General features: G+C 62.9%; 49 protein-coding genes (1 of these 49 cut by a window edge). 32 read left to right on the top strand and 17 right to left on the bottom strand.

The genetic code is table 11. From position 1 onward, the window contains the following. Positions 1-222 precede the first annotated feature (222 nt). Positions 223-876 carry a winged helix-turn-helix transcriptional regulator gene (locus JQ597_RS02225; protein ID WP_249147164.1) on the bottom strand — a complete coding sequence of 218 codons (654 nt, stop codon included), beginning with the start codon at positions 874-876 and terminating at the stop codon, positions 223-225. A gap of 285 nt (positions 877-1,161) precedes the next feature. Here JQ597_RS02225 and JQ597_RS02220 point away from each other — a divergent pair, with 285 nt between their 5' ends. Next, the gene (locus tag JQ597_RS02220) at positions 1,162-2,319 is read left to right on the top strand and encodes an acyl-CoA dehydrogenase family protein (protein ID WP_212262432.1); all 1,158 of its coding nucleotides are present in this window, start codon (positions 1,162-1,164) and stop codon (positions 2,317-2,319) included. Positions 2,320-2,483: 164 nt separating this feature from the next. Here the strand turns inward: JQ597_RS02220 and JQ597_RS02215 are convergent, their stop codons facing one another. From JQ597_RS02215 to JQ597_RS02200, 4 genes are all read right to left on the bottom strand, one after another. Further along, positions 2,484-3,515 carry an ABC transporter permease gene (locus JQ597_RS02215; protein ID WP_212262430.1) on the bottom strand — a complete coding sequence of 344 codons (1,032 nt, stop codon included), beginning with the start codon at positions 3,513-3,515 and terminating at the stop codon, positions 2,484-2,486. A gap of 12 nt (positions 3,516-3,527) precedes the next feature. Next, positions 3,528-5,030 (bottom strand): sugar ABC transporter ATP-binding protein, encoded by a 1,503-nt coding sequence (locus JQ597_RS02210; protein ID WP_212262428.1) that lies wholly within the window; start codon positions 5,028-5,030, stop codon positions 3,528-3,530. A gap of 6 nt (positions 5,031-5,036) precedes the next feature. Beyond that, positions 5,037-6,056, bottom strand: coding sequence for a sugar ABC transporter substrate-binding protein (locus JQ597_RS02205; protein WP_212262426.1), 1,020 nt, complete (start codon positions 6,054-6,056; stop codon positions 5,037-5,039). A gap of 156 nt (positions 6,057-6,212) precedes the next feature. Beyond that, the gene (locus JQ597_RS02200; protein ID WP_212262424.1) at positions 6,213-6,617 is read right to left on the bottom strand and encodes a globin; all 405 of its coding nucleotides are present in this window, start codon (positions 6,615-6,617) and stop codon (positions 6,213-6,215) included. 561 nt (positions 6,618-7,178) lie between these two features. Between JQ597_RS02200 and JQ597_RS02195 the strand changes: the two genes are divergently transcribed. From JQ597_RS02195 to dnaE, 12 genes are all read left to right on the top strand, one after another. Beyond that, positions 7,179-7,553 carry a DUF2946 domain-containing protein gene (locus JQ597_RS02195; protein WP_212262422.1) on the top strand — a complete coding sequence of 125 codons (375 nt, stop codon included), beginning with the start codon at positions 7,179-7,181 and terminating at the stop codon, positions 7,551-7,553. A 92-nt stretch (positions 7,554-7,645) separates the two neighbouring features. Continuing rightward, positions 7,646-9,868 (top strand): TonB-dependent receptor family protein, encoded by a 2,223-nt coding sequence (locus tag JQ597_RS02190; RefSeq protein WP_212262420.1) that lies wholly within the window; start codon positions 7,646-7,648, stop codon positions 9,866-9,868. Between the two features lie 88 nt (positions 9,869-9,956). After that, complete coding sequence (locus JQ597_RS02185) at positions 9,957-10,460, top strand: copper chaperone PCu(A)C (protein WP_212262418.1); 504 nt, start codon at positions 9,957-9,959, stop codon at positions 10,458-10,460. 143 nt (positions 10,461-10,603) lie between these two features. Next, complete coding sequence (locus JQ597_RS02180; protein WP_212262416.1) at positions 10,604-11,128, top strand: YcnI family protein; 525 nt, start codon at positions 10,604-10,606, stop codon at positions 11,126-11,128. A 5-nt stretch (positions 11,129-11,133) separates the two neighbouring features. After that, positions 11,134-12,696: a copper resistance CopC/CopD family protein gene (locus JQ597_RS02175; RefSeq protein ID WP_212262414.1), complete on the top strand. Its 1,563-nt coding sequence runs from the start codon at positions 11,134-11,136 to the stop codon at positions 12,694-12,696. 886 nt (positions 12,697-13,582) lie between these two features. Then, positions 13,583-14,905, top strand: a complete 1,323-nt coding sequence (gene proS, locus JQ597_RS02170; protein WP_212262412.1) for a proline--tRNA ligase — start codon at positions 13,583-13,585, stop codon at positions 14,903-14,905. Positions 14,906-14,999: 94 nt separating this feature from the next. Beyond that, positions 15,000-16,280, top strand: coding sequence for a lipoprotein-releasing ABC transporter permease subunit (locus JQ597_RS02165; RefSeq protein WP_212262410.1), 1,281 nt, complete (start codon positions 15,000-15,002; stop codon positions 16,278-16,280). Then, a complete protein-coding gene (locus JQ597_RS02160) occupies positions 16,280-17,560 on the top strand; it encodes a lipoprotein-releasing ABC transporter permease subunit (protein ID WP_212262408.1) in 1,281 nt (426 codons plus the stop codon). The genes JQ597_RS02165 and JQ597_RS02160 overlap by 1 nt, the downstream gene beginning before the upstream one ends. Further along, on the top strand, positions 17,553-18,266 hold the full coding sequence (locus JQ597_RS02155; protein WP_409363298.1) for an ABC transporter ATP-binding protein: 714 nt from the start codon (positions 17,553-17,555) through the stop codon (positions 18,264-18,266). Before JQ597_RS02160 ends, JQ597_RS02155 begins: the two co-directional genes overlap by 8 nt. Before the next feature lie 351 nt (positions 18,267-18,617). Further along, positions 18,618-19,364, top strand: coding sequence for an outer membrane protein (locus JQ597_RS02150; protein ID WP_212262407.1), 747 nt, complete (start codon positions 18,618-18,620; stop codon positions 19,362-19,364). 673 nt (positions 19,365-20,037) lie between these two features. Further along, positions 20,038-20,292, top strand: coding sequence for a hypothetical protein (locus JQ597_RS02145; protein ID WP_212262405.1), 255 nt, complete (start codon positions 20,038-20,040; stop codon positions 20,290-20,292). Positions 20,293-21,114: 822 nt separating this feature from the next. Beyond that, a complete protein-coding gene (dnaE, locus tag JQ597_RS02140) occupies positions 21,115-24,621 on the top strand; it encodes a DNA polymerase III subunit alpha (protein WP_212262403.1) in 3,507 nt (1,168 codons plus the stop codon). An 11-nt stretch (positions 24,622-24,632) separates the two neighbouring features. Here dnaE and JQ597_RS02135 read toward each other — a convergent pair whose 3' ends face one another. Both JQ597_RS02135 and JQ597_RS38430 read right to left on the bottom strand, forming a co-directional pair. Next, positions 24,633-24,908 carry a type II toxin-antitoxin system Phd/YefM family antitoxin gene (locus JQ597_RS02135; RefSeq protein WP_212262401.1) on the bottom strand — a complete coding sequence of 92 codons (276 nt, stop codon included), beginning with the start codon at positions 24,906-24,908 and terminating at the stop codon, positions 24,633-24,635. Then, entirely contained in the window at positions 24,878-25,171 is a 294-nt protein-coding gene (locus tag JQ597_RS38430) for a type II toxin-antitoxin system RelE family toxin (RefSeq protein WP_502754148.1), read from the bottom strand. The genes JQ597_RS02135 and JQ597_RS38430 overlap by 31 nt, the downstream gene beginning before the upstream one ends. A gap of 307 nt (positions 25,172-25,478) precedes the next feature. Between JQ597_RS38430 and JQ597_RS02125 the strand changes: the two genes are divergently transcribed. Beyond that, positions 25,479-25,985 carry a DUF2846 domain-containing protein gene (locus JQ597_RS02125; RefSeq protein WP_249147153.1) on the top strand — a complete coding sequence of 169 codons (507 nt, stop codon included), beginning with the start codon at positions 25,479-25,481 and terminating at the stop codon, positions 25,983-25,985. Positions 25,986-26,067: 82 nt separating this feature from the next. On the opposite strand, the gene JQ597_RS02120 is transcribed toward JQ597_RS02125, so the two are convergent. Genes JQ597_RS02120 through JQ597_RS02100 form a run of 5 tightly spaced genes read right to left on the bottom strand, consistent with a single transcriptional unit; the run spans position 26,068 to position 30,129 of the window. Then, positions 26,068-27,213 carry an acyl-CoA dehydrogenase family protein gene (locus JQ597_RS02120; RefSeq protein WP_212262395.1) on the bottom strand — a complete coding sequence of 382 codons (1,146 nt, stop codon included), beginning with the start codon at positions 27,211-27,213 and terminating at the stop codon, positions 26,068-26,070. Positions 27,214-27,225: 12 nt separating this feature from the next. Beyond that, a complete protein-coding gene (locus JQ597_RS02115; RefSeq protein WP_212262393.1) occupies positions 27,226-28,053 on the bottom strand; it encodes an SDR family NAD(P)-dependent oxidoreductase in 828 nt (275 codons plus the stop codon). Positions 28,054-28,066: 13 nt separating this feature from the next. After that, a complete protein-coding gene (locus tag JQ597_RS02110; RefSeq protein ID WP_212262391.1) occupies positions 28,067-28,483 on the bottom strand; it encodes a MaoC family dehydratase in 417 nt (138 codons plus the stop codon). Beyond that, entirely contained in the window at positions 28,480-28,935 is a 456-nt protein-coding gene (locus tag JQ597_RS02105) for a MaoC family dehydratase N-terminal domain-containing protein (RefSeq protein WP_212262389.1), read from the bottom strand. The genes JQ597_RS02110 and JQ597_RS02105 overlap by 4 nt, the downstream gene beginning before the upstream one ends. 9 nt (positions 28,936-28,944) lie before the next feature. Further along, entirely contained in the window at positions 28,945-30,129 is a 1,185-nt protein-coding gene (locus tag JQ597_RS02100; RefSeq protein WP_212262387.1) for a lipid-transfer protein, read from the bottom strand. Between the two features lie 95 nt (positions 30,130-30,224). Here JQ597_RS02100 and JQ597_RS02095 point away from each other — a divergent pair, with 95 nt between their 5' ends. From JQ597_RS02095 to JQ597_RS02085, 3 genes are all read left to right on the top strand, one after another. Further along, positions 30,225-30,920: a TetR/AcrR family transcriptional regulator gene (locus JQ597_RS02095; RefSeq protein WP_249147152.1), complete on the top strand. Its 696-nt coding sequence runs from the start codon at positions 30,225-30,227 to the stop codon at positions 30,918-30,920. Next, positions 30,917-32,473, top strand: coding sequence for an acyl-CoA synthetase (locus JQ597_RS02090; RefSeq protein WP_212262385.1), 1,557 nt, complete (start codon positions 30,917-30,919; stop codon positions 32,471-32,473). The genes JQ597_RS02095 and JQ597_RS02090 overlap by 4 nt, the downstream gene beginning before the upstream one ends. A 207-nt stretch (positions 32,474-32,680) precedes the next feature. Then, on the top strand, positions 32,681-33,100 hold the full coding sequence (locus JQ597_RS02085; protein ID WP_192733411.1) for a CBS domain-containing protein: 420 nt from the start codon (positions 32,681-32,683) through the stop codon (positions 33,098-33,100). A gap of 89 nt (positions 33,101-33,189) precedes the next feature. On the opposite strand, the gene JQ597_RS02080 is transcribed toward JQ597_RS02085, so the two are convergent. Then, positions 33,190-33,657 carry an aminoacyl-tRNA deacylase gene (locus tag JQ597_RS02080; RefSeq protein WP_212262383.1) on the bottom strand — a complete coding sequence of 156 codons (468 nt, stop codon included), beginning with the start codon at positions 33,655-33,657 and terminating at the stop codon, positions 33,190-33,192. Positions 33,658-34,042: 385 nt separating this feature from the next. On the opposite strand from JQ597_RS02080, the gene JQ597_RS02075 reads away from it, so the two are divergent. The 11 genes from JQ597_RS02075 to fabZ all read left to right on the top strand — a co-directional run bounded on the left by JQ597_RS02075 (position 34,043) and on the right by fabZ (position 45,880). Beyond that, complete coding sequence (locus tag JQ597_RS02075) at positions 34,043-35,041, top strand: 30S ribosomal protein S2 (protein WP_192733409.1); 999 nt, start codon at positions 34,043-34,045, stop codon at positions 35,039-35,041. 128 nt (positions 35,042-35,169) lie between these two features. Then, positions 35,170-36,096 (top strand): translation elongation factor Ts, encoded by a 927-nt coding sequence (gene tsf / locus JQ597_RS02070; protein WP_212262381.1) that lies wholly within the window; start codon positions 35,170-35,172, stop codon positions 36,094-36,096. Between the two features lie 70 nt (positions 36,097-36,166). After that, positions 36,167-36,883 carry a UMP kinase gene (gene pyrH, locus JQ597_RS02065; protein WP_212262379.1) on the top strand — a complete coding sequence of 239 codons (717 nt, stop codon included), beginning with the start codon at positions 36,167-36,169 and terminating at the stop codon, positions 36,881-36,883. 71 nt (positions 36,884-36,954) lie between these two features. Beyond that, positions 36,955-37,518: a ribosome recycling factor gene (gene frr / locus JQ597_RS02060; protein WP_212001459.1), complete on the top strand. Its 564-nt coding sequence runs from the start codon at positions 36,955-36,957 to the stop codon at positions 37,516-37,518. A gap of 57 nt (positions 37,519-37,575) precedes the next feature. Beyond that, positions 37,576-38,331, top strand: coding sequence for an isoprenyl transferase (locus JQ597_RS02055; RefSeq protein WP_192733405.1), 756 nt, complete (start codon positions 37,576-37,578; stop codon positions 38,329-38,331). Next, on the top strand, positions 38,328-39,176 hold the full coding sequence (locus JQ597_RS02050) for a phosphatidate cytidylyltransferase (protein WP_212262377.1): 849 nt from the start codon (positions 38,328-38,330) through the stop codon (positions 39,174-39,176). Before JQ597_RS02055 ends, JQ597_RS02050 begins: the two co-directional genes overlap by 4 nt. A 4-nt stretch (positions 39,177-39,180) precedes the next feature. Continuing rightward, positions 39,181-40,404: a 1-deoxy-D-xylulose-5-phosphate reductoisomerase gene (dxr, locus tag JQ597_RS02045; protein ID WP_212262375.1), complete on the top strand. Its 1,224-nt coding sequence runs from the start codon at positions 39,181-39,183 to the stop codon at positions 40,402-40,404. 43 nt (positions 40,405-40,447) lie between these two features. Next, on the top strand, positions 40,448-41,599 hold the full coding sequence (gene rseP, locus JQ597_RS02040; protein WP_212262373.1) for an RIP metalloprotease RseP: 1,152 nt from the start codon (positions 40,448-40,450) through the stop codon (positions 41,597-41,599). A 173-nt stretch (positions 41,600-41,772) separates the two neighbouring features. After that, the gene (bamA, locus tag JQ597_RS02035; RefSeq protein WP_212262371.1) at positions 41,773-44,325 is read left to right on the top strand and encodes an outer membrane protein assembly factor BamA; all 2,553 of its coding nucleotides are present in this window, start codon (positions 41,773-41,775) and stop codon (positions 44,323-44,325) included. A gap of 32 nt (positions 44,326-44,357) precedes the next feature. After that, positions 44,358-45,422, top strand: coding sequence for a UDP-3-O-(3-hydroxymyristoyl)glucosamine N-acyltransferase (lpxD, locus tag JQ597_RS02030; RefSeq protein ID WP_212262369.1), 1,065 nt, complete (start codon positions 44,358-44,360; stop codon positions 45,420-45,422). Continuing rightward, the gene (fabZ, locus tag JQ597_RS02025; protein ID WP_192733399.1) at positions 45,422-45,880 is read left to right on the top strand and encodes a 3-hydroxyacyl-ACP dehydratase FabZ; all 459 of its coding nucleotides are present in this window, start codon (positions 45,422-45,424) and stop codon (positions 45,878-45,880) included. Before lpxD ends, fabZ begins: the two co-directional genes overlap by 1 nt. Here fabZ and JQ597_RS38210 read toward each other — a convergent pair. Then, positions 45,877-46,503, bottom strand: a complete 627-nt coding sequence (locus JQ597_RS38210) for a KTSC domain-containing protein (protein WP_349628768.1) — start codon at positions 46,501-46,503, stop codon at positions 45,877-45,879. The two genes, fabZ and JQ597_RS38210, sit on opposite strands and share 4 nt — an antisense overlap. On the opposite strand from JQ597_RS38210, the gene JQ597_RS37450 reads away from it, so the two are divergent. From JQ597_RS37450 to lpxB, 4 genes are all read left to right on the top strand, one after another. Then, positions 46,436-46,798, top strand: coding sequence for a hypothetical protein (locus JQ597_RS37450; RefSeq protein WP_249135153.1), 363 nt, complete (start codon positions 46,436-46,438; stop codon positions 46,796-46,798). The genes JQ597_RS38210 and JQ597_RS37450 overlap by 68 nt on opposite strands. Positions 46,799-47,044: 246 nt before the next feature. Then, the gene (gene lpxA, locus JQ597_RS02015) at positions 47,045-47,848 is read left to right on the top strand and encodes an acyl-ACP--UDP-N-acetylglucosamine O-acyltransferase (RefSeq protein ID WP_212262367.1); all 804 of its coding nucleotides are present in this window, start codon (positions 47,045-47,047) and stop codon (positions 47,846-47,848) included. A 20-nt stretch (positions 47,849-47,868) separates the two neighbouring features. Next, the gene (locus tag JQ597_RS02010) at positions 47,869-48,726 is read left to right on the top strand and encodes an LpxI family protein (protein ID WP_212262365.1); all 858 of its coding nucleotides are present in this window, start codon (positions 47,869-47,871) and stop codon (positions 48,724-48,726) included. Then, positions 48,726-49,910 carry a lipid-A-disaccharide synthase gene (gene lpxB / locus JQ597_RS02005; protein ID WP_212262485.1) on the top strand — a complete coding sequence of 395 codons (1,185 nt, stop codon included), beginning with the start codon at positions 48,726-48,728 and terminating at the stop codon, positions 49,908-49,910. The genes JQ597_RS02010 and lpxB overlap by 1 nt, the downstream gene beginning before the upstream one ends. A gap of 100 nt (positions 49,911-50,010) precedes the next feature. Here lpxB and JQ597_RS02000 read toward each other — a convergent pair whose 3' ends face one another. From JQ597_RS02000 to gltX, 3 genes are all read right to left on the bottom strand, one after another. Further along, positions 50,011-50,415, bottom strand: a complete 405-nt coding sequence (locus JQ597_RS02000; protein ID WP_212262363.1) for a GFA family protein — start codon at positions 50,413-50,415, stop codon at positions 50,011-50,013. A 191-nt stretch (positions 50,416-50,606) separates the two neighbouring features. Then, positions 50,607-51,911: a citrate synthase gene (gltA, locus tag JQ597_RS01995; protein WP_212262361.1), complete on the bottom strand. Its 1,305-nt coding sequence runs from the start codon at positions 51,909-51,911 to the stop codon at positions 50,607-50,609. A 223-nt stretch (positions 51,912-52,134) separates the two neighbouring features. Continuing rightward, positions 52,135-52,309, bottom strand: partial view of a glutamate--tRNA ligase gene (gltX, locus tag JQ597_RS01990; RefSeq protein ID WP_212262359.1) — the end only. 1,250 nt of this gene lie beyond the right edge of the window; only the last 175 of its 1,425 coding nucleotides appear in the window; the start codon falls outside the window, past its right edge — the gene reads right to left on this strand; it ends in the stop codon at positions 52,135-52,137.

The following is a 52,309-nucleotide window of genomic DNA, read 5'->3' as shown; positions in this document are numbered from 1 at the left end:
CTGCGCATAGACGTTGATCACCAGCGCCGCGAGCAGGATCAGGCCCCGGATCAGGATCTTCAGGAAGCTGTCGATGTTGACGTGGTCGAGGCCGTTGTTGAGGACGCCGAGCACGAACAGGCCGACGACGGTGTTGCCGATGCCGCCGCGGCCGCCGAACAGGCTCAGGATAAGCCGAACAAGAAGGACCCTCCGGTCCTAACCGTAACGGCCCGCTTCCAGCTACACCACAGCCCTTTGCCCCTGCGCGAAGGGGCTAAGTCCCAGCCATTGCTGCATCGATTTGGCGATCGAGCTATCGCCGGTGACCTTGATGCGGCCGGCCTCGACTTCGCTGTTGAGCTTGGCGACGCCCATCCACACCGCAGTCATGGAGCGCAGGGGGCAGCTGACATAGAGGTCGACGTCGTAGCCGGGATCGGTGAGGCAGAGGTCGACCTTCTCGCGATCGACCACCAGCCACCATGATTTCCGGTCGGGCCGCATCTCCGGATAGATGAAATTGATGGTGGTGCGGCGGGGCGGCAGCGGCGTCGGTTGCAGGTTGCGCCGCATGTCCCACATCAACAGCCCGGGATCGAGATTCTTCAGCGACAGCGTCGATTCGACCCAGCGCTGTCCCCAGAAGCCGAGCGCCATGACGATGCCGCGCAGATCTTCGCCCGCTTCGGTCAGCTTGTAGTCCACCACGCCGTGCTGATTGGTTGGCACGGGGACGATCACGCCGGCCTCTTCCAGCTCCTTCAGCCGCTTCGACAGCAGTGTCGGCGACATCCGCGGCACGCCGCGGCGCAGTTCGTTGAAGCGCGTGGTGCCGCAGAGCAATTCGCGCAGCACCAGCGCGGTCCAGCGGTTGCAGAAGATCTCTGACGCCATCGCCACCGGGCAGAACTGCCCATAGCTTCCGCGTTCGCTTTTGTCGGGCAACGGGGATCTCCTCATGCACGCGCGGGGGCAGTACAGATACTATACCGCTCTGGCCTGCCGGCGGCCACATGGAAGCGAATAATCCAGTGTTTACAGTGGGCTCTTTTGCTTGCGGGGCATCGCCGCCGCGGCAGTACACTTCCTGAACTGGAGGGATCTTGCGCCCGGGCCTAGTTTCCGGGGCATTAGACATCTCGCGTACCCGCGAATGTCCCAATGAATGGAGGGATCACCATGAGCAGCAACGCAGCACGTGCCGTCGATGCGACAACGCACCGCAGCCCCGTCGAGATCGCCCGCGAGCTCGGCCCCATCTTCGCCGAGCGCGCCGCCACTGCCACTGACGAGGACCAGTTCGTCGCCGAGAATTTTGCCGCGCTGAAGGAAGCGGGCCTGGTCGAGGCCGGCGTGCCCACCGAACTTGGCGGCGGCGGCGCCAGTATCGATGAGCTCGCCGAAATGCTGCGCATCCTCGGCCAGCATTGCGGCTCCACCGCGCTGGCGTTTTCCATGCACACCCATCAGGTCGCGATTCCCGCCTGGCGCTGGAATGTGCAGAAGGCGGCGCCCGTCGAGCCCTTGCTCAAGCGCATCGCTGCCGAGCGCATCTTCTTGCTGTCGAGCGGCGGCAGCGACTGGATCGGCGGCTCCGGCAAGGCCGAGAAGGTCGACGGCGGTTATCGCATCACCGCGCGCAAGGTGTTTGCCTCCGGCTCGCCGGCGGCGAACCTGTTCATGACCACCGCCGTGCTGGAGAGCGAAGGCGAACCGGCGCAGGTATTGCACTTCGGTTTGCCGATGAACTCGCCGCAGGTGAAGGTGATGGACAACTGGCGCACGCTCGGCATGCGCGGCACCGGCTCCAACGACGTCATGATCGACGGCCATGTGGTGCCGGAAGCAGCCGTTGCGGTGAAGCGCAAGGCCGGCGAATGGCATCCGCTGTTCCAGATCATCGCAACCATCGCGTTCCCGCTGATCTATTCGGTCTATCTCGGCGTCGCCGAGAGCGCCCGCGACATCGCGGTTGGTGTCGCTAAAAAGAAGAAGGTCGATAACCACATGATCCAGCTCGCCGGCCGCATGGACACCGAATTGGTTGGTGCGCGCCTTGCCCGCGAACACATGCTGGCGGCGGTGCGGCTTGATGCGCCTTCGGCCGAGACCATCAACCAGGTGATGACGGGCCGTACGCTCGTCGCTCGCCACGCCATTGCCACCGTGGAGCTTGCGATGGAACTTGCCGGCGGCGCCGGCTTCTACCGTGCCACCGGACTGGAGCGTCGCTTCCGCGACATCCAGGCCGCCCGCTACCACCCGCTGCAGGCCGGCCCGCAGGCGCAATACGCCGGCTCGATGGCGCTCGGCCTGCCGGTGGACAAGGTATTCTAGGATACACGCGACTCTCTTCTCTCTTCCCAAGAGAAGCGGTTGAGGGGTCTGTCTCCTAGCGAGGCAGGCCCATCACCCGTTCGCGATTCTTCTCTCCCGCGCACAGGGAGAGACGCATTGGCGCAACCCGAGTGTTGATTGGGTTCACGGCCTGGATGCCGCCTTCAATCAACCGACCTTTCCCGCAGCCGCTGCGCATAGACGTTGATCACCAGCGCCGCGAGCAGGATCAGGCCCCGGATCAGGATCTTCAGGAAGCTGTCGATGTTGACGTGGTCGAGGCCGTTGTTGAGGACGCCGAGCACGAACAGGCCGACGACGGTGTTGCCGATGCCGCCGCGGCCGCCGAACAGGCTGGTGCCGCCGACCACGACGGCGGCAATCGAGTCGAGCAGATAGGTGTCGAACTCGTTCTGCTGCGCGCTGCCGAAATGGGCGACGCCGAGCATGCCGCCGATCCCCGAGCAGACCGCCGCGATCACCATCACGCTGCCGAGGATGAGCTTGACGTTGAGCCCGGAATATTCCGCCGCCTCGCGGTTACCGCCGACCATGTAAACGTAGCGGCCGAAGCGCGTATAGGTCAGCACCAGATGGCCGGCGAGCAGCATCAGCGCGGCCACGATCACGATGCAAGGGACGCCGCCGATCGATCCCGATCCGAGCGTCGTGATCACGTCGGGCACCTTGTAGGCGATCTGGCCGCGCACCAGCAACGCGGAAATGCCCGCGGCGATCTGCATCATCGCCAGCGTCATGATGAAGGAGGGGATGCCGATCACGGTGAGCCCGAACGCATTGACGACGCCGAGCAGGGCGCAGAGCGCGAGCGCCAGCATGACCGCCGCCCAGCCGGGCATCGGGACGTTGGCGATGTTCACGTAGGATTCCTGCAGCGTGAAATAGGCGACCGCGATGCCGGTGACATTGGCGATGCTGGCGATTGACAGGTCGATCTCGGCGCACAGGATCACGAAGGTGAGGCCGACGGCGATGATGCCGGTCACCGAGACCTGGGTCAGGATATTGCCGAAATTGTCGAGCGTCGCAAACGACGGACTGGCGGCGGCAAAGAAGCCGGTCAGGCAGATCAGCGTCAGGAACGGCGCGATGTTGCGCATCTGCGAGCGCAGGAACCTGCCGACGCTGCGCGGCCGCTTGCGATCCGCCGGGACTGTCGCGCCTTCACTTGCCATTCAAAGTTCTCCTCAAGCCGCTTGCAGCAGGCGGTCCTTGCTGACCATCTCATGAGCGAATTCGCGCACGACTACGCCGCGCTTGAGGACGATGATGCGGTCGGCAAGCGACAGGACCGTCTCCGGTTCGGTCGAAAGCACGATCACGGCCAGTCCCTTGGCGCGCAGATCTCTGACGATGTTGATGACGTCGTTCTTGGCGCCGACGTCCATGCCGCGCGTCGGCTCGCACAGCACCAAAAGGCGCGGCGGATAGCTCAGCCATTTCGCCAGCGCCACCTTCTGCTGATTGCCGCCGGACAGCATGCCGAGTTCGAGTTCGACGGCTGCGGGCCTGATCTGCAACTGTTCGACCTGGCGCGCAGCGATCGAGCGCTCGCGTGCGGGCTTGAGCAACAGGGCAGAGATCCGGCCCAGCACGCTGATCGAGATGTTCTTGTAGACCGGCTCCTGGTGGAACAGCATGGCGCGGCGGCTCTCGGGAACAAAGGCGACGCCGGCGCGCCGCGCCGCCGCGGTGCTGGCGAAGGTCTTGGGCTCGCCGCCCACGATCAGCGTGCCGCGGTCGGGCTTGATCTTGCCGAACAGGATTCGCGCCAGCTCGAGCTGCCCGCAGCCCATGAAGCCGTAGATGCCCAAAACTTCGCCGCCGCGGGCCTCGAACGAGACGTCCTGCAGGCTGCGGGCGAGCGTGAGCTCGTCCGCCTTCAGCACCGCCGGACGATCGGTTGGCGGCGGCAGCATGATGTCGTCGGTATAGGTCTCGCCCAGCGCCTCGCTGCCCTTGCCGATCATGGCTTCGATCAACGCGGCCTTGCTGGTCGCGGCGGATTCCGTCTCGGCGACTTTCCGCCCGTTGCGGAACACCGTCACCGTATCGGAGACGCGCAGGATGTCCTCGATGAAATGCGAGATGAAGACGATGGCGCAACCCTCGTCGCGCAGCCGCCGCAGCGTCGCGAACAGGCGCTCGACCTCAGGCGGCGAGAGGGCGGAGGTCGGCTCGTCGAGAATGACAATGCGGGCGCCCGAGAACAGGACGCGGGCGATCTCGATCAACTGCTGCATGCCGATCGGCAGGTCGCCGAGCCGCGACATTGGATCGACGTCGATGCCGAATTTGGCGAGCTGCTCGCCGGCCTCGCGCGCCATGCGCCGCCACTGTACGAGGCCGAAGCGGTTGGTCGGCTGGGTGCCGAGAAAGACGTTTTCGGCCACCGACAGATCAGGGGCGACGCTCAGCTCCTGATGGACCATGGCGATGCCGGCCGCATGCGCGTCGCGGGTCGAACGGAAACGGGTGTCCTTCCCATCCAGTGCAAAATGGCCGGAGAATTCCGCGTGCACGCCGGCGATGATCTTCATCAGCGTGCTTTTTCCCGCGCCGTTTTCGCCGACGAGACCGTGGATCTCGCCGGCGAACAGCGCAAAATCGACCCCGCGAAGCGCCTCGACGCCGCCGAAGGCTTTGGTGATCCCTCGCAGTTCGAGGATGGGTGCGCGTTGCGGAATCATCAGGCTTCAGATCAGGAAATGATTCTCCATCCACTGCATGCCCGCGGCGTTGGCCTTGGTCACGACCGGGCCGTCCGTTATCACGTGCTTCGGAATGCCCTGACCGCTCTTCTCGCCCCCGGTCACCGCGGCGACGCCCGCGACGATGGCGCCGCCATGGATACGGCACGAAGGATTGCGGACGGTGGCGAACATCCGGCCTTCGCTGACGGCCTGGATCGCCGGCGGCATGGCATCGACGCCGCCGATCAGGATGTTGGTGCGGTTGCGCGCCTTCATGATGTTGTAGGCGGCGAGCGCCATGTCGTCATTGTGGAAGAAGGCGGCGTCGATCTGCGGGTATTTTGTCAGATAGGTCTCCCACAGACGCGCGGCCTTGGTGACGTCCCAATCGGCGGGCTGGGTATCGAGCACCTCGATGTTCGGGAATTGCTTGACGACCGTATTGAAGCCCTTGGCGCGGCCTTGCGCGCCGGTGTGGCCGAGGGCGCCTTGGGTCATGATGATCTTGCCCTTGCCGCCCATGGCATTGCAGAGCGCCTGCGTCACCGAAGCGCCCATGAATTCATTGTCGGGGGCGAGGAAGGAGTGGACGTTGATCTGGTCGAGCGGTGCGATCAGCGTGTCCATGTCGATGACCGGGGTGCCGGCGCTGATCATCTTCTGCACCGGCTGGGTCAGGGTGCCGATGCCGAACGCCTGGATGGCGACGAAATCCCATTTTTGCGACGCCATGTTGTCGATCGCGGCGCGCTGCTTGACGGCGTCGAGCTGGCCGTCGAACCAGGTGACCTCGACGTTGAACAGCTTGCCCCACCATTCCGCGGCCTGCTTGCCCTGCGCGCACCAGGTGGCCTGCAGGCCGGCGTTGGAGAACGCGGCCTTCAGCGGTTTTTCGGAACGTGCGGCCTGCGCGAGCGCCGGGCTCACGCCCAAACCGCCGAACAGCGCAGTCGCTGCGCCGGCGAACGCCGCCGACTGAAGAAGATCACGCCTGGTCGTAGAGGATTTGTCCGTCCCTGACATTGCTTGCTCCCTCGCTTTCATTTTTATGACCGAGGGCGTTGCACGCACCGCGGATGCCCGCAGTGTCTCACACTCGTCGCGCACGCGCTACCCGTTCGCTGATCACGTCATCGCTGAGGGTGCAGAATCGATCGAGCAAGTTGAGTGGAAGCCGTCCTAGCTTGTGCGCTGCAAGACCAACTGCTCGATCTCATCGAGTAATTTCCGCCATGCAGCATCGATCTCAGGCGACCAGTCTTGATCGAGGATTTCGCGCAGGGTCCCGGCGATCACGCCGAAGAATGCGATGAACAGGTCGCGCGGCGTACCGTAGGCGTCATGCGAGGAAATCTCGCACTCGATCATGCGGAAGTGGCCGGTGCGGGGACCTGCGAAATCCAGGATCGCATCGATCGTCAGCGCCAGCATCGAGCCCTTGACCAGCTCGCTGCCCTCGGTCCGGAACATCGTTTGTGTTTCGGGATGTTCGCTGTGCAGGCGGTGATAGACCAGCGGCGTCAGATCCGTGCAGCGGGCGGCTGCGATCTCAAAGCTTCGCTCGATCGGATTGGACGCGATCATGAGGCGTACGCGGTTCGGAGATTCTTGGAACGATTTAGAGAAACGATTCTAGAGCGTTTTCAACCGAGGCGGGCTGCGGTTCGCGTGAAGAAAACGCGTCAAAACAAAAGACTCAAAAAAAAAGAGCAGGGCACGGAGCCCTGCTCAAAAATTGTGTCGACCCTTTTACCTCGAAAATTTGGGTTTGATCTTGATTGACGAGGCGACGCTGCTTGTGCGCGTCAGGGCTCCTCCCGAGACTTGGACCACCAGACTTCAACCTTTCGGCCAGCCTGAGCCAGCACATGTAGACTATCTTTTTCCACTTGTCACCATTTTCAGCAACGATTGATCAAAATTCCAGCAATCTGCGAAATGATTGGAATTGCACCACTATTCCTTGTGGCGCAGGGTCAGTACCCGTACTGGGTCACGGGCGCGGAGGGCCGGAATCGCCGCCTCGATCGGCTGGAACGCATCCAAAACGCCGGGTTATTTGCGCAACACAAGCGGATAAACCGGAAACCCGATCTCGACTTCGGACTCTCTCGGTGATTAGTTCTTGACCCGGATGGGTTTGCAATGCGCGCGCGGCTGAAAAAGTTCCTACCCATAGTCCTGATCGCCTTGTTGGTGCAGATTTTCGCACCGATCGGCGCATGCTGGGCGGCCAGCATCGCGGCCTCCGATCCGATCGCCGCGGCCGTGATCTGTCACGGCAATGCAGATGCCTCCACCGGCCAGAGCGACCAGACCGGGCATCGCGCGCACGATGGTTGCTGTTCGGTCTGCAGCGTGCTCCAGACCGGTGCGCCGGTCGATGTACCGCAAACCGCCGACGCCGTCGTCTTCGAACCCCGGCACGCGCGCGTGGTCTGGGTCGAATTCACAACGGAGCGGTTCGGTTCCCGCGCCGGCTCGCACGCGCAAGCGCGCGCGCCACCCTCTATTTCCTGACCTTTCGAACATCCGAACGATCGGTGCGGCTTCGGCTGCGCTGATCGGTGCAGTTCAATAAGCCGGCCACAGCGCCGGTGTCAGGATTATCAATGTTTCGCTATCATTTCCCCTCGGGCGCGCGCCCGTGCAAGCCCCTGCTTGCCGGCGCCGTCCTACTTGCTTCCATTCCAGCAGCCGCTCAGACAGGCCCGCACGGCGTGTTGCCTCCCGTCACGGTTGACGCCCCCACACAGCAGCGGGCGACCACGACCCGTCCCCCACAACGCGCCGCGGCGCGCACCGCGCGGGCATCTCGCGTTCGAAATCCGGCTCCGGTTGCGCCGGTCGCGAGCGATGAGGGGCAGGGGGCGCGCGGCGCCCTGGCGGTACTGAGTGCACAGCAGGCGTTGGCGGAAATCAACCAGACGCCGGGCGGCGTCGCGCTGGTGCCGGCCGAAGCGTACAGGAATTCGACAGTCGCCAACACCATCAAGGACATTCTGGATTACGTTCCCGGCGTCTTTGCGCAGCCGAAATGGGGTGACGACACGCGGCTTTCGATCCGCGGGTCCGGCCTGTCACGGAACTTCCATCTGCGCGGCGTGCAGCTCTATATGGACGGCATTCCAATGAACACCGCGGACGGCTATGGCGATTTCCAGGAAATCGATCCGACCGCCTACAAATATGTCGAGGTCTACAAGGGCGGCAACGCGCTGCAGTTCGGCGCGAACTCGCTCGGCGGCGCCATCAATTTCGTGATGCCGACCGGCCGCGACCCGTTTCCGAACGGGGTGTCGGCTGATATTGGCGCATTCGGATTCAAGCGGCTCCAAGCCAATGCCGGCGGCGCGAATGGGCCGTGGGACGGTTTCGTCACCGCTTCGACCCAGGCGTCCGACGGCTTTCGCAATCACAGCAGCGGCAGCAGCACGCGCGTCAGCGGCAATGTCGGCTATCAGTTCTCGCCGGATGTCGAGACACGGTTCTATTTCAACGCCAATGAGGTGCGCCAGCGTATCCCCGGCACCGTCACCAAGGCCTCCGCCTTGAGCAATCCTGAAGCCGCCGCTCCCGCAAACGTCATCAATGACCAGCAGCGCAATATCGATACTGTGCGGCTCGCCAACAAGACGACGATCCGGTTTGAAGACACCAAGGTCGAATTCGGAGTGTTCGGCGTCGACCGTCACCTGATGCACCCGATCTTTCAGTGGCTCGATTACAGTTACAAGGACTATGGCGGCTTCGCGAAGGTCACCGACGACCGGTACATCGGCGGCTTCCGCAACCGCCTTGTCGCCGGCGTCAACGTCCTGAACGGCAGCATCGACAACCAGCAGTTCGCGAATATCGGCGGCCAGAAGGGCGCGCTGTTGTCGTCGTCGATCGATCGGTCCAAAAACACCTCCCTCTACATCGAGGACAGCTTTTACTTCTTGCCGAATGTTGCCGCGATCGGCGGAACGCAGTTCCTGTACGCAACCCGCAACCGGCAGGATCGCTTTCTCAGCGATGGCAATCAGTCGGGGGCGACCGAGTTCAGGCTGTGGTCGCCGAAGGCCGGTCTGCTCTGGAATATCGATCCGACCTGGCAGGCCTACGCCAACATCTCCCGAAGCGCCGAGGTGCCAAGTTTTGGGGAAAGTTCGTCCGGAGCGGGGGGCACGCCGGTCATTCCCTTCACCAGCATCCGACCGCAGATCGCCACCACCTACGAGATCGGAACTCGGATGAAGCGGCCCGATTACGCCTGGGAGATCACGGCCTATCGCGCCAACATCCGCGACGAGCTGCAATGTATCTTCGGCAACGCCGCCGGAACCTGTAACGTCACCAACGCCGATCGCACCATTCACCAGGGCATCGAAGCGGGTGCGGGCGCCGCGATTTTCCGCGGCATCTTCAACAACGGCCCGGCGCCCGACAAGATCTGGCTGAATCTTGCGTATACGCTGAACGATTTTCGTTTCGACAACGATCCAAACTATCGCAACAACATCCTGCCCGGGGCCCCGCGCCACTACCTCCGTGCCGAGTTGTTGTACAAGAATCCGACCGGTTTCTATTTCGGGCCCAATATCGAATGGGTGCCGCAGTCCTATTTTGTCGACAACGCGAACACGCTGAAGACCGAGCCCTATGCGCTCGTCGGGTTGAAGGCGGGCTTCGACAATGGCGGTCCGGTTTCGGCCTATATCGAGGGGCGCAATCTGGCCAACAAGGCCTATATTTCGAGTGCGAGCATTATCAATCAGGCAACCGCCACGTCGCCTCTGTTCGAACCTGGTAACGGAAGGGCTGTTTATGCCGGCATGAAGTACCGATGGTGAGGGAGTACGGTATATGTCGCCGGTTTCTCTTCACCAGCGTGGTGGAAATCCGAATGCCGAAGCCGTTCAAACATCGAAAGAACAAGCTATGAAATCAATTCAAATCAAACTCGTGTGCCTGGCCCTCGTAGCGGGCTTGCAGACGGTCCCCTTGCACGCCCAGGAGGTCAAGGCCGGCGGTCTCGTCATCACGCAAGCCTGGAGCCGCGCCACGCCGGGCGGCGCCAAGATCGCGGGCGGATACCTCACCATCGAGAACAAGGGCTCGACGCCGGATCGGTTGATCAAGGGCGCAGCTGACATCTCCGGCAAGATCGAGGTCCACGAGATGGCTGTCAACAATGGCGTGATGACGATGCGGGAACTCGACAAGGGCCTCGCTATCGAACCCGGCAAGACCGTAAAACTCGCGCCGGGCGGCTATCATCTGATGCTGATGGATCTCAAGGGCCCGCTCAAGCAAGGCGACAAGGTACCGGTAACGCTCGAGTTCGAAAAAGCGGGCAAGGTGACGCTGTCGCTCGACGTGCAGGGCGTCGGCGCGCAGGCGCCCGCGCCTGATCATTCGGGTCATTCCGGCATGAAGAAGTAACGGGGATGGCGTGCGGTTCGCCGCTGCGGCCGGTGCAGCGGGCGACCCCGCGTCCACCAGCCATGGCAAGGAACGGGCGGCGCATCATCGCCATTGACGTGAGAGAAGTCCGATCAATTCAGCAGGAACATTTGAGGCCAAAAATGTCTAAGCCAGGTTTACTAGTCGCCGCCGCTGCACTCTGCGCCGCGTCTTCCGCCAACGCGCACGTTACGCTCGAGAAGCGCGAGGCGGCCGTCGGCAGTTATTACAAGGCGGTATTTGCCGTGCCGCATGGTTGCGCGGGATCGGCCACCGTCAAAATCCGGGTGCAAATCCCCGAAGGCGTGATCAGCGTCAAGCCGATGCCGAAGGCTGGCTGGACTCTCGAGACCATCAAGGGAAAATACGCCGCCGAATACGAATATCATGGCAACAAATTCTCCGAAGGCGTCAAGGAAGTGTCCTGGAGCGGGGGCAAGCTCGCGGACGACAATTACGACGAATTCGTCATGGCAACCTTTCTCACCGGTGGCCTGAAGCCGAACACCACGCTGTATTTTCCGGTGGTGCAGGAATGCGAGAAGGGGGTAAGCCGCTGGATCGATATTCCGAAGGCCGGGGCCGGGTCGCATAGTCATGACGGCTCGTCGCCGGCGCCGGGCCTCAAGCTGATCTCGAAGCCGTAAATTCGATGCTACGCGCCATCGCAGCCGTCGCGGCACTGCTGGTGGCGCTCTGTTTTGCAACGGATACGTTTGCGCATGCGTCGCTGGTCGCTGCCGAACCTGCCGATGGCAGCGTCGTGGCCGAGGCGAAGACCCTGCAATTGCAGTTCAACGAAAGCGTCACACCCGCGGTTGTCAACCTGATCGATGCCGCGGGCAAGACGCGCGCCGTCACGGTTCGCGCGGTCGACCAATCCGTCGTGATCGTGTTGCCTGATGATCTGCCGCGCGGGACGCAGGTCGTCAGCTATCGCGTGGTTTCCCAGGACGGGCATCCCGTCGCGGGATCGCTGGTGTTTTCGATCGGCGTTGCGACGGCCAATACCGCCAGGTCGAATGGCGGCCCGGTTGCGATCCTGATCTGGCTGGCTCGCATCGGGGTTTATGTCGGCTTGTTCGCAGGCGTCGGCGGCGCGTTCTTTGCCGTATGGATCGGGCAGGGTTCCAGCGGTGCGCGCGTGATCACGGGCGCGCTTGCCGTCGGTGTCGCAAGCGCTGTCGCCTCGCTTGGCCTGCAGGGTCTCGACTTGCTCGATCTTCCGCTCGGCGGGCTGGCGACCTCAGCGCCATGGACTGGCGCGCTCGGAACCAGCCTCGGACCGTCGCTGCTGATTGCGATCGCGTCGATGGTCATCGCCGGGTTCGCGTGGCGCAGCCCGACCAGGATTACCGCTTGGGCGTTGACTGTTCTCGCGATGGCAGGCGTCGGGCTGTCGCTGGCAACCAGCGGACACGCCGCAACGGCGTCACCGAAATCGCTGACGGCGCCTGCGATGTTCCTCCACGGCGTTGCCATCGCCTTTTGGGTCGGCGCACTCGCGCCCCTTGTGGTGCTGGCGCGCCAATCGACGGGCGCGGTGGTGCCGGTGCTGCAACGGTTTTCGCGCCTGGCCGTGCCGGTCGTCGGATTTCTGGTGTTGAGCGGATTGGGTCTGGCGGTCATCCAGCTTGAGAGCTTTCATGCGCTGATCGACACCCGCTACGGCATTATCCTGCTGGTCAAATTGATACTGGTGACGGTCCTGCTTGGGCTCGCCGCGCTGAACCGATACCGCCTGACGCCGGCCGTGGCGGCTGATTCGGGGAATACGCGGCCGTTGATCGGTTCGATCCTGATCGAATGCGTCGTGGTGGCTTGTATCCTCGCCGTCGTCGCGGGCTGGCGTTTCACGCCGCCGCCGCGCGTGCTGGCGGCCGCCGCGCAGGCGCCGCTGGCGATCCATATCCACACCGAGACTGCGATGGCTCAGGTGTCGATCTCGCCGGGCAAAGTGGGTTCGGATGATTTTGTCCTGCAATTGATGACCGGCGACTTCGCCGCGCTATCGGCCAAGGAGGCGACCCTGACGCTGAGCCTGCCGGAGCGCGGTATCGAGCCATTCGAGCGTGAAGCGACGCGCGGACCGGATGGGTCCTGGCACGTGCGCGGCGTGCCGTTGCCGCTCGCCGGCCGTTGGCACATGCGGATCGATGCGCTGGTGACCGATTTCGAGAAAATCACTCTGGAGGGTGATTTCGAAGTACGGTGACGGGGTATGCTGCGTCGCCTCGCGCGCAAGCGCAATCTTGCGGCCAGCATGCGACAAAACAACCCGTCGGGCAAATCATTTCTGATTTATCGAAATCATGTCAAGCCCTAAATTTCTGTAAATCAAAAATATTTCCCTTTCCTTCGACCCCAAATCACCGGCACATCAATAGCCATCCCGTCCCGCTCAGAGGGGCGTTGGCCGTCGTCACAACGAGGGGCGGGTCGCGGTGGACGCCGATGTTGCGATTGACGGTCGCGGCTGAAGCGTACGGCGAAAGCGTGTGGTCCTGGCGCCCGTAACGGCGTCAAGTCCTGCGGGAGCTAACGCTTCCGAGGGACGACGGTGGCAATAGAGACCGTCTCACCGGGGAGAGCACGCCATAAGCCGTAAAGCCATTGCGCAGGGAATGTCGGATGCTCTCCGCTGCCCTGTATGCTCGTGTGCAGCTTTCTTTGCACTATTCGCACACGAGACCGCGGGTGCAGCGCGCATCCGGCATTCCCTGCGCCCTCTGAATTTTTGAGGGCGAGAAGTTTCCAACAAACCTCGGGCGCATCGCGTCGCGAGAATGCGAAGCTGCGTTTGGATGACGGTGCAACAACAAACACCACCGTCGTCCCGGCCTTGAGCTCAGATGCGCAATTGCGCATCTGAGTTCGCCGGGACGACAGAAGCGTATGGACACGCACCGTTCCCGGTCATTGCCTGCGAAGACCAACCCGGACCTGATCGCGCCGCAATCATGCGGTCAATTTCGGGGGCAGAACGGTCGGAAATCCGCATATCTTGCGGCTTTTTAAGGTGTTCCGGCCTTGTATTTTCGTAGCCGATCCGGTTTCACTGCCATTCTTCCTTATCGCCCCCTGATTCCCTGAGTTGACCCATGCGATTGTCGCGGTTTTTTCTGCCCATCCTGAAAGAGAATCCGAAAGAGGCGGAGATCGTCTCGCATCGCCTGATGCTGCGTGCCGGCATGATGCGGCAGGAAGCGGCGGGCATTTACGCCTGGCTGCCGCTGGGTTTTCGGGTGTTGAAGAAGATCGAGCAGATCGTCCGCGAGGAGCAGGACCGCGCAGGTGCCCTGGAACTGCTGATGCCGACGCTGCAGCTCGCCGACCTCTGGCGCGAGAGCGGCCGCTACGACGCCTATGGCCCGGAAATGCTGCGCATCAGCGACCGCCACAAGCGCGAACTGCTGTACGGGCCGACCAATGAGGAAATGATCACCGAGATCTTCCGCGCCTACGTCAAGTCCTACAAGAGTCTGCCGCTCAATCTCTACCACATCCAGTGGAAGTTCCGCGACGAGCAGCGTCCGCGTTTCGGCGTGATGCGTGGCCGCGAATTCCTGATGAAGGATGCCTATTCGTTCGACATCGACGAGGCGGCGGCGCGGCGCTCCTATAACCGGATGTTCGTCGCTTACCTGCGCACCTTCGCGCGGATGGGGTTGAAGGCGATCCCAATGCGCGCGGAGACCGGCCCGATCGGCGGCGATCTCAGCCACGAATTCATCGTGCTGGCCGAGACCGGCGAGTCCGGCGTCTATTGCGACAGCGACGTGCTCAACCTGCCGATCCCGGGCGACGACGTCGATTATGACGGCGATTTGACCCCGATCATCAAGCAATGGACCTCGGTCTATGCCGCGACCGAGGACGTGCACGATGCCGCGCGCTTCGACAGCGAAGTGCCTGCCGAGAACAAGGTGCACACCAGGGGCATCGAGGTCGGCCAGATCTTCTACTTCGGCACCAAATATTCCGACGCCATGAAGGCGATGGTCGCGGGCGCCGACGGTGTCGACGTCCCGATCCATGGCGGCTCCTACGGCGTCGGCGTGTCGCGCCTGGTCGGCGCCATCATCGAGGCCTGCCATGACGATGCCGGCATCAAATGGCCCGAAGCGGTGGCCCCGTTCACCGCCGTGATCCTGAACCTGAAGCAGGGCTCCAGCGACACCGATGCCGCCTGCGAGGCGCTGTACCGCGAGCTCGAGGCCACGGGCGTCGATGTCCTCTATGACGACACCGATCAGCGCGCAGGGGCGAAGTTCGCCGCCGCCGACCTGATCGGTATCCCCTGGCAGATTCTGGTCGGTCCCAAGGGCCTCGCCGAGGGCAAGCTCGAGATCAAGCGGCGCAGCGACGGCTCACGCGAGAATCTCAGCCCGGCGGAAGCGGTCGCCAAGATAGTTGGACGATAAGCGGAAGATAGCGGGATAAAGATTATCCACGGGGGGCGGGTATTCTTGGCCATTCCCGGCCACATTTGGCCCCGAATCATGGGATTATCGAAAGATGGATGAGACCATGAACGAGACAGTCCGAACCCCGCCGTTTTCGCAGTTCGAATGGCTGTTGTCGGGGCGTTACCTGCGGGCGCGTCGCAAGGAAGGGTTCATTTCCGTCATCGCCGGTTTTTCGTTCCTCGGCATCATGCTCGGCGTTGCGACGCTGATTATCGTGATGGCCGTGATGAACGGCTTTCGCAAAGAGCTGCTGGACAAGATCCTCGGCCTCAACGGACATCTCTTAATTCAGCCGCTGGAATCGCCGCTGACCGACTGGAAGGATGTCGCCGAGCGTATCAACCAGGTTCAGGGCATCCGGCTGGCCGCGCCGGTGGTTGACGGTCAGGCGTTGGCGTCCTCGTATTTCAACGCCTCGGGCGTGCTGGTGCGGGGTATACGTTCCGCGGACCTGAACAACCTCACCTCGGTCGCCAAGAACATCAAGCAGGGCACCCTGGAAGGCTTCGACGAGGGGCAGGGCGTCGCGATCGGTCGCCGGCTCGCCGATACGCTGTCGTTGCATGCCGGCGACAGCATCACCTTGGTTGCCCCGAAGGGGGCCGTGACCCCGATGGGTACCACACCCCGCATCAAGGCCTACAAGGTCGCCGCGGTGTTCGAGATCGGCATGTCGGAATACGATTCGAGCTTCGTGTTCATGCCGCTGCCGGAGTCGCAGGCCTATTTCAACCGCAAGGACGACGTCACAGCGATCGAGGTGTTCACCTCCAATCCGGACAAGATCGACGCTTTCCGCAAGCTGGTGACGGAAGCGGCCGGGCGGCCGGTGTTCCTGGTCGACTGGCGGCAGCGCAATTCGACCTTCTTCAACGCGCTGCAGGTCGAACGCAACGTGATGTTCCTGATCCTGACCATGATCGTGCTGGTCGCAGCGCTCAACATCGTGTCCGGCCTGATCATGCTGGTCAAGGACAAGGGCCAGGACATTGCGATCCTGCGCACCATGGGTGCCTCGCAGGGCTCGATCATGCGGATATTCCTGATCACGGGGGCTGCGATCGGCGTGGTCGGCACGCTGACCGGCTTTTTTGTCGGCATGCTGGTTTGCCTGAACATCGAATCGATCCGGCAATTCCTGTCGTGGATGACCAATACCGAGCTGTTCTCGCCGGAGCTCTACTTCCTGTCCAAGCTGCCCGCCGAGATCGATTTCGGCGAGACCACCGCGGTGGTGATCATGGCGCTGACGCTGTCGTTCCTGGCCACGCTGTATCCGTCCTGGCGCGCCGCGCGCCTCGATCCCGTCGACGCACTCCGGTACGAGTGATGGGTGAGACCATGAAGGAGACAGTTCGTACCCCGCCGTTCTCACAGTTCGAATGGCTGTTGTCCGGGCGTTACCTGCGGGCGCGCCGCAAGGAAGGCTTCATTTCCGTCATTGCCGGTTTTTCGTTCCTCGGCATCATGCTCGGCGTTGCGACGCTGATCGTCGTGATGGCCGTGTTGAACGGCTTTCGCAAGGAACTGCTGGACAAGATCCTCGGCCTCAACGGGCATCTGCTGGTCCAACCTCTGGAATCGCCGCTGACGGACTGGAAGGATGTCGCCGAGCGGATCAGCCTGATTCAGGGTGTCCGGCTGGCCGCGCCGGTGGTTGACGGTCAGGCGTTGGCGTCGTCGGCCTTCAACGCCTCGGGCGTGGTGGTGCGCGGCATGCGCGCCGCTGACCTGAAGAACCTCACCTCGATCTCGGCGAACATCAAGCAGGGCACGCTGGAAGGCTTCGACGAGGGGCAGGGCGTCGCGATCGGTCGCCGGCTCGCCGATACGCTGTCGTTGCGTGCCGGCGACAGCATCACCTTGGTTGCCCCGAAGGGGGCTGTGACCGCGATGGGCACCACGCCGCGCATCAAGCCCTACAAGGTCGCCGCCGTGTTCGAGATCGGCATGTCGGAATATGACTCAGGCTTCGTGTTCATGCCGCTGCCGGAGTCGCAGGTCTATTTCAACCGCAAGGACGACGTCTCCGCGATCGAGGTGTTCACCAGCAATCCGGACAAGATCGACACTTTCCGCAGGCTGGTGACGGATGCGGCCGGGCGGCCGGTGTTCCTGGTCGACTGGCGGCAGCGCAACTCGACCTTCTTCAATGCGCTGCTGGTCCAACGCAACGTGACGTTCCTGATCCTGACCATGATCGTGCTGGTCGCGGCGCTCAACATCGTCTCCGGCCTGATCATGCTGGTCAAGGACAAGGGCCAGGACATTGCGATCCTGCGTACCATGGGCGCCTCGCGGGGCTCGATCATGCGGATATTCCTGATCACGGGAGCCGCGATCGGCGTGGTCGGCACGCTGACCGGCTTTTTCGTCGGCATGCTGATTTGCCTCAACATCGAATCGATCCAGACATTCCTGTCGTGGCTCACCAACACCGACATATTTCCGCGAGAGATCTATTTCCTCTCGAAGCTTCCGGCCGAGATCGCCTTCCGCGAGACCTCTGCCGTCGTGATCATGGCGCTGACGCTGTCGTTCCTGGCCACGCTCTATCCGTCCTGGCGCGCGGCGCGCCTCGATCCCGTGGACGCGCTCCGCTATGAGTGAGGGCAAAATGGCCGAGGGCGCGGAAGATGTTCCGGTGGTCTATCTCCACGAGATAAAACGCCAGTACACGCAGGGCGAGGCGACGCTGACCATTCTCAACGGCGCCAAGCTCGCGCTGTGGGCCGGGCAGTCGGTGGCGCTGGTGGCGCCGTCGGGCTCGGGCAAGTCGACGCTGCTGCATATCGCGGGCCTGCTCGAAAGCCCCGATGACGGCGAGGTCTATGTCGGGGGAGCGCCGACCTCGCAATTGTCAGACATCGACCGCACCCATATCAGGCGTTCCGACATCGGCTTCGTCTACCAGCAGCACCGGCTGCTGCCGGAATTCACCGCGCTCGAAAACGTCATGCTGCCGCAGATGATCCGCGGTCTCAAGCGCAACGAGACCATCAAGCGTGCAACAGAGATCCTGGCCTATCTCGGTCTTGGCGAACGCATCACCCACCGCCCGGCCGAACTGTCCGGCGGCGAGCAGCAGCGCGTCGCGATCGCACGCGCGGTCGCCAATGCGCCGCGGGTGCTGCTGGCGGACGAGCCGACCGGCAACCTCGATCCGCACACCGCCGATCACGTGTTCAACGCCCTGATGCAGCTCGTGAAGGCGACGCGGGTCGCGATGCTGATCGCAACCCACAACATGGAATTGGCCGGGCGCATGGATCGGCGGGTGTCGCTGGTGGACGGTCAGGTCGTCGAGCTGGAATGACGACAGCTTCACAATGGAATTGGAATCGCTCCACACATTCGAATCTCGTTGAGCTCGGAGCGCGCTCGTCGGTTCGATCACGGATCGTTGAACATCTTTAGCCGCGCACGCGCGCCATCTCTTCAACACAATCGCACACGGTGATACCGCTGCGCGGTTCCATTGTGATTTTTCTGCGGCGAACGTCACGCAATGTTTCGAAAAGTGCCTGTTACACAATATTAACTTACATTTTCACTGAACTCGTTTCGCGTGCGCTGTTGCAGCCAAGTGACAGTAATTCAAACGAACAATGATATGACGCTGCCACGGCCTTGGGGGCTGTACCAACTGGAACGGGAATTAAAAAAGATGAAGAAGGTTTTGCTTGTAACGGCCAGTCTGATCGCGCTCGGCGCGGCTGCGCCGGCAGTGGCTGCGGATCTCGCTGCGCGTCCTTACACCAAGGCGCCGCCGATGATCGCCGCTGTGTATGACTGGAGTGGTTTCTACATCGGCGTCAACGGTGGCGGCGGTTGGAGCCGCAATGACTGGGACGCGGTCGCTCCCAACGTTGCGTTTGGCCCCGAGGGTTCGCATGACGCATCGGGCGCCACGGTCGGTGGTCAGATCGGCTATCGCTGGCAGGCCGGCACCTGGGTGTTCGGCTTGGAAGCGCAGGGCAACTGGGCTGACTTCAAGGGCTCGAACACCAGCCTGCTGTTCCCCGGCTTCGTCAACCACTCGAAGATCGACGCGTTCGGCCTGTTCACCGGTCAGGTCGGCTATGCCGTCAACAACGTCCTGCTCTACGTCAAGGGCGGTGCTGCTGTGACCTCGAATCGTAACCACATCAACACCGTTGCTGGCGCGCTTGCTGCGTCCACCGGCGACGACACCCGCTGGGGTGGCACGGTCGGTGCTGGCCTCGAATACGGCTTCGCCCCGAACTGGTCGATTGGCGTCGAATACAATCACATCTTCCTGCAGGATCGGACCTACACGTTCACCACGCCGGCTGGCGTGTTCTTCGGCACCGATCGCATCAGCCAGGACGTCGATCTCGTGACCGCTCGCCTGAACTACAAGTTCGGTGGCCCGATCATCGCCAAGTACTGATCTAACTGAGTACTGATTTCGCTATCCTCTGGCGAGACCATCAAAGCCCCGGGCATTGCCCGGGGCTTTTTTGTTGGGCCCGGTCGGGATGGTCAGACATCGCGGAAGTGTTTGTTAACGCGAGAGCGCCAGTCCACTTATCGCGTCCTTAACTACAGGGCTGTCGCGGACTTGAATTAGCTCACCGCCGGCGCATAGTTGCACAATGGCAAGTAGCATCTGGACCACAGAAGAATTTACCTGCCCCGGTTGCGGGATGGATTACTCCGCGACGAGGGAGCAGCATCAGCACAAGCATGCGGGCAAATTCGAATGCATGGTTTGCCAGACCGAAGTCCACGCTTGGTCCGGTACCCATGATTATTTCGGCTGGAAGCCGATCAGGCGGACGCAGCCGGTCTTTGGACGAAAAACGGCGTAGCCGCGCGGGCTGGAATTGGTCAGCTTGCGAAGGCATATACGGGGCATGAAAATAAGATTCCCCATCGTCGTATCAGCCGTCCTACTCGCCGCCGCAGCCCTCTTGGTTTTCAACGGCCGCCTTCACGCGCGCGGTCCCCATCACCCCACGACAGAATGCGGCTTCTGGGGGTCGATGGAGGCGGGGATGTCGTGCCAATGACAGCTTCCCGGAGGGCTGGAAAACAGACCGGGCCGGGCGCATATTTGGGGCATGGAAAACGTACACAAATGCACATCCGTGCTGAGCCCGCTGATTGCGGAGGCCAAGACGGGCGCCATTCCTCTGGCAGAAAATGCCATCAACGAGATGGTCGCCGTGACGCCCGCACTTCAGCAAAGGGACGCCTTGGAAAGCGTTCGGTCGGTGGTGAAAGCTCACGGAGACGCGGCCGGGCCCGGCTCTCAGTGCGACTTTGCAGATGCCGTGAATGACTACATCGAAAAGCTGATGAGAGCGCTCATCTGATACCCGAGCGCCCCGCGACCCCAACCAACGCCAAGTCGATGATAGACCCCGCGACGGGAGGCGGCCCGGAGTGGGTCAGTTTGATTGTTGCAGAGTTCCGGGCTGGAAAAAGGGCGGTTCCAGGCGCATATTCCGGGGATGGCGACAATTGTCCAATGCAATTGCGGCGCCGAGTACAGACGCACTGAAGAGAAGTTCTTGGTACCGCAAACAGGTGACGCGGTCTGCACGGTCTGCGGGGCTGCGCTGGAGTCGTGGTGGAATAGCGGCCACGTTCCCACATACGAGCTTATTGAACGGCCTCGGACAGAAGGCGGGAATGGCAAGCCACCCGAAACGCCCTAGCGACCCCAACCAGCTCGCCAAGCGATCACAGACATTGCGACGGGGGGACGGGCCCCCAAGAATTAACCACGGGGGTCATTCTTCAAACTGACCCGCCAGGCGCGCTTGACTCTTAGAACAAAAAAGGAACAATGTTCCTCATATGTTCTTGGATCGGGAGTGCCTGCGATGTTGAGGATGTTTGTGGAAGAAGCCGCCGCTCTGGCGTCGATTACGCTGTTTGTCGGGATGATCGCGGTGTGGGCGCAGCTCATTCCCCAGCTCTGAGGTGGGGCGGGATCGGGGCCGGCGTACCCGCAAAGCAGGCTTCGACAGCCCCTTGGGGAAAAGCCGGATGGCGGGCGCAAGCTGAGCGTTCCGCGTGGACTCCGCTAGCCCAACGCATCACCATTGGAGTTGGCGAGTCGGCGCCCGGGGAAGTGTCTCGGAGAGCCTGACGATCGCTCCCATCCACGATGCAAGAGCCCTCAAAGCGACATGTCCAACGCCGGATTCGTTCATCTCCACGTTCATTCGGCCTATTCGCTGCTGAAGGGTTCGATCAAGATCGCCAAGCTCGGCGAGCTTGCCAAAGCCGACCGCCAGCCGGCGCTGGCGCTGACCGATACCGACAACATGTTCGGGGCGCTGGAATTCTCCGACAAGATGGCGGGCTATGGCATCCAGCCGATCGTCGGGTTGGAACTCGCGATCGATTTCGGCGACCAGGATCCCAACGCGCGCAATGCGCTTGCCACCGCACCTGCGCGAATCGTGCTGCTGGCGGCGCGCGAGCGCGGCTATCGCAGCCTGATGCACCTGAACTCGCGGGCGTTCCAGGAGACGCCGGTTCACCAATCCCCGCATATCAAGCTCGAATGGCTTGAAGGCTACTCGGAGGACCTGATCGCGTTGACCGGCGGCCCCGAGGGGCCGATCTCGCTGGCGCTGCACGGCGATCATTCAGCGCTGGCGGGGACGCGCTGCGACCGGCTGACCAGCCTGTTCGGCGACCGCCTCTATGTCGAATTGCAGCGCCACGGCATCGACAAGGAGCGCCGTGTCGAATCGGGCCTGATCGATCTCGCCTATGCCAAGGGCCTTCCGCTGGTCGCGACCAACGAGCCGTATTTCGCAAGCACTGACGATTACGAAGCCCACGACGCGCTGCTATGCATCGCCGGCGGCCGCCTGATCGCCGAGACCGACCGCGAACAGCTGACGCCGGATCACCGCTTCAAGACCCGCGCCGAAATGGCGGTCCTGTTCGCCGACATTCCGGAAGCGCTGGCTTCCACCGTCGAGATCGCCGAACGCTGTTCGTTCCGGCCGATGACGCGCAAGCCGATCCTGCCGCGCTTCACGGTCGGCGCGGGATCGGGATCCGATGCGGTAGGCGAAGAGGCTGCCGAACTGAAGCGTCAGGCCGAGGAGGGGCTTGCCAGGCGCCTTTCGGTGCATGGCCTGTCGCAGGGCACCTCGAAGGAGGATTACCAGAAGCGGCTGGCGTTCGAGATCGACGTCATCAACCGCATGAACTATGCGGGCTACTTCCTCATCGTTTCCGACTTCATCAAATGGGCCAAGGACAACGACATTCCGGTCGGGCCGGGCCGCGGCTCGGGCGCGGGATCGCTGGTGGCCTATGCGCTGACCATCACCGACCTCGATCCGCTTCGGTTTGGCCTGCTGTTCGAGCGCTTCCTCAATCCGGAACGCGTCTCGATGCCGGACTTCGACATCGACTTCTGTCAGGATCGCCGCGGCGAGGTCATCGACTACGTGCAGCAGCGCTACGGCCGCGATCAGGTGGCGCAGATCATCACCTTCGGAACGCTGCAGGCGAGGGGCGTGCTGCGCGACGTCGGCCGTGTGCTGCAGATGCCTTACGGGCAGGTCGACAAACTGACCAAATTGGTGCCGCAGAATCCCGCAGCCCCGGTAACGCTGGCTGCGGCGATCGAGAGTGAACCAAAACTGCAGGCGTTCCGCGACGAAGACCCCGTTGTGGCGCGTGCCTTCGACATCGCGCAGCGCCTGGAAGGACTGACCCGGCACGCTTCGACGCACGCCGCCGGCATCGTGATCGGCGATCGCCCCTTGAGCGAACTGGTGCCGCTCTATCGCGATCCCAAATCCGACATGCCGGTGACCCAGTTCAACATGAAATGGGTCGAGCCGGCTGGCCTCGTGAAGTTCGACTTTCTCGGCCTGAAGACGCTGACCGTGCTCGACGTCGCGGTCAAATTGCTCAGGCAACGCAATATCCATGTCGATCTGGCAACGCTGCCGATCGAAGATGCCCCGAGCTACCAGATGCTGGCCAGGGGCGATGTGGTCGGCGTGTTCCAGGTGGAAAGCCAGGGCATGCGGCGCGCGCTAGTCGACATGCGGCCCGACCGCTTTGAGGACATCATCGCGCTGGTGGCGCTCTATCGGCCCGGCCCGATGGCTAACATTCCGACCTATTGCGCGCGCAAGCACGGTGACGAGGAGCCGGAATATCTGCATCCGATCCTGGAGCCGATCCTGAAGGAAACCTTCGGCGTCATCATCTACCAGGAACAGGTGATGCAGATCGCCCAGGTGATGGCCGGCTATTCGCTCGGCGACGCCGACCTGCTGCGCCGCGCGATGGGCAAGAAGATCCGCGCCGAGATGGAGAAGCAGCGCGCGATCTTCGTCGCCGGGGCGGTCAAGAACGGCGTGCCGAAGGGGCAGGCCGATACGATCTTCGAACTCTTGGCAAAGTTCGCCGACTACGGCTTCAACAAGAGCCACGCCGCGGCTTACGCGCTGGTGTCCTATCACACCGCCTATATGAAGGCGCACTATCCGGTCGAGTTCTTGGCCGCGTCGATGACGCTCGAACTCAACAACACCGACAAGCTCAGCGAGTTTCGCGCCGAGGCGCAGCGGCTCGGCATCAAGGTCGAGGCGCCCAATATCAACCGCTCGGGTGCGACCTTCGAGGTTGGCGAAAACACCATCTATTATGCGCTGGCAGCGCTGAAGGGCGTCGGCCCGCAGGCGGTCGAACTGATCGTGGAGGAACGGCGCAAAGGGCTGTTCACCTCGCTCGCCGATTTCGCCGCGCGCGTTAATCCGCGCGCCATCAACAAGCGCGTCATCGAAAGCCTGGCGGCCGCCGGCGCTTTCGACACGATCGATTCAAACCGCGCGCGGGTATTTGGCGGCGCGGAGGCTATTCTGGCCGCCTGCCAGCGCAGCCACGAGGCGTCGACGATCGGGCAGAACGACATGTTCGGCGGCGCCGCGGATGCTCCGACCATCATGCTGCCGCAGATCGAACCGTGGTTGCCGGCCGATCGGCTGCGGCGCGAATACGACGCCATCGGCTTCTTCCTGTCGGGCCATCCGCTCGACGACTATGCCATGGTGTTGAAGCGGCTGCGCGTGCAGTCCTGGGCGGAATTCTCGCGCGCGGTCAAAACCGGCGCGACCGCCGGCAAGGTCGCGGCCACTGTCGTCTCGCGCATGGAGCGGCGGACCAAGACCGGCAACAAGATGGGCATCATGGGCCTGTCCGACCCGACCGGCCATTTCGAAGCGGTGCTGTTCTCCGAAGGCCTCGCGCAATATCGCGACGTGCTGGAGCCGGGGGCTGCCGTGTTGCTGCAGCTCGGCGCCGAACTGCAGGGCGAGGACGTGCGGGCAAGGGTGCTGCATGCCGAGCCGCTGGATGACGCGGCGGCCAAAACCCAGAAGGGTTTGCGGATTTTCGTCCGCGACACCAAGCCGCTGGATTCGATCGCACGACGGCTGAACATGCCGGAGCCGGTCGTGCCCGGCGCGCCAAAGGGCCTGCCGGCGAAACCGGCGCCCGCGCCGGTGGGGGGCGCCGACGGCGACGTCTCGCTGGTGATCATGCTCGACCTCGAAACCGAGGTCGAGATGAAGCTTCCCGGTCGCTTCAAGGTCTCGCCGCAGATCGCCGGCGCGATCAAGGCGGTGTCGGGCGTGGTGGATGTGCAGACGCTTTAGCGGGCTGGGCGCTATTCCTGCTCGATATCTTCGAGGCGGACGCCGCGCCCTGATTGCAGGCTGTTGCGGGCCCGCTCGATGCGCTGCAGAAATCGCGGATCGTTTTCGAGCCGATATTCAAACCAGTCTTCCTCTGACTCGAACCCGATCAGAATACCCGCTGGTTTGCCGTGACGCGTGATCACGATCTCCTGCGTTTCGGCTTCGCGGAGATACCGAGATAGATCGTCCTTGACTTCGGAGAGCGGAACTTCCTTCACGCCGGCTTTGCGAATTGTGCGAGCCATGAGTCGGCCTCCAATTTAGCCACGATCGCCAAAATCTCGACGGTGGTTTCGGTTACATCGTAGAATATTCGTACGTCGCCGACCCGAAGGCGATATTGCGGCTTGCGCAACCCGCGCAACCGCTTGATGCGGCTTCGGCTCAATTTTCGCGGTTCATGCCGCAAATGCGTTTCAAGCGCTGACCGGACATCTGTCCTGATGTTCGCTTTCAGTCCTTTGAGGTCTTCGACAGCCTCAGGGGCCAAGACAATCTCGAACGGCATTTTGGCTATATTATAGCCAGATTAGGCCGTCGTCAAACTAGGTCAGGATTTGGCGCAGGCCGACGGGCTGGCTCGACCTCGAAACCGAGGTCGAGATGAAGCTTCCCGGCCGCTTCAAGGTCTCGCCGCAGATCGCCGGCGCGATCAAGGCGGTGTCGGGCGTGGTGGATGTGCAGACGCTTTAGGCGCTGGGCAATTAACCGGTCACTCGGATTACACGGCACAGCTATTGCAACCTCACGATGTTCTCGGCTATGCCCTCGCCGGGACAAGCGCTGGGGGTGTTATGTTGAAGCGTGGAATTGCCTTGCTGTCGGGGGCGTTGCTGTTGTCGGGCTGTATGACCGCCAAAGTCGGAACAGACTATGCGGCGATGTCGCAAAAGATCGGTCCGCCAAAACCAGGACAGTCCCGGGTAGTGGTGCTTCAACAAAAGCGCGACGGCCTGTCCATGTCCCTTTGTGCCTGCGATGTGAAGCTGGACGGTAGACCAATGGGCAAGGTGGTGGTCGGAACCTACGCCTATGCCGATCTCCCGGCAGGTCCGCACCATCTCTCTGCGACCGAAGTGATGTTTCCCGGCGAGTCCAGGCGAGATTTCACCACGGCGCCCGGCCGCACTTACTTCTTTCTGGTCAAGTCGAGCGCGAGGCATGACGCGGTAACCGGCACGACCATGGTTGCGGGATTGGCGGGGGCCCTGGTTGCGTCCGTTGCAACGTCCGGCAGCGATAATACAGGACCGGCCGACCTTATTGCGCTGGACGAGCCGACGGCGAGAACGACGCTCGCCGAACTACAATTGGTGGACTAACGGCAGCTGAGGCCCGCAGCGGCTCGGAGCCGGGCGATGAGCCGCGGACCGCGGTAGTCCGGCATCGTCGCGACCTCTCCTGTTACAGCGACCGTGCGATCAGCAGCTTCATGATCTCGTTGGTGCCGCCGTAGATCTTCTGGATCCGCGCGTCGACGAACATCCGCGAGATCGGATATTCCTCCATGTAGCCGTAGCCGCCGTGGAGTTGCAGGCATTCATCCGCGGTCTCCACCTGCTTCTGGGAGCACCACCATTTCGCCATCGAGGCGGTGACCGTGTCGAGATCGCCGGCGACCAGGCGTTCGACGCACCAGTCGACGAAGACGCGCGCGATGACAGCTTCGGTCTTGCGCTCGGCCAGCTTGAAAGCGGTGTTCTGGAATTCGATGATCGGCTTGCCGAAGGCCTTGCGTTCCCTGGTGTAGTCGGCGGTCAGCTTGATCGCGCGCTCCATCGACGCCACGGCGCCGACGGCAAGCGAGAGGCGCTCCTGCGGCAATTGCTGCATCAGCTGCACGAAGCCGTTGCCTTCCTCGCTGCCCAGCAGGTTTTCCGGCGGCGCCACCGCATTGTCGAAGAATAATTCCGACGTGTCGGAGGCGTGCAGGCCGATCTTGTCGAGGTTGCGGCCGCGGCGGAAACCTTCATTGCCTTCGGCTTCCAGGACGATCAACGAGATTCCCTTGGCGCCGGGCTCGCCGGTGCGCGCGACCACGATGATCAGGTCCGCAGCCTGGCCGTTCGTAATGAAAGTCTTCTGGCCGTTGATGACGTAATTGTTGCCCTGCTTTTTGGCCGTCGTCCGTACGGCCTGCAAATCGGAGCCCGTGCCCGGTTCGGTCATGGCGATAGCGCCGACGAACTCGCCGCTGGCCATTTTCGGCAACCAGCGTTGTTTCTGTTCCTCGGACCCGTAGTTCAAAATGTAATGCGCGACGATGGCGCTATGCACCGAGTACCCGGTCGTTACTTCCGGTACCACGGTTTCGAGATCCTCGATCACGGCAGCTTCATAGGCGAAGCTGGCACCCAACCCGCCATAGGCTTCCGGGATACTCGGGAGCAGGGCGCCCATCTCGCCCAGCGCCCGCCAGGCCGAGCGATCGACCATCTTCTGATCGCGCCAGATCTCCGCATGCGGCGCCAGGTCCTTGGCGAGGAACTTGCGAAACTGATCGCGAAAAGCGTCCAGCTCCTCCGTCATCCAGGATGATCGATATTGCATTGGATCCCCGCGCTAGATGATGAGGCCGCCACCGCAGACGACGACTTGCCCACTGATGTAGTTCGATTCCGGGCTGCAGAACAGATAGACCGCATCGGCGGCTTCTTCCGGCGTGCCGCCGCGTCCGAGCGGAATCATTTTCGCCATCGCGTCGAGCATCTGGGGCTGGACCCCGACCTTGATGTCACGGCCGGCGACGTCGATGGTCTTCTGCTGGGTTTCGATCGGTTGGGTCAGGCGCGTATTGATCAGGCCGAAGGCCACGCAATTGACGTTCACCTTGTAGCGTCCCCATTCCTTGCAAAGCGTGCGCGTCAGCCCGATCAGCGACGCCTTGGCCGACGAATAGCTGGCCTGGCCTGCGTTACCGTAAAGGCCGGCGATTGAGGAGATGTTGACCACCTTGCGAAACACTTCGCGGCCGGCTTCGGCCTCTTTCTTTGCCATGATCCGGATCGGCTCGGAGGCGGCGCGCAGCAGACGGAACGGTGCGACCAGGTGGACGTCAAGCATGGCCTGGAACTGCTCGTCGGTCATCTTCTGGATCGTCGAGTCCCAGGTATAACCGGCGTTATTGACGATGATGTCGAGGCCGCCGAATGTTTCCATGGCTGCGCCGACGAAACGGTCGGAGAAACCGGCCTCGGAAACACTGCCGTTGATCGCGATGGCTTCGCCGCCCGCGCCACGTATTTCCGCGGCAACGGCGTCGCCCGGCGCCGCATCGAGATCGTTGACCACGACCTTCGCGCCCTCGCTGGCGAGTTTCAGCGCGATGGCGCGGCCGATGCCTCGCCCCGATCCCGTAATCAGCGCGACTTTTCCCTTGAGCTTGGTCATTTGTTTTCCCTGATCAGAGTGCGATGACGGCTTCGCCGGCGAGTTTGAGATCGCCGCTCTCGTCCTTGGTCGTCAGCGCCAGCTTCGCGCATCGCTCGCCATCATGTTCGACGAATTCGGAAACATGTCCCTCGCAGGTCAGGCGTGCGCCGAGCTGCGTGATCGCGACGAAGCGCGTCGAGAACATGCGAAGCCGCGGGGGAGGGACCGCATCGGTCAGCGCCTGGCCGAGATAGCCCATGACCAGCATGCCGTGGGTAAAGACATCAGGATATCCGGCGGCCTTGGCGAAATCCAGGTCGACATGGATCGGGTTGTGGTCGCCCGAGGCGCCGCAATAGAGCGCCAGCGTGTGGCGGCTGATCGGCGGAAACACCTTGTGAACGATGCGGTCGCCTATCGCGGGTTGGGTTTTCACGGGCGTACTCATGCGGTTGCCGGATTGAGCACCACCACGGTGCGCGAGACGTCCGCGACGTGGGTGCCGTTCTGGTTGGTGACTTTGGTTTCGATGCCGACCAGCGTCATCGCGCCCCCCTTTTTGTCGGCGGCGCTGACGATGCGCGGCTCGAACAGCAGCGTGTCGCCGACCACCACGGGGGCGCGGTACTTGAAGCGCTGTTCGCCATGCAGCAGGCGCCCGATGTCGACGCCGATCACGGTGATGAATTCGAAGGCCTGTTCGGCGTCCATCATCTCAAGGCAGAACAGATAGGTCGGCGGTACCGGCGTCGCGGTGTAGCCGGAAGCCAGCGCGGCCTTGGCATCGCCATAGACCGGATTGGTCTCGCCGAGCGTCTCGCGGAAATAACGCAGGCGTCCGGGTTCGACATGCGCGGTGACAGGCGACAGGCTGCGCCCGATGACGGATGGATCGATCATGTCAGGGCCTCAGGCGCGTTCATAGAGGGTGACGACGCAGGCGCCGCCAAGGCCAAGATTGTGCTGCAAAGCGCGCGTTGCACCGTCCACCTGTCGCGCCTCCGCCGAGCCGCGCAACTGATGCGTGAGCTCGTAGCATTGCGCCAGACCGGTGGCGCCGAGCGGGTGCCCCTTGGACAGCAGCCCGCCGGACGGATTGGTCACGGTCTTGCCGCCATAGGTGTTGTTGCCGTCGTCGATGAAGCGCTCCGCGCCGCCGTCAGGGCACAGGCCGAGGGCCTCATAGGTGATCAGCTCATTGTGCGCGAAGCAATCGTGCAGCTCGACGACGTCGAGATCGCCAGGACCGATGCCGGCGGCCTCGTAAACCTTGTTCGCCGCGGCGCGCGTCATGTCGAAGCCCACCACCTGCATCATGTCGCCGGCCTTGAAGGTGGAGGGCGTATCGGTGGTCATCGCCTGCGCCGCGATCCGGACGTCCTTGCGGAGGCCGTGCTTGCTGGCGAATTTCTCCGAGACCAATACTGCCGCCGCACCCCCGCAGGTTGGCGGGCAGGCCATCAGCCGCGTCATCACGCCGGGCCAGATCACCTGGTCGTTCATGACGTCGTCAGCGCTGACTTCCTTGCGGAACAGCGCCAGCGGATTGTTCTTGGCATGCCGGCTCGCCTTGGCGCGCACCTTGGCGAACGAGGTCAGCGGCGTGCCGTATTTCTTCATGTGGCTGAGACCGGCGCCGCCGAAATAACGCAGCGCCAGCGGAACGCCTTGCGCGTCGACCAATTTGTCGGCCGCGGCGTCGAACTCGTCGAACGCGCTCGGCCGGTCGGTGAAAACAGCGCCGAGCGCGCCGGGCTTCATCTGCTCGAAACCGAGCGCCAGCACGCAATCGAGCGCGCCTGATTCAATCGCCTGCCGCGCCATGAACAGCGCGGTCGAACCGGTCGAGCAGTTGTTGTTGACGTTGATGATGGGGATGCCGGTCATGCCGACCTGGTAGAGCGCGCGCTGCCCGCAGGTTGAATCGCCGTAGACATAGCCGGCATAGGCCTGCTGGATCATCTCGTAGCCGACGCCGGCGTCAGCCAGCGCGAGCCTGGTCGCTTCCGCGCCCATCACCGGGTAGGGCGCGCTCGCGCCCGGCTTGACGAAGGGGATCATGCCGACGCCGGCAACATAGACGCTGGATGTCATGGTACGCTCCCTTTATTACCCATTGGACTTTTTATTACCCATGGGTAATATACGGGCCGACGGAGCCCGTCAATGCAGAGCAGGCAATTATCAGGATGGATGCGCAGTCACCCGAAACCAATCCATCGCCATGGATGCCGTTCGAGAGCCGCCGCCGCGCGCGCGACGAGAAGCGCGAAGCCGTGCTGCGCACCGCGGTGCGGCTGTTTCTCGAGCAGGGCTATCACCGTGTCACGCTGAACGATGTCGCCGAGCGGCTGAACATCACCAAGCCGGCGCTGTACAATTATTTCCGCAGCAAGGACGAGATCCTGTTCGAATGCTGGGCGTCGGGGCAGGAGATCGTCGACGGGTTCATTGCTGAAATCGACAATGGCGGCGGCAATGCGCTCGCCAAACTGCGCAAGCTGATCCAGGCTTATGCCGAGCAGATGACGACTGATTCCGGCGCCAGTTTGGTGCGGTTCGATGCGCGCGACCTGACCACGAAAAACCAGAAGATCGTCCGCGCCGCAAAGAAACGCATCGACCGGACGTTCCGCAAATACCTCGCCGACGGCGTCGCCGACGGTTCGATCAAGCCGTGCGACCCGAAGCTCACGGCTTTTGCCATCGCAGGTTCACTGAACTGGATCGGTCATTGGTATCAGCGCGACGGCGCGTGGTCGGCGGAAGCCGTCGCCAGCCGGTTCGCGGCTCAACTCACCGAAGGGCTGGCAAACGACCAGCCAGGGAAACGCGGCCCGGCAACGCCGAAGAAAAGCCGGCCGGCAAAGGGAGGACGGAAATGAACATCACGCACGGCCTGCGGCGCGCGCTGCAGATCAATCCGAACGGCCTTGCCATCGTCTGTGGCGACCGCAAGAAAAGCTGGCGCGAGGTCGGCGACCGCGTGGCGCGGCTTGCCGCCGGCATCCGGGCCCTCGGCGCGCAAGCCGGCGACCGGATCGCGATCCTGTCGCTCAATTCCGACCGCTATCTCGAGCTTTATCTTGCGGCCGGCTGGTCCGGCACTGTGATCGTGCCGCTCAACATCCGCTGGAGCCCGCTGGAGAACGAGGACGCCATGCGCGACTGCCGCGCCGGCATCCTGTTCGTCGACAAGGCCTTTGCTGCGGTCGGCGCGACGCTCGCTCAGGCGATCCCGGGCCTCAAGCTGATCTATGCCGATGATGGGGACGCCCCCGCCGGCATGGAGGGGTATGAGGCGTTGATCGCGCGCAGCGCGCCGATGCAGGATGCGATGCGCAAAAGCGAGGATATCGCCGGCATCTTCTATACCGGCGGCACCACCGGACGCTCCAAGGGCGTGATGCTCAGCCACGGCAATCTGATGGTCAATGCGCTGAACGCGCTCGGCGAAGGCCTGTGGCCGAGCAGCACGGTCTACCTGCACGCTGCGCCGATGTTCCACCTTGCCAATGGGGCGGCTATGTATTCGGTGCTGCTGAGCGGCGGCTCCAACGTCATCATCCAGGGTTTTACGCCCGACGGCGTCGCCGGCGCGATGCAACGCGATCGCGTGACCGACGTGCTGCTGGTGCCGACCATGATCCAGATGTTCGTCGATCATCCCAAACTCGGCGAGTACGACCTGTCGTCGCTGACGGGTATCGCCTACGGCGCCTCCGTCATCAGCGATGCCGTGCTCAGCCGCGCCATGAAGGCATTGCCGAACGTGCAGTTCACGCAAGCCTATGGCATGACGGAATTGTCGCCGATCGCGACGATACTGCACTGGAAGGAGCATATCGGCGATGGTCGCGCCAAGGGGCGGCATCGCGGCGCCGGCCGTCCCACGCTGGGCTGCGAGGTCAAGATCGTCGATGCCGATGACAAGGTGGTGCCATCAGGCACCGTCGGCGAGATCGCCGTGCGCGGTGACAATGTGATGATGGGCTATTGGGAGCGGCCCGAGGAAACCGCCAAGGCCATCATCGACGGCTGGATGCACACCGGCGACGGCGGCTACATGGATGACGACGGCTTCGTCTACGTGGTCGACCGCGTCAAGGATATGATCATCTCCGGCGGCGAGAACGTCTATTCGGCCGAGGTCGAGAACGCGCTGGCGCAGCATCCGTCGGTGGCGCAATGCGCCGTGATCGGTATTCCGAGTGAGCGCTGGGGCGAGCAGGTTCACGCCATTGTCGTTCCCAAGCCTGGCGCGAGGGTAACCCCCGACGAGTTGATGGATTTCTGCAAGACGCTGATCGCAGGTTACAAATGCCCGCGCAGTGTCGAGGTCACGCAGACCCCGCTGCCATTGTCCGGCGCCGGCAAGATCCTGAAGCGTGAGTTGCGCAAGCCGTATTGGGAAAACCGCCAGCGCATGGTGAGCTGAGGCCGCCGCGTGTGCGCCGGCCCGCCATTCGACGCTGGCGAGGCATCCTGGATTGATGGACGTGCTGCCGGCGAGGGCTTTCCCTGCATTGCGGAGTCGTCATCGCATTTTTTTGCGATGCCGTCCGATCCGTCGTATAGTCGAGCCAGGGGGAACTGTTCTGCATCACGGGGATACCACCTGAAATCGCAGCAACGGAGGTCCGCCATGAAAGTCAAAGACGCGATGCACAAGGGCGTCGACTGGGTCAGCCCCGACACGCCTGTCACCGAAATCGCAAAGCTGATGCGAGCGCATGATATCGGCTGCATTCCGATCGGGGAGGACGATCAGCTGATCGGAATGGTGACCGATCGCGACATCGTCTGCAAAGGACTTGCTGGCAACGGCTTCGATGCCAGCCGGGCCAAGGCGCGCGACGTGATGACCGAAGGTATCCACTGCTGCCGGGAGGACGATGACCTCGCCAAGGCGGTGCATCACATGGAGACGCTGAAAGTCCGCAGGTTGCCGGTGATCAACAAAAGCAAGCGGATGGTCGGCATGATCAGCCTGGGTGACATCAGCCATTCAACGTCCGGCGACGTGGTGTCCGGGTACGTCAAGAGCGTTTCAGCCCATCACTGAAGCACGGCGACGCCTCGCGACGCGGCTGTTCAACGGCGAACGCGCGCGATGGCGTTGCTTGAGGTCGCTCGACCGGCGCTCGAGCGGCCTCAATCGTGCGTTGTGAAGTGGCCATGCCAGGCCTTCGCGGTCAATCGTGCGAACTGCTCGCGGTCCAGACGGATGAGTGTAGCGTGGTCGCCACCCTCCATGTAGATCTCGCTCTGCGCATCGACGCTGTCGTCGACGATGACATCGAGCCCAAAGCATTCGCCAACCGGCGGTACGGCCCCGCGCTCGCAGTCGCCAAACAGCTTCGCGACCTCCTCTTCGCTCGCCAGATCAACCTTGTGGCCGAGCTGCATTTTCAAGGCCGGCAAATGGAGATGGCGGGAAGCCGGAAGGATCGCCATCATGTAGCCGTCCTCACGGCGAAGGACGACGCCTTTGGCCAGCGCGTCGCCCGGCACATGGCAAGCCTCGGCCGTGCGCGTCGACGACATGGTGCGGGCATGAGGGATCAATTCGTAGGTGACGGTCTGGTCCAGGTAGTTCTGCAGGGTCGGGGAGACGGTCATAACGGTTCCTCCATTGCAACGCGCAATCCGGACATCGGGAGGAACTCGCGTCGTCGCCTCACGATGCGGGCGCTTGCGAATTGGGTGAAGGTTACGCCTGCCGGAAGCCGGCGACAATGCGAATCGTTCTCACCATCCCGGCCGAGATAGGGTCTCCGCGGGGGTTTTCGGCGGATTAGGGCCCCGAATGCCCGCATTTATGGGCCTGGACCGGGCCAGCTGGCGACAAAAACCGGCCGTATTTCCTTGCTTCTGGCTGGAATCCGGCTATATACCGCGCCATCTCACACGGAAGCATGGCTCTCAAAGGCCGTCCGGTGGCAGCCGGGCCATAAGGCTCGTCTGCTCACACGCTTCCGGAGGAACCAACCGGAGAAGTATTACCATGGCGCTACCCGATTTTTCTATGCGTCAGCTGCTTGAAGCTGGCGTTCACTTTGGCCACCAATCGCACCGCTGGAATCCCAAGATGGCGGATTTCATCTTCGGTGCCCGCAACAACATCCACATCATCGACCTCGCGCAGACCGTGCCGTTGCTGCACACCGCGTTGAAGGCGGTCAGCGACACCGTCGCCAAGGGCGGCCGTATCCTGTTCGTCGGTACCAAGCGACAGGCGCAGGACGGCGTTGCCGAGGCCGCCAAGCGGTCGGCGCAGTATTTCGTCAATTCGCGCTGGCTCGGCGGTACGCTGACCAACTGGAAGACCATTTCCGGTTCGATCAAGCGGCTGCGTCATCTCGATGAAGTGCTCAATTCCGGCGATGCCAACGCCTACACCAAGAAGGAACGGCTGACGCTGCAGCGCGAGCGCGACAAGCTCGACCGTTCGCTCGGCGGCATCAAGGACATGGGCGGGCTTCCCGACATGATCTTCGTGATCGACACCAACAAGGAAGACATCGCGATCCAGGAAGCGCAGCGGCTCAACATTCCCGTCGCCGCGATCGTCGACACCAATTCCGATCCCAAGGGCATCACCTATGTGGTGCCGGGCAATGACGACGCCGGCCGCGCCATTTCGCTGTATTGCGATCTGGTGGCCCGCGCCGCCATCGACGGCATCTCGCGCGCCCAGGGCGACCACGGCATCGACATCGGCGCTTCCGCGCAGCCGGTCCGTGAGGAAATCCCGGCTGCTCCGCAGCCGGCCGGCTTCCAGGGTCTGGCGGGCCCCCGTGGCACCGCCGACAACCTCAAGAAGCTCACCGGCGTGTCGGGTGCGATCGAGAAGAAGTTCAACGATCTCGGTATCTTCCACTATTGGCAGCTGGCCGAATTGGATCACGATACCGCGCACAAGATCGGCGAAGAGGTCGGACTTCCGAGCCGCGCCGATGGCTGGGTTGCCCAGGCCAAGGCGATGACCGCGGAAGCGGAATAATTGTAACGCCGCGTGGCCGGCCTTCCGGCCACCGGTTTGATTTCCCTGTTACGGCATTCCTGTAGCTGATGGCGGCACGGCGCAAGGCGCGCCGCGCTCGTGGCTAACAGGCAGAAGGACATTCAACGATGGCAACGATCACTGCGGCGATGGTCAAGGAACTGCGCGAGTCGACCGGCGCAGGCATGATGGACTGCAAGGCTGCGCTCACCGAAACCGCGGGCAATATGCAGGAAGCGCAGGATTGGCTGCGCAAGAAGGGCTTGTCCAAGGCCGCGAAGAAGGCCGGCCGTGTCGCTGCGGAAGGCCTGATCGGCGCGATGATTTCGGGCAATAAGGGCGTCGTCGTCGAAGTCAATTCGGAGACCGATTTCGTCGCCCGCAACGAGCAGTTCCAGGGCCTCGTCAAGATGGTCGCGCAGGTCGCGCTTCGCGTCGGCGCCGACGTCGAAACGATCAAGGCTGCGAAGATCGGCGACTTCACCGTCGAGACCGCGATTTCCGACGCGATCGCCACCATCGGCGAGAACATGACGCTGCGCCGTGCGGCTTTGCTCGAGGTCGCCAATGGCGTGGTGGCGAGCTACATCCACGGCGCTGTCATCGACAACGCCGGCAAGATGGGCGTGCTGGTGGCGCTCGAATCGACCGGCAAGACCGATGAGCTCGCGGCGCTCGGCCGCCAGCTCGCGATGCACGTTGCCGCGACCAATCCGCAGGCGCTCGATCCGTCCGGCCTCGACCCTGAAACCGTGAAGCGGGAAAAGGACGTGCTGGCCGACAAGTATCGCCAGCAGGGCAAGCCGGAGAACGTGATCGAGAAGATCGTCGAGTCCGGTCTGAAGACCTACTACAAGGAAGTCTGTCTGCTGGAGCAGGCGTTCATCCACGACGAAAAGGGCAAATCGGTCGCGCAGGCGGTGAAGGAAGCCGAAGGCAAGATCGGAGCGCCCGTTAAGATCGCCGGATTTGTGCGCTATGCTCTCGGCGAGGGAATCGAAAAGCAGGAATCCGACTTCGCAGCCGAAGTCGCGGCGGCCAGCGGCAAGAAGTAACCGCGGTCGACAATCTTCCGGCGCCGTTGCGCCGGAGGACGCCTGCGCGGAATGAAGGAAGCGATTCGCTATGGCAGAGCCGGTCTATCGTCGCGTCGTGATCAAGATCTCGGGCGAATATCTCGCCGGCAGCCAGTCCTTCGGCATCGACCAGCCTACCGTGGACCGTATCGCCGACGATTTGATCGCCGCGCGCCAGCTCGGGGTTGAGGTGGCGGTGGTGGTCGGCGGCGGCAACATCGTTCGCGGCGTCGAAGTATCCTCGCGTGGCGTGTCACGCCCGACCGGCGACACCATGGGCATGCTCGCCACCATGATGAACTGCCTTGCGCTCGAGGCGGCCATCGAACGCAAGGGGACGCCGGCACGAACCCTGTCGGCGTTCGTGATGCCCGAGATTTCCGAACTGTTCACCCGCAGTGCGACGCACAAATATCTCGCCGAGGGCCGTATCGTCCTGCTCGGCGGCGGAACCGGCAATCCGTTTTTCACCACCGACACCACGGCGGTGTTGCGGGCGGCCGAGATCGGGGCGCAGGCGGTGCTGAAGGCCACCAATGTCGATGGTGTCTATAGCGCCGATCCCAAAAAGGACCCGTCGGCCAAGCGTTTCGACCGCCTGACGCATTCGCAGGCCATCGAAGGTGGCTACAAGGTGATGGACGCGACCGCTTTCGCGCTTGCCCGCGAGACTGCGCTGCCTATCATCGTATTCTCGGTTGCCGAGCCCGGTTCGATAGGTGCGATCCTGCGCGGTACCGGCCACGGCACGGTTGTCGCCGGCTGACCGGCCCGCGCCACGTCGAACCGCTGGAATGATGATGCCGGCGGATGGTTTTCTGAGGAGGGGAGAGCGTTATGCCCACACCTGGTTTTGACATCAACGAATTGAAGCGCCGCATGCAGGGCGCCACCCAGGCGCTCAAGCATGAACTGGGCGGTTTGCGCACCGGTCGTGCGGCCGCGTCCATGCTGGAGCCGGTGCAGGTCGATGCCTACGGCACGCACATGCCGCTCAATCAGCTCGCAACCGTCAGCGTGCCCGAGCCGCGGCTGCTTTCCGTCCAGGTTTGGGACAAATCCATGGTCAAGGCCGTGGAGAAGGCGATCGTCGACTCCAACCTTGGCCTGAGCCCCGCGACCGAAGGGCAGGTGCTGCGCCTGCGGATTCCGGAACTCAACGAGGAACGCCGCAAGGAACTGGTCAAAGTCGCGCATAAATACGCCGAAGCGGCCAAGGTTGCGGTCCGGCACGTCCGCCGCGACGGGCTCGATACGGTCAAGAAGCTGGAGAAGAACCACGAAATCTCCGAGGACGACCAGGAGCGCCTGGCCAATGACGTGCAAAAGGCGACCGACGGGATGATTTCCGAGATCGATCAATTGCTGGCGGCGAAGGAAAAGGAAATCCTTACCGTTTAAGGCCTTAAGATCGAAACTTGAGACCGCGACTTTGCGACTGGTCCTGGAACTTTAACGATGCCGAATGCCGCCGCCCCCGCAACCGAAGGACCGGATCGAACCGGTCCCTTGCACGTGGCGATCATCATGGACGGCAACGGGCGCTGGGCGGCCGCGCGGGGATTGCCGCGCGCGGAGGGCCATCGCCGCGGCGTCGAGGCGCTGCGCCGCGTGGTTCGTGCGGCCCATGAACTCGGTGTGGTCTACCTGACGATCTTCTCGTTCAGCTCTGAGAACTGGTCGCGACCGGCGACCGAAATCGGCGACCTGTTCGGATTGCTGCGCCGCTTCATCCGCAACGATCTGGCGACGCTGCACCGCGACGGGGTGAGGGTGCGGGTGATCGGCGAGCGCGAGGGACTGGAGCCGGACATCTGCGCGCTCCTGAACGAGGCCGAGGAACTGACGCGCGCCAACACCAAGCTCAATCTCGTCGTCGCGTTCAATTACGGGTCGCGCCAGGAAATCGCCAACGCGGTGCAACGGCTGGCGCGCGAAGTAGCTGAAGGCAAGCGCGATCCCGCATCGATCGACACCGACACGCTCGGCCAATATCTCGACGCGCCCGATATTCCCGATCCCGACCTGATCATCCGCACCAGCGGCGAGCAGCGGTTGTCGAACTTCCTGATGTGGCAGGCGGCCTACAGCGAACTCGTCTTCGTGCCGATCCACTGGCCGGATTTCGACAAGGCGGCGCTTGAAAGCGCGATCGCAGAATATGCCAGACGGGAGCGCCGTTTCGGCGGTCTGGCCGCGAAAACCGGATCGTGACCGAGGGCAAGGCCGCGCCGGCGGCCGCTGCCGAACAGGATACGCGCAACCTCTCGACGCGCATCATCGCAGCCGCCGTGCTGATCCCGCTCGCCGTCGCCATCGCCTATGCCGGCGGCTGGTTTTGGGCCGCGCTGGTCACGTTGGCGGCGATCGGCCTCTATGTGGAATGGCTGATGGTGGTGGGCCTCGCGGCCGACAAACGCGTGGTCGTACCGGGCGTTGCCGCGCTCGCACTGGCCGGGCTTTGTCTCGCCATCGGGCGGATCGATGCTGCGCTCGCGGTGCTGGCTGTCGGCCTGGTGGCGGTCGCCCTGATCACGCCGGCGCAGCGAAACTGGAGCGCTGCGGGATTTTGCTATGCGGCGGTGGCGGAGGTCGCGTCGGTCCTGCTGCGGCTCGATCCCGCAAAGGGCTTTATCGCGCTGATCTTCGTGCTGGTCATCGTGTGGGTGACCGATAGCGGCGGCTACTTCGCCGGCCGTGGCATCGGCGGCCCAAAACTGTGGCCGCGCGTCAGCCCCAAAAAGACCTGGGCCGGCGCCATTGGCGGCTTTGTCGCTAGTCTTGCGGTGGCCTGTATATTCGCTGTGCTGGACCTCGGGAAAATCGGACCGCTGTTGATGATATCAGGCGTTCTTTCGGTGGTTTCTCAACTCGGCGATCTGTTCGAATCCGCGGTCAAACGGCGCTTTGGCGTCAAGGATTCCAGCCAGATCATTCCCGGCCATGGCGGGCTGTTGGATCGCCTGGATGGATTTGTTGCAGCTGTCGCGATGGCGGCGCTGATTGGTTTCCTCCGGGGCGGCGCCGATGGCGTCGGCCGCGGACTTATGATTTGGTGAAAAAATGAGCGCGGTTCCATTGCGTAATAACAAGGCCGCGGCATCCGCCGCGCGCACCGTCACAGTGCTGGGCGCCACCGGTTCCATCGGCGACAGCACCATGGATTTGCTGCGCGGCGACCGCGCCCGCTACCAGGTCGAGGCGCTGACCGCCAATGGCAATGTCGAGGGGCTCGCCAAACTCGCACGCGAATTCGGCGCGCGCTTTGCAGCGGTCGCCGACCCCACCAAGCTCGGCGCATTGAAGGAAGCGCTGGCCGGCACGCGGACCGAATGCGGCGCCGGCGAAAGCGCGATCATCGAGGCCGCGGCGCGCCCGGCCGACTGGGTGATGGCCGCCGTCAGCGGCGCCGCCGGGCTGAAGCCGGCACTCGCCGCGGTCGACCGCGGGGCGTCGGTCGCGCTCGCCAACAAGGAATGCCTGGTCTGCGCCGGCGATTTCTTCATGCAGCGCGCCGCGAAGGCAGGCGCCTGTATTCTGCCTGCGGATTCCGAGCATAACGCGCTGTTTCAGGCGCTCAGCTCCGGCAACCGCGAGGAGCTTGTGCGCGTGATCATCACCGCGTCGGGCGGGCCGTTCCGCACCTGGACCTCTACCGACATCGAGCAGGCGACGCTGGCGCAGGCGCTGAAGCATCCGAACTGGAGCATGGGCCAGAAGATCACCATCGATTCGGCGTCGATGATGAACAAGGGGCTCGAAGTGATCGAGGCGTCGTATCTGTTCGCGCTGAAGCCCGACGAAATCGATGTGCTCGTACATCCGCAGTCGATCATCCACGGCATGGTCGAATTCTCCGACCGTTCGGTGGTTGCCCAACTCGGCGCGCCTGACATGCGCATCCCGATCGCCCATTGCCTCGGCTGGCCCGATCGAATCGTCGGTCCCTCGGCCCGGCTGGATCTCGCCAAAATCGGTCAGCTGACCTTCGAGGCACCGGATTTCGAGCGATTTCCCGGCTTGCGGCTGGCCTACGATGCGCTGCGCGCCAGCGGCGGTTTGACCACGGTGTTCAACGCCGCCAATGAGGTGGCGGTGGCGGCCTTCATTGCCGGAAAGATCAGATTCGGCGCGATCGCACGGCTTGTCGAGGCGACCATGAACGACTGGGTCCGCTCCGGAAACCTGGCGCCTTTGAGCTCAGCGGATGATGCGATTTCCGTTGACCATAATGCGCGAAATAAAGCTGCCTCCCTATTGCCTCAAATTGCCTTAAAGGCATCCTAGAGGGTTGGGGGCGCAGCCTTAGGCTCGCGTCGAGGGGAATCGAATGACTGAGTTTTTTCTACATAGTTTCAATACGTTGAGCAGTGGGCTCATCGGCTACATCATTCCCTTCCTGTTCGTCCTGACCATCGTTGTTTTCTTCCACGAACTCGGCCACTTCCTGGTCGCCCGCTGGTGCGGCGTGAAGGTGCTGACGTTCTCGCTCGGTTTCGGGCCGGAGCTTGCAGGGTTCAACGACCGCCACGGCACCCGCTGGAAGATCTCGGCGATCCCGCTCGGCGGTTACGTCAAGTTCTTCGGTGACGACAGCGAAGCCTCCACGCCCTCGACCGAGGCGCTCGCCAGCATGAGCGCGGAAGAGCAGGCGGGCAGCTTCCACCACAAGAAAGTCGGTCCGCGCGCGGCGATCGTTGCCGCCGGACCGATCGCGAATTTCATCCTGGCGATCGTGATCTTCACCTGCTTGTTCACCTTCTTCGGCAAGCCGAGCACGACCGCGCGCGTCGACAAGATCGAAGCCAACAGCGCCGCTGCGAAAGCGGGCTTTCAGGTCGGCGACATCGTCACCGCGATCGACGGCAAGACCATCGGCAGCTTCTCCGACATGCAGCGCGTCGTTGGCGTCAATGCCGGCGTTCAGCTGAACTTCACCATCAAGCGCGGCGATGCCACGCTGCAAGTGAAGGGCACGCCGGAGCAGCGCGAAGTAAAGGATCCGTTCGGCAACGCCCACCGGCTCGGCGTTTTGGGCATTACCCGCGCGACCGCGCCGGGCGATGTCGTGACCGAACGCGTCGATCCGGCAACCGCGATGTGGCTGGGCGTCAAGGAAACCTGGTTCGTGATCGATCGCACGCTGGCCTATATCGGCGGCGTCTTTACCGGCCGGGAAGCCGCCGACCAGGTCGGTGGCCCGATTCGGATTGCCCAGATTTCGGGGCAGGTGGCCACCATCGGCCTTACCGCGCTGGTGCACCTGGCAGCCGTGCTGTCGATCTCGATCGGCCTGCTGAACCTGTTCCCGGTTCCGCTGCTCGATGGCGGTCATCTTTTGTTCTATGCCGTGGAGGCGGTCCGAGGACGCCCGCTGTCGAACCGGGCTCAGGAGATGGGGTTCCGAATCGGATTGGGTTTGGTGCTGATGCTGATGGTGTTTGCGACCTATAACGACATCCTGCATCTGGCGGCATCGTGAAGCGGCTTTTTTGTGGCGTTGCCCATCGGCAACGTCTTGGAATGAAAATGGAATCGCGGGGCGATGTTCCGTTTGCCGCCTTGGGGAAATTGGCTACAAGACATGCAGAAAATGGGAATCTGCCGGTTCGTAGGGGTGCGGACCAGCACAAGAATGACAAGGGCGCTTGGCGCATGATGTTTGGAATGCGAGTGCGGGGGGGCTTGTTGGCCGCCTCGATCATGTTCGCCGTGCCAGTGGCTGCCGCGCTAGCGGCGGCGCTTGTTTCGGCGCCGGCTGCTGCCCAGACGGTGGCCTCGATCGCCGTGGAGGGGAATCGGCGCGTCGAAATCGAGACCATTCGCTCCTATTTCAAGCCGGGACCCGGCGGCCGCCTCGGGCAGGCCCAAATCGATGACGGCCTGAAGGCGTTGATCGAAACCGGCCTGTTCCAGGACGTGCGAATCAATCAGGCCGGCGGCCGGATCATCGTGGTCGTGGTCGAAAACGCTGTCATCGGGCGCATTGCCTTCGAGGGCAACAAGAAGGTCAAGGACGACCAGCTCTCGTCCGAAATCCAGTCCAAGCCGCGCGGCACTTTCTCCCGCCCGATGGTTCAGTCGGACGCCCAGCGTATCGCTGAAATCTACCGCCGCTCGGGCCGCTATGACGTGAGCGTCACCCCGGAAATCATTGACCAGCCGAACAACCGCGTCGACCTGATCTTCACGATCAGCGAAGGCGGCAAGACCGGCGTCAAGAACATCGAATTCATCGGCAACCGGTTCTATTCGTCCTACCGGTTGAAGGATGTCATCAAGACGCGCGAATCCAACCTCTTGAGCTTCCTCGGCGGCGCCGACGTCTACGATCCGGACCGGGTCGAGGCCGACCGTGACCTGATCCGCCGCTTCTATCTCAAGAACGGCTTTGCCGACGTGCAAGTGGTGGCCGCGCTGTCCGAATACGATCCGGAGCGCAAAGGCTTCCTCGTCACCTTCAAGATCGAGGAAGGCCAGCAATACCGCGTCGCGACCGTCGACTTCCAGACCAGCATCGCGACCCTCGATGTGAACTCGATGCGCAGCTACTCGCGTGTCGGCGTCGGGTCGCTCTACAACGCCGAGGCGCTCGAAAAGTCCGTCGAGGAAATGCAGATCGAAGCCTCGCGGCGCGGCTATGCCTTCGCCATCGTGCGTCCGCGCGGCGATCGCAATTTCGAACAGCACACCGTCTCGATCGTGTTCTCGATCGATGAAGGCCCGCGAACCTATATCGAGCGCATCAATGTCCGCGGCAACACCAGGACCCGCGACTACGTGATTCGCCGCGAATTCGACCTTTCGGAAGGCGACGCCTACAACCGTGCGCTGGTCGATCGTGCCGAGCGCCGGCTGAAGAATCTCGACTTCTTCAAGAGCGTGAAGGTTGTCACCGAGCCCGGCTCATCGAGCGACCGTGTGATCCTGATCGTCGATCTGGAAGAGAAGTCGACCGGCGACTTCTCGGTGTCGGGCGGCTATTCGACCACCGACGGCGCGCTCGCCGAGGTCAGTATTTCGGAACGCAATTTCCTCGGCCGCGGCCTGTACGCGAAGGCGTCGGTGACCTATGGCCAATACGCACGCGGTTACTCGCTGTCGTTCGTCGAGCCCTATCTGCTGGACTATCGCGTCGCGCTCGGCCTCGACCTGTTCCAGCGCGAGCAACTGGCCAACAGCTACATCTCGTACGGGACCAAGACGCTGGGCTTCAGCCCGCGGCTCGGCTTCACCCTGCGTGAAGATTTGGCCTTGCAGTTGCGCTATTCGATCTATCAGCAGCAAATCTCGCTGCCGAGCTCGCTGTCGAACTGTAACAACAACCCGAACAACGGATTGCTGGCGTTCAATCCGTCGCCGGCCTGGGTGAATCTGAACGGCGCGCCGGCCGCGACCGCACTGGGCGCTACCGATGCCTCGGGCGTCGGTCTGTGGTGCTACAGCGACGGCGAAGCTTCGCTGCCGGTCCGCAAGGAGCTGCAGAGCGGCAGGACCCTGACCTCGTCGGTCGGCTATTCGCTGAACTACAACACGCTGGACAACAACAAGAATCCGACCACGGGCTTGCTGATCGATTGGAAGCAGGACTTCGCCGGCCTCGGTGGCGATGTCTCCTACGTCAAGTCCGCGATCGATGCGAAGTACTACACACCGCTGGTCGCCGACATCGTCGGCCTGCTCCGCTTCCAGGGCGGCATGCTCAACCAGGTCGGCAACGACCAGCTGCGCATGCTCGATCACTTCCAGATGGGTCCGAACCTGGTCCGCGGATTTGCGCCGAACGGTATCGGACCGCGTGACATCAACCCCTACGGTACGGGTGATGCGCTCGGCGGCACCAAATATTGGGGCGCGTCGGCGGAATTGCAGATGCCGTTCTGGTTCCTGCCGAAGGAAGTCGGGCTAAAAGGCGCGATCTATGCCGACGCCGGCGGCCTGTTTGACTATAAGGGGTCGACCGCATGGGCACAGACCGGTGAAGTCAACGTTCCTGGTTGCGTGAAGCCGACGACCAACCCGGCAACGCCGGGCACCTGCCTCGGCCTGCAGTATGACGAAGGCAATGTCGTCCGCAGCTCGGTCGGTGTCGGCTTGATCTGGGCGTCGCCGTTCGGTCCGCTGCGCTTCGACTATGCGATTCCGATCACCAAGGGTAAGAATGACCGCGTGCAGGAATTCAGGTTCGGCGGCGGTACATCGTTCTAAATCCAGCAACCGGCCGGACTGCGACGGGTGGAATGGCGCAGCCGATGTTCTTCAAGCAACCGCCTTCGTCGACGCTGGCTGATATCGCCGCGTTGACGAAGTCGGTATTGGTCGACCCCGCACAAGGCGGCCATGTCGTCCGGGGCCTCGCGTCGCTCGACGAGGCCGGCCCGATGCACCTGGCGTTCTTCGACAACCTCAAATACGCCGACCAGCTCGCCTCGACAAAGGCCGGTGCCTGTCTGGTCAGCCCGCGTTTTGAGGCGCAGGTACCGCCTCATGTCGCGGTGCTGCGGGCCGCTCAGCCGTTCCGCGCGTTCGTGCAGATCGCGCGCCAGTGGCATGAAGACGCGTTGCGTCCGCAGTCCTGGTTCGACAATGACGGAATTGCCCCGTCCGCGATCATCGATCCGTCAGCCCATCTGGAAGACGGCGTCATCGTCGATCCGCTGGCGGTGATCGGCCCTCGGGTCGAGATCGGGGCGGGAACGGTGATCGGCGCAGGGGCCGTGATCGGGGCCGAGGTGCGGATCGGCCGGGACTGCAATGTCGGCGCGCGTACTGCGATCCAGTTCGCCCTGATCGGCAACAACGTGCTGATCCACCCCGGCTGCAGCATCGGCCAGGACGGCTATGGCTTCATTTTCTTCGGTCCCGAGGGCCATCTGAAGGTGCCGCAGACCGGCCGCGTCCTGATCCAGAACAATGTCGAGATCGGCGCCAACACCACCATCGATCGCGGCAGCCTGCGCGATACCGTCATCGGCGAGGGCACTAAAATCGACAATCAAGTCCAGATCGGCCACAATGTGACCATCGGCAGGCACTGCCTGCTCGCGGCCCAGATCGGGCTCGCGGGCAGCCTGACGATCGGGGACAATGTCGCGCTGGGCGCCAAGGTAGGCATCAATAACCATCTCAAGATCGGCGACGGTGCCCAGGTCACCGCCATGAGCGGGGTCAAGGACGACATCCCGCCCAATGGCCGCTGGGGCGGTTATTTTGCAAAACCGACCAAACAGTGGTTTAGGGAGATTATTGCAGTGGAGCGACTGGTGCAGGGCGCCGCCGATCCGAAGAACGAGGGACGGGAGTGATGGAGGAGGTGCCGGTCAGGTTTGAACTCGTTGATATCAACGAGATCCTCAAGACGCTTCCGCATCGTTTTCCGATGCTGCTGATCGACCGGGTGATCAACATCCGCACCGATTACTCAGGCATCGGCGTCAAGAATGTAACCTTCAACGAGCCGGCTTTTCAGGGACATTTCCCGGAACGCCCGGTTTATCCCGGCGTGATGATGATCGAGGCCATGGCGCAGACCGCCGGCGTGATCGGCATCAAGTCGGTCGAAGGCACCGAGAAGCCGCGCGCGGTGTACTTCCTGACCATTGACAAGTGCAAGTTCCGCAAACCCGTGATGCCCGGCGACACCATCGAATACCACATGCGCTCGATCGGCCGCCGCAAGGCGATGTGGTGGTTTCACGGCGACGCCAAGGTCAATGGCACCGTGGTCGCCGAGGCCGATGTCGGCGCGATGCTCACGGATTAATTCGGGCAAGCAAAGCGAGCGCCCGACGCTCCCTTGATATGGCGGTTGAAGAACCCGCCCATCGACGGCGCGACCAGCAAGGCGTCGTACGTCTCGGCCGGCAGATCGCAATACTGATCGTAGGATCCCTTGACTGCGAGGATCAGGTGGCGTTGCGCGCGGTCGTAGCAGACACGTTGCACGATGCTGCTGCGGGTGATGTCGCGGCACTCGAACGTCCCGAGATCGACCGGGCCGCGATCCCTCACATCAACGGTTTCGGAGCCGACCCCGGCGGTGAACAGATGCAGAAGCAGCGTCGCAATACTGACCATGGCGCGCACAGGATAGCGCAGATGCTTCGATTTTGGAAAACGTCCCGAAGCGTGCCGTAACCCGGCAGCACGCAAGGCGCCGTCGCTTGCGACTTGGATTGAATTTGATCCTGCACAGCCCCTTGGATCGCGTACTTGGCTCATAGCCGGGTAGTTCGATCGCCCGCGGCATTGGAACTTCAGCCAAGCAAGCGCTTTGTCATGCCGGCGTGAAACCTGGTCCTCAACACTGGGGGCGAACATGCATTGCACGAATTTCTCGAAGATTTGGATCGCGGTGCTTTTGGCGATTCTTTGGGCAGGAAACACGAGTAGTGCGCGCGACGACGGCCGCTACGCCGGGTCTCCGTTGAAGCCATGGTTCGATAGGTTGAGGAGCGGCCAGGGCCTGTGCTGCTCGGATGCGGATGGTTTTGTCGTCTCCGATCCGGACTGGGAATCCCAGAATGGACATTACCGTGTCCGCCTCGAGGGCATTTGGGTCGTCGTTCCCGATGATGCCGTTATCACGGAGCCCAATCGCGCCGGTCGAACGATGGTCTGGCCGGTCAAAAGCGCGCTCGGGATTTCCATCCGCTGTTTCCTGCCGGGTAGCATGACCTGAGCGCCTGCCGGTCTCGCGTCTACCGGTCTTGCGGCTTCCGGCCTCAGCGCCGGCGATTCCTGTATTGATTTCCATCGACCACCCAACTCCGGAAGACCGGAGGTTCGGGCAAAGGCCATTGATCCAAACGTGACGACATCGGCCGTAACCATACGTCACTGGACAAGCGCTGTCCTGTCGCGGTAACCACCGGAAAACCCGAGATAATATCGCCCCGGCGATATCAGCCCAACCTGGACGCATTTGATGACGACGATCGATCCCACCGCGCGGATTGAAGATGGCGCTGTGATCGGCGAGGGCACCTCGATCGGTCCCTATTGCATCATCGGGCCTCACGTCGTGATCGGCGCCAATTGCAAGCTGATCGGCCATGTGCACGTCACGGCGCAGACATCCATCGGCGACGGCTGCACGATCTATCCGTTCGTCTCGCTCGGCACCCCGCCGCAATCGCTGAGCTATCGCGGCGAACTGACCAGGCTTGAAATCGGGGCCGGCTGCACCATCCGCGAATCCGTCACCATGAACGCCGGCACGGTTGCCGGCGGCGGCGTCACGCGGGTCGGGGGGCGCGGCTATTTCATGAACTGCAGCCATGTCGGCCATGATTGCCAAGTCGGCAATGACGTGATCTTCGCCACGTCGGCCACGCTCGGCGGCCATTGCGAGATCGGCGATTTCGTCTTCATCGGCGGGCTTTCCGCCGTGCATCAGTTCACGCGGATCGGGCCGCAGGTGATGGTCGGCGGCGTCTGCGGCGTGCGCGGTGACGTCATCCCGTTCGGCCTCGTCAACGGCCAGTACGCGAGCCTCGAAGGCCTCAACATCATCGGCATGAAGCGGCGCAAATTCACCAAGGACCGGCTCGTCACGGTGCGCGCGTTCTATCAAAAGCTGTTCCATGGCCCAGGCATCTTTGCCGAACGGCTGAGCGAGGTTCAGCCGCTGGCGGCAAACGATCCGGCGATCGCGGAAATCCTCGCCTTCATCGATGCGGGCAAGCATCGCGCGCTGTGCCTGCCGGCCGACGGCGCTCATAAATCCTGATGACGGGATCGCCGCAGCCCATGAGTCCAGCGGCTTCAGAAATCTCTTCGCCGGTCGGCGTGATCGCGGGCGGCGGCGCCATGCCGTTCGCGGTCGCGGATTCGCTTGCCGCGCGCGGCATCGCGCCGGTGCTGTTCGCGCTGCGGGGCTCCTGCGACCCGGTTCGGGCCGAACGCTTCCGCCATCACTGGATTTCGGTCGGACAAATCGGCCGGGCGAAAAAACTGTTGCGCAGCGAAGGCTGCCGCGACCTGATCTTCATCGGCACGCTGCTGCGGCCGGCGCTGTCGGAAATCAGGCTGGACTGGGGGACGATCCGCGTCATCGGCCCTATCCTGGCGGCGTTTCGCGGCGGCGACGACCATCTGCTGTCGGGGATCGGCCGGATTTTTGAGCAGGACGGTTTCCGCATGGTCGGCATCAGGGATGTCGCCCCTGATATGCTGATGCCCGAGGGGCGCATTGCCCGCGCAACGCCCGATCCGGCCGGCACCGCCGACATCGAGAAGGGGCGGGACGTGTTGCGCGCGCTAAGTCCGTTCGACATCGGCCAGGCCGTCGTGGTGATCGACGGTCACGTGGTGGCGGTGGAGGACATCGAGGGCACCGACGGGCTGCTGGCGCGCGTGGCGCGCCTGCGCAGCGAGGGCCGCATCCGCGCCGGCACGGGCCGTGGCGTGCTGGTCAAGGCGCCCAAGACCAGCCAGGATTTGCGCTTCGACCTCCCGACGGTGGGGGCAACGACAGTCGAAGGCGCGGCCAAGGCAGGGCTTGCCGGCATTGCCATCATCGCCGGACAAACCATCGCGGCAGACGCGCAGGCCATGATCGAGGCCGCCGACAGCGCCGGCCTGTTCATCCAGGGGCTGCCGGCGTGATGCCGCCGCGTCCGACCACCGACACGGTGCGCAAGATCGTCCTGATTGCGACGGAGGAATCCGGCGATCGCCTCGGCGCCAATCTCATGAAAGTGTTGCGCCAGCGCCTGGGCGACGCGGTGCAGTTCGAAGGCGTTGGCGGCCGCGCGATGGCGCGCGAAGGCATGAATTCGTGGTTTCCGATCGAGGAGCTCTCGATCATCGGCCTTGCGGCCGTGGTCAAGCAACTGCCGAAGATCCTGCGGCTGATCAAGCAAACCGCCGCCGCGGTCACCGAGGCCGCGCCCGACATTCTCGTCATCATCGACAGCCCCGATTTCACCCACCGCGTGGCGAAGCGCGTCCGCGCCAGCGATCCCAAGATTCCGATCGTCGACTATGTCTCGCCCTCGGTCTGGGCGTGGCGGCCCGGCCGGGCCCGCGCGATGCTGACTTACGTCGATCATGTGCTGGCCCTGCTGCCGTTCGAACCGGAGGCCTATCTCCGGCTGCGCGGGCCGCCCTGCAGCTATGTCGGCCATCCCCTGACCGAGCAACTCGCTTCATTGCGGCCCAACCCTGAGGAACGGCAGCGGCGGGAAGCGGCGCCGCCGGTGCTGCTGGTGCTGCCGGGAAGCCGCCGCAGCGAGATCCACCACCACATGGCGGTGTTCGGCCAGGCGCTGGCCCGGCTCAATGCCGAGGGCGTGGCGTTCGAACTGATCCTGCCGACCATGCCGCATCTGCAGGAGGCGGTCGCGGAAGCGCTGAAGACCTGGACGGTGCAGCCCCGCGTCGTGATCGGCGAGCAGGAGAAGCGGGCCGCGTTCCGGATCGCGCATGCGGCGCTGGCAAAATCCGGCACCGTGACGCTCGAGCTTGCACTATCAGGTGTGCCGATGGTGACGGCCTACCGGACCGGCGCGATGGAAGCCTGGATATTGCTGCGGGTCATCAATGTGAGTTCGGTGATCCTGGCCAATCTCGTGATCGGCGAAAATGTCGTTCCCGAATTCCTGCAGCAGGACTGCACGCCGCAAAAACTGTCGCAGGTACTGCGCGAGTTGCTTGGCGAGTCCGCGCTGCGTCGAAGGCAGCTCGAAGCCTTCGCGAAAATCGACCGGATCATGTCGACCGGCAACACGCCGCCGAGCGCCCGCGCCGCCGACATCGTGCTCGCGACGATGCGAAAAGCGCGGCGGTAGAGCGTTTTCCAGCGAAGTGGACGCCGGTTCGCGTTAAGAAAACGCGTCAAACCAAGAATCTAGAGCCCCGTTCCGATTCAATCGGAACGGGGCTCTAGCGCTAACCCTTCGGCGCCGAACCTTCCGGCCACTCCGGCAACTGGTCTTTCGGATCGAACCACGTCGCGCAATCCGATCGCCAGATGTGCGCGGCGGGCCGGTTGGTGATCGGCGTGTCCAGGCACCCCATCCGCAGCAGGACGCTGCGGCTGCCGGCGCGCTCGGCGACGATATGCGAGCCGCATTGCGTGCAGAAATAGCGTTGCTTGCCGGGCGAGGATTCAAAACCCCTGAGCAGGCTTTCGCCCCTGGTCCAGCGAAAGCGGTCGCGCGGCACATTGGTCACTGTCGAGAACGCCGAGCCGTGCGCCTTGCGGCAGGTGGCGCAGTGGCAGTGCACGATGGCGCCGGGTTCGGCGTCCACCTCATAGGCCACGCTTTTGCACATGCAGCTTCCGGTGAGCATGGTTCCTCCTGGAATCGTAGGGTGGGTGGAGCGAAGCGATACCCACCAACTTTCTTTGCCGTGGCGGTGGGTATCGCGAAGCCTGTCATCGGGCGCGCGTTCGCGCGACCCGTTGGCTCCACCCACCCTACAAGAAAAAGCCGGAGGCGGTGACCGCATCCGGCTTTCTTGGGTCTCGTATCCGTCAGGCCTTACTTGCGCTTGCCCATGTCGACGTAGTCGCGGCGGGCGACGCCGGTGTAGAGCTGGCGCGGACGGCCGATCTTCTGCTGCGGGTCCTCGATCATCTCGCTCCACTGGCTGATCCAGCCGACGGTGCGGGCGACTGCGAACAGCACGGTGAACATCGAGGTCGGGAAGCCCATCGCCTTCAGCGTGATGCCCGAATAGAAGTCGACGTTCGGGTAGAGCTTGCGGTCGATGAAGTAGGGATCGCTGAGCGCGATCTTTTCCAGCTCCAGCGCGACCTTCAGCATCGGGTCGTCGCCGTGACCGGTCTCGGCCAGCACCGCGTGACACATCTTCTGCATGATCTTGGCGCGCGGATCGTAGTTCTTGTAGACGCGATGGCCGAAGCCCATCAGGCGGACTTCGCTGTTCTTGTCCTTCACCTTGGCGATGAACTCGGGAATCTTGTCGACGGTGCCGATGTCGGCCAGCATCGCCAGCGCAGCTTCATTGGCGCCGCCATGCGCCGGTCCCCACAGGCAGGCGATGCCGGCGGCGATACAGGCGAACGGGTTGGCGCCGGAGGAGCCGGCGATACGCACCGTCGAGGTCGAGGCGTTCTGCTCGTGGTCGGCGTGCAGGATGAAGATCTTGTCCAGCGCGTCAGCCAGCACCGGATTGATCTTGTAGTCCTCGCAGGGCACCGCGAAGCACATGTTGAGGAAGTTCTCGGCAAAGGTGAGCGAGTTCTTCGGGTACACGAAGGGCTGGCCGACGGTATATTTGAAGGCCATAGCGGCCAGCGTCGGAACCTTGGCGATCATGCGCATCGAGGCGATCATGCGCTGCTTCGGATCGTTGATGTCGGTAGAGTCGTGATAGAACGCGGCCAGCGCGCCGACGGCCGCGACCATGATGGCCATCGGGTGGGCGTCGCGGCGGAAGCCCTGGAAGAAGCGGGCCATCTGCTCGTGAACCATGGTGTGATGGATCACGCGGTGGTCGAAATCTTCCTTCTGCGCCTTGGTGGGAAGTTCCCCGTACAGCAGGAGATAGCAGGTCTCGAGGAAATCGCCCTTTTCGGCGAGCTGCTCGATCGGATAGCCGCGGTATTCCAGGATGCCGGCGTCGCCGTCGATATAGGTGATCTTCGACTGGCAGCTGCCGGTGGAGGTAAAGCCGGGGTCATAGGTGAACATCCCGGCCTGGCCGTAGAGCTTGGCGATGTCGATGACATCCGGCCCCACCGTGCCGCTCAGGATCGGGAAATCGTAGGTCTTGTTACCTACCGTTAGCGTTGCAGTTTTATTGCTGGATTTTGCGTCCATCGCGAAGTCCCCGATGAAATCGTTGCGAAAACCGGGCTGACCTGATGCCGTTTTCTGGCAGATAACAGGGCAAGCCGGATTGTCTAGAAGGCGGCTTCAAAATGCGTAGCTTATTGCCCTGTGCACTGCAAGATGGCCGCCGCTAGCACATAGCAGGGGCTCCATTAGCGTTTTCCAGCGAAGTGGGTACCGGTTCGCGTAAAGAAACGCGTCAAAACAGAAATTAAGCGGCGGCCTGATCGCCGAGCCGGGCCAGGCACTGGTCGCGCCCCAGCACGGCCAGGACGTCGAAAATCCCGGGTGAGGTCGTCCGCCCCGTCAGCGCCACCCGGAGCGGCTGGGCGACCGCGCCCAGCTTGAGGTTATTCTGCTCCGCGAAATTCCGCATCGCCCCCTCG

This window comes from Bradyrhizobium sp. AUGA SZCCT0177 (assembly GCF_018130125.1).
Classification (GTDB): domain Bacteria; phylum Pseudomonadota; class Alphaproteobacteria; order Rhizobiales; family Xanthobacteraceae; genus Bradyrhizobium.
This window is presented reverse-complemented; position numbering and strand designations above follow the sequence as displayed.

What these genes read in the sequence shown, in the direction of transcription:
- JQ597_RS02225 (WP_249147164.1), bottom strand. Translation starts at nt 876, where the DNA reads ATGGCGTCAGAGATCTTCTGCAACCGCTGGACCGCGCTGGTGCTGCGC.
- JQ597_RS02220 (WP_212262432.1), top strand. Translation starts at nt 1,162, where the DNA reads ATGAGCAGCAACGCAGCACGTGCCGTCGATGCGACAACGCACCGCAGC.
- JQ597_RS02215 (WP_212262430.1), bottom strand. Translation starts at nt 3,515, where the DNA reads ATGGCAAGTGAAGGCGCGACAGTCCCGGCGGATCGCAAGCGGCCGCGC.
- JQ597_RS02210 (WP_212262428.1), bottom strand. Translation starts at nt 5,030, where the DNA reads ATGATTCCGCAACGCGCACCCATCCTCGAACTGCGAGGGATCACCAAA.
- JQ597_RS02205 (WP_212262426.1), bottom strand. Translation starts at nt 6,056, where the DNA reads ATGTCAGGGACGGACAAATCCTCTACGACCAGGCGTGATCTTCTTCAG.
- JQ597_RS02200 (WP_212262424.1), bottom strand. Translation starts at nt 6,617, where the DNA reads ATGATCGCGTCCAATCCGATCGAGCGAAGCTTTGAGATCGCAGCCGCC.
- JQ597_RS02195 (WP_212262422.1), top strand. Translation starts at nt 7,179, where the DNA reads ATGCGCGCGCGGCTGAAAAAGTTCCTACCCATAGTCCTGATCGCCTTG.
- JQ597_RS02190 (WP_212262420.1), top strand. Translation starts at nt 7,646, where the DNA reads ATGTTTCGCTATCATTTCCCCTCGGGCGCGCGCCCGTGCAAGCCCCTG.
- JQ597_RS02185 (WP_212262418.1), top strand. Translation starts at nt 9,957, where the DNA reads ATGAAATCAATTCAAATCAAACTCGTGTGCCTGGCCCTCGTAGCGGGC.
- JQ597_RS02180 (WP_212262416.1), top strand. Translation starts at nt 10,604, where the DNA reads ATGTCTAAGCCAGGTTTACTAGTCGCCGCCGCTGCACTCTGCGCCGCG.
- JQ597_RS02175 (WP_212262414.1), top strand. Translation starts at nt 11,134, where the DNA reads ATGCTACGCGCCATCGCAGCCGTCGCGGCACTGCTGGTGGCGCTCTGT.
- proS (WP_212262412.1), top strand. Translation starts at nt 13,583, where the DNA reads ATGCGATTGTCGCGGTTTTTTCTGCCCATCCTGAAAGAGAATCCGAAA.
- JQ597_RS02165 (WP_212262410.1), top strand. Translation starts at nt 15,000, where the DNA reads ATGGATGAGACCATGAACGAGACAGTCCGAACCCCGCCGTTTTCGCAG.
- JQ597_RS02160 (WP_212262408.1), top strand. Translation starts at nt 16,280, where the DNA reads ATGGGTGAGACCATGAAGGAGACAGTTCGTACCCCGCCGTTCTCACAG.
- JQ597_RS02155 (WP_409363298.1), top strand. Translation starts at nt 17,553, where the DNA reads ATGAGTGAGGGCAAAATGGCCGAGGGCGCGGAAGATGTTCCGGTGGTC.
- JQ597_RS02150 (WP_212262407.1), top strand. Translation starts at nt 18,618, where the DNA reads ATGAAGAAGGTTTTGCTTGTAACGGCCAGTCTGATCGCGCTCGGCGCG.
- JQ597_RS02145 (WP_212262405.1), top strand. Translation starts at nt 20,038, where the DNA reads ATGGAAAACGTACACAAATGCACATCCGTGCTGAGCCCGCTGATTGCG.
- dnaE (WP_212262403.1), top strand. Translation starts at nt 21,115, where the DNA reads ATGTCCAACGCCGGATTCGTTCATCTCCACGTTCATTCGGCCTATTCG.
- JQ597_RS02135 (WP_212262401.1), bottom strand. Translation starts at nt 24,908, where the DNA reads ATGGCTCGCACAATTCGCAAAGCCGGCGTGAAGGAAGTTCCGCTCTCC.
- JQ597_RS38430 (WP_502754148.1), bottom strand. Translation starts at nt 25,171, where the DNA reads ATGCCGTTCGAGATTGTCTTGGCCCCTGAGGCTGTCGAAGACCTCAAA.
- JQ597_RS02120 (WP_212262395.1), bottom strand. Translation starts at nt 27,213, where the DNA reads ATGCAATATCGATCATCCTGGATGACGGAGGAGCTGGACGCTTTTCGC.
- JQ597_RS02115 (WP_212262393.1), bottom strand. Translation starts at nt 28,053, where the DNA reads ATGACCAAGCTCAAGGGAAAAGTCGCGCTGATTACGGGATCGGGGCGA.
- JQ597_RS02110 (WP_212262391.1), bottom strand. Translation starts at nt 28,483, where the DNA reads ATGAGTACGCCCGTGAAAACCCAACCCGCGATAGGCGACCGCATCGTT.
- JQ597_RS02105 (WP_212262389.1), bottom strand. Translation starts at nt 28,935, where the DNA reads ATGATCGATCCATCCGTCATCGGGCGCAGCCTGTCGCCTGTCACCGCG.
- JQ597_RS02100 (WP_212262387.1), bottom strand. Translation starts at nt 30,129, where the DNA reads ATGACATCCAGCGTCTATGTTGCCGGCGTCGGCATGATCCCCTTCGTC.
- JQ597_RS02095 (WP_249147152.1), top strand. Translation starts at nt 30,225, where the DNA reads ATGGATGCGCAGTCACCCGAAACCAATCCATCGCCATGGATGCCGTTC.
- JQ597_RS02090 (WP_212262385.1), top strand. Translation starts at nt 30,917, where the DNA reads ATGAACATCACGCACGGCCTGCGGCGCGCGCTGCAGATCAATCCGAAC.
- JQ597_RS02085 (WP_192733411.1), top strand. Translation starts at nt 32,681, where the DNA reads ATGAAAGTCAAAGACGCGATGCACAAGGGCGTCGACTGGGTCAGCCCC.
- JQ597_RS02080 (WP_212262383.1), bottom strand. Translation starts at nt 33,657, where the DNA reads ATGACCGTCTCCCCGACCCTGCAGAACTACCTGGACCAGACCGTCACC.
- JQ597_RS02075 (WP_192733409.1), top strand. Translation starts at nt 34,043, where the DNA reads ATGGCGCTACCCGATTTTTCTATGCGTCAGCTGCTTGAAGCTGGCGTT.
- tsf (WP_212262381.1), top strand. Translation starts at nt 35,170, where the DNA reads ATGGCAACGATCACTGCGGCGATGGTCAAGGAACTGCGCGAGTCGACC.
- pyrH (WP_212262379.1), top strand. Translation starts at nt 36,167, where the DNA reads ATGGCAGAGCCGGTCTATCGTCGCGTCGTGATCAAGATCTCGGGCGAA.
- frr (WP_212001459.1), top strand. Translation starts at nt 36,955, where the DNA reads ATGCCCACACCTGGTTTTGACATCAACGAATTGAAGCGCCGCATGCAG.
- JQ597_RS02055 (WP_192733405.1), top strand. Translation starts at nt 37,576, where the DNA reads ATGCCGAATGCCGCCGCCCCCGCAACCGAAGGACCGGATCGAACCGGT.
- dxr (WP_212262375.1), top strand. Translation starts at nt 39,181, where the DNA reads ATGAGCGCGGTTCCATTGCGTAATAACAAGGCCGCGGCATCCGCCGCG.
- rseP (WP_212262373.1), top strand. Translation starts at nt 40,448, where the DNA reads ATGACTGAGTTTTTTCTACATAGTTTCAATACGTTGAGCAGTGGGCTC.
- bamA (WP_212262371.1), top strand. Translation starts at nt 41,773, where the DNA reads ATGATGTTTGGAATGCGAGTGCGGGGGGGCTTGTTGGCCGCCTCGATC.
- lpxD (WP_212262369.1), top strand. Translation starts at nt 44,358, where the DNA reads ATGGCGCAGCCGATGTTCTTCAAGCAACCGCCTTCGTCGACGCTGGCT.
- fabZ (WP_192733399.1), top strand. Translation starts at nt 45,422, where the DNA reads ATGGAGGAGGTGCCGGTCAGGTTTGAACTCGTTGATATCAACGAGATC.
- JQ597_RS37450 (WP_249135153.1), top strand. Translation starts at nt 46,436, where the DNA reads ATGCATTGCACGAATTTCTCGAAGATTTGGATCGCGGTGCTTTTGGCG.
- lpxA (WP_212262367.1), top strand. Translation starts at nt 47,045, where the DNA reads ATGACGACGATCGATCCCACCGCGCGGATTGAAGATGGCGCTGTGATC.
- JQ597_RS02010 (WP_212262365.1), top strand. Translation starts at nt 47,869, where the DNA reads ATGAGTCCAGCGGCTTCAGAAATCTCTTCGCCGGTCGGCGTGATCGCG.
- lpxB (WP_212262485.1), top strand. Translation starts at nt 48,726, where the DNA reads ATGCCGCCGCGTCCGACCACCGACACGGTGCGCAAGATCGTCCTGATT.
- JQ597_RS02000 (WP_212262363.1), bottom strand. Translation starts at nt 50,415, where the DNA reads ATGCTCACCGGAAGCTGCATGTGCAAAAGCGTGGCCTATGAGGTGGAC.
- gltA (WP_212262361.1), bottom strand. Translation starts at nt 51,911, where the DNA reads ATGGACGCAAAATCCAGCAATAAAACTGCAACGCTAACGGTAGGTAAC.